Source organism: Ktedonobacterales bacterium (assembly GCA_036557285.1).
In the GTDB taxonomy this organism is placed as follows: Bacteria; Chloroflexota; Ktedonobacteria; order Ktedonobacterales; family DATBGS01; genus DATBHW01.
In genome coordinates, this window is record DATBHW010000007.1 from 115,343 (window position 1) to 160,309 (window position 44,967).

At 60.6% G+C, this 44,967-nt stretch carries 38 protein-coding genes and 1 tRNA gene (1 of these 39 running past the window's edge); 13 read left to right on the forward strand and 26 right to left on the reverse strand.

From position 1 onward, the window contains the following. Positions 1-216: the 3' portion of a xanthine dehydrogenase family protein molybdopterin-binding subunit gene (locus tag VH599_03195; GenBank protein HEY7347301.1), read on the forward strand. It extends 1,884 nt beyond the left edge of the window; the window shows 216 of its 2,100 coding nt (coding positions 1,885-2,100); the start codon falls outside the window, past its left edge; it ends in the stop codon at positions 214-216. A 37-nt stretch (positions 217-253) separates the two neighbouring features. On the opposite strand, the gene VH599_03200 is transcribed toward VH599_03195, so the two are convergent. From VH599_03200 to VH599_03220, 5 genes are all read right to left on the reverse strand, one after another. Continuing rightward, complete coding sequence (locus VH599_03200) at positions 254-1,288, reverse strand: NAD(P)-dependent alcohol dehydrogenase (GenBank protein HEY7347302.1); 1,035 nt, start codon at positions 1,286-1,288, stop codon at positions 254-256. Positions 1,289-1,299: 11 nt separating this feature from the next. Next, on the reverse strand, positions 1,300-2,091 hold the full coding sequence (locus VH599_03205) for an iron-sulfur cluster assembly protein (protein ID HEY7347303.1): 792 nt from the start codon (positions 2,089-2,091) through the stop codon (positions 1,300-1,302). Between the two features lie 126 nt (positions 2,092-2,217). Next, positions 2,218-3,282 (reverse strand): amidohydrolase family protein, encoded by a 1,065-nt coding sequence (locus VH599_03210; GenBank protein ID HEY7347304.1) that lies wholly within the window; start codon positions 3,280-3,282, stop codon positions 2,218-2,220. A 453-nt stretch (positions 3,283-3,735) separates the two neighbouring features. Continuing rightward, the gene (locus tag VH599_03215) at positions 3,736-4,065 is read right to left on the reverse strand and encodes a hypothetical protein (protein ID HEY7347305.1); all 330 of its coding nucleotides are present in this window, start codon (positions 4,063-4,065) and stop codon (positions 3,736-3,738) included. A 265-nt stretch (positions 4,066-4,330) separates the two neighbouring features. After that, positions 4,331-5,443, reverse strand: a complete 1,113-nt coding sequence (locus tag VH599_03220; GenBank protein ID HEY7347306.1) for a putative glycolipid-binding domain-containing protein — start codon at positions 5,441-5,443, stop codon at positions 4,331-4,333. A 95-nt stretch (positions 5,444-5,538) separates the two neighbouring features. On the opposite strand from VH599_03220, the gene VH599_03225 reads away from it, so the two are divergent. Together VH599_03225 and VH599_03230 are read left to right on the forward strand one after the other, a co-directional pair. Continuing rightward, entirely contained in the window at positions 5,539-6,186 is a 648-nt protein-coding gene (locus VH599_03225; protein ID HEY7347307.1) for a CGNR zinc finger domain-containing protein, read from the forward strand. Between the two features lie 318 nt (positions 6,187-6,504). Beyond that, positions 6,505-7,908, forward strand: coding sequence for a pyridoxal-dependent decarboxylase (locus VH599_03230; protein ID HEY7347308.1), 1,404 nt, complete (start codon positions 6,505-6,507; stop codon positions 7,906-7,908). Between the two features lie 58 nt (positions 7,909-7,966). Here VH599_03230 and VH599_03235 read toward each other — a convergent pair whose 3' ends face one another. The 3 genes from VH599_03235 to VH599_03245 form a co-directional block, all read right to left on the reverse strand. Further along, positions 7,967-8,866, reverse strand: coding sequence for an alpha/beta hydrolase (locus tag VH599_03235; protein ID HEY7347309.1), 900 nt, complete (start codon positions 8,864-8,866; stop codon positions 7,967-7,969). Between the two features lie 491 nt (positions 8,867-9,357). Continuing rightward, positions 9,358-11,064 carry an ATP-binding protein gene (locus VH599_03240; protein ID HEY7347310.1) on the reverse strand — a complete coding sequence of 569 codons (1,707 nt, stop codon included), beginning with the start codon at positions 11,062-11,064 and terminating at the stop codon, positions 9,358-9,360. Positions 11,065-11,782: 718 nt separating this feature from the next. After that, positions 11,783-11,855: transfer RNA gene (locus tag VH599_03245), tRNA-Arg, on the reverse strand. A gap of 287 nt (positions 11,856-12,142) precedes the next feature. Here VH599_03245 and VH599_03250 point away from each other — a divergent pair. Both VH599_03250 and VH599_03255 read left to right on the forward strand, forming a co-directional pair. Further along, positions 12,143-12,949 (forward strand): enoyl-CoA hydratase-related protein, encoded by an 807-nt coding sequence (locus VH599_03250; GenBank protein HEY7347311.1) that lies wholly within the window; start codon positions 12,143-12,145, stop codon positions 12,947-12,949. A gap of 225 nt (positions 12,950-13,174) precedes the next feature. Then, positions 13,175-14,467 carry a dihydrolipoamide acetyltransferase family protein gene (locus tag VH599_03255; GenBank protein HEY7347312.1) on the forward strand — a complete coding sequence of 431 codons (1,293 nt, stop codon included), beginning with the start codon at positions 13,175-13,177 and terminating at the stop codon, positions 14,465-14,467. Between the two features lie 128 nt (positions 14,468-14,595). Here VH599_03255 and VH599_03260 read toward each other — a convergent pair whose 3' ends face one another. From VH599_03260 to VH599_03310, 11 genes are all read right to left on the reverse strand, one after another. Beyond that, on the reverse strand, positions 14,596-14,817 hold the full coding sequence (locus VH599_03260; GenBank protein HEY7347313.1) for a hypothetical protein: 222 nt from the start codon (positions 14,815-14,817) through the stop codon (positions 14,596-14,598). Further along, on the reverse strand, positions 14,814-15,623 hold the full coding sequence (locus tag VH599_03265) for a hypothetical protein (GenBank protein ID HEY7347314.1): 810 nt from the start codon (positions 15,621-15,623) through the stop codon (positions 14,814-14,816). The genes VH599_03260 and VH599_03265 overlap by 4 nt, the downstream gene beginning before the upstream one ends. 44 nt (positions 15,624-15,667) lie before the next feature. Next, positions 15,668-16,642 (reverse strand): zinc ribbon domain-containing protein, encoded by a 975-nt coding sequence (locus tag VH599_03270; GenBank protein ID HEY7347315.1) that lies wholly within the window; start codon positions 16,640-16,642, stop codon positions 15,668-15,670. A 375-nt stretch (positions 16,643-17,017) separates the two neighbouring features. Then, complete coding sequence (locus tag VH599_03275) at positions 17,018-18,199, reverse strand: sigma-70 family RNA polymerase sigma factor (protein ID HEY7347316.1); 1,182 nt, start codon at positions 18,197-18,199, stop codon at positions 17,018-17,020. A 461-nt stretch (positions 18,200-18,660) separates the two neighbouring features. Further along, positions 18,661-20,460 carry a helicase-associated domain-containing protein gene (locus tag VH599_03280; protein ID HEY7347317.1) on the reverse strand — a complete coding sequence of 600 codons (1,800 nt, stop codon included), beginning with the start codon at positions 20,458-20,460 and terminating at the stop codon, positions 18,661-18,663. Next, positions 20,438-22,648, reverse strand: a complete 2,211-nt coding sequence (locus tag VH599_03285; GenBank protein ID HEY7347318.1) for a hypothetical protein — start codon at positions 22,646-22,648, stop codon at positions 20,438-20,440. The genes VH599_03280 and VH599_03285 overlap by 23 nt, the downstream gene beginning before the upstream one ends. 5 nt (positions 22,649-22,653) lie before the next feature. Next, positions 22,654-23,256 (reverse strand): SRPBCC family protein, encoded by a 603-nt coding sequence (locus VH599_03290; GenBank protein HEY7347319.1) that lies wholly within the window; start codon positions 23,254-23,256, stop codon positions 22,654-22,656. A gap of 27 nt (positions 23,257-23,283) precedes the next feature. Further along, on the reverse strand, positions 23,284-24,567 hold the full coding sequence (nuoH, locus tag VH599_03295; GenBank protein ID HEY7347320.1) for an NADH-quinone oxidoreductase subunit NuoH: 1,284 nt from the start codon (positions 24,565-24,567) through the stop codon (positions 23,284-23,286). Then, a complete protein-coding gene (locus VH599_03300) occupies positions 24,564-25,718 on the reverse strand; it encodes an NADH-quinone oxidoreductase subunit D (GenBank protein ID HEY7347321.1) in 1,155 nt (384 codons plus the stop codon). The genes nuoH and VH599_03300 overlap by 4 nt, the downstream gene beginning before the upstream one ends. Before the next feature lie 26 nt (positions 25,719-25,744). Then, complete coding sequence (locus VH599_03305) at positions 25,745-26,455, reverse strand: NADH-quinone oxidoreductase subunit C (protein ID HEY7347322.1); 711 nt, start codon at positions 26,453-26,455, stop codon at positions 25,745-25,747. Then, positions 26,446-26,817, reverse strand: coding sequence for an NADH-quinone oxidoreductase subunit A (locus tag VH599_03310; GenBank protein ID HEY7347323.1), 372 nt, complete (start codon positions 26,815-26,817; stop codon positions 26,446-26,448). The genes VH599_03305 and VH599_03310 overlap by 10 nt, the downstream gene beginning before the upstream one ends. A gap of 568 nt (positions 26,818-27,385) precedes the next feature. On the opposite strand from VH599_03310, the gene VH599_03315 reads away from it, so the two are divergent. The 3 genes from VH599_03315 (at position 27,386) to VH599_03325 (ending at position 31,869) form a co-directional block, all read left to right on the forward strand. Then, positions 27,386-29,182 (forward strand): protein kinase, encoded by a 1,797-nt coding sequence (locus tag VH599_03315; protein ID HEY7347324.1) that lies wholly within the window; start codon positions 27,386-27,388, stop codon positions 29,180-29,182. 66 nt (positions 29,183-29,248) lie between these two features. Beyond that, positions 29,249-31,027, forward strand: a complete 1,779-nt coding sequence (locus VH599_03320; GenBank protein ID HEY7347325.1) for a Stp1/IreP family PP2C-type Ser/Thr phosphatase — start codon at positions 29,249-29,251, stop codon at positions 31,025-31,027. Positions 31,028-31,029: 2 nt separating this feature from the next. Continuing rightward, a complete protein-coding gene (locus VH599_03325; GenBank protein ID HEY7347326.1) occupies positions 31,030-31,869 on the forward strand; it encodes a P-loop NTPase in 840 nt (279 codons plus the stop codon). 15 nt (positions 31,870-31,884) lie between these two features. On the opposite strand, the gene VH599_03330 is transcribed toward VH599_03325, so the two are convergent. Both VH599_03330 and VH599_03335 read right to left on the reverse strand, forming a co-directional pair. Beyond that, entirely contained in the window at positions 31,885-32,763 is an 879-nt protein-coding gene (locus VH599_03330; protein HEY7347327.1) for an amidohydrolase family protein, read from the reverse strand. Positions 32,764-32,788: 25 nt separating this feature from the next. Further along, on the reverse strand, positions 32,789-33,841 hold the full coding sequence (locus tag VH599_03335; GenBank protein HEY7347328.1) for a nitronate monooxygenase: 1,053 nt from the start codon (positions 33,839-33,841) through the stop codon (positions 32,789-32,791). A 335-nt stretch (positions 33,842-34,176) separates the two neighbouring features. Here VH599_03335 and VH599_03340 point away from each other — a divergent pair, with 335 nt between their 5' ends. The 5 genes from VH599_03340 (at position 34,177) to VH599_03360 (ending at position 38,367) form a co-directional block, all read left to right on the forward strand. After that, positions 34,177-35,073: an NAD(+)/NADH kinase gene (locus VH599_03340; protein HEY7347329.1), complete on the forward strand. Its 897-nt coding sequence runs from the start codon at positions 34,177-34,179 to the stop codon at positions 35,071-35,073. Positions 35,074-35,092: 19 nt separating this feature from the next. Next, a complete protein-coding gene (gene recN, locus VH599_03345) occupies positions 35,093-37,000 on the forward strand; it encodes a DNA repair protein RecN (GenBank protein HEY7347330.1) in 1,908 nt (635 codons plus the stop codon). Between the two features lie 172 nt (positions 37,001-37,172). Further along, the gene (locus VH599_03350; GenBank protein ID HEY7347331.1) at positions 37,173-37,679 is read left to right on the forward strand and encodes an FHA domain-containing protein; all 507 of its coding nucleotides are present in this window, start codon (positions 37,173-37,175) and stop codon (positions 37,677-37,679) included. A gap of 69 nt (positions 37,680-37,748) precedes the next feature. Further along, positions 37,749-38,087, forward strand: coding sequence for a nucleoside triphosphate pyrophosphohydrolase family protein (locus tag VH599_03355; GenBank protein ID HEY7347332.1), 339 nt, complete (start codon positions 37,749-37,751; stop codon positions 38,085-38,087). A 34-nt stretch (positions 38,088-38,121) separates the two neighbouring features. Next, positions 38,122-38,367: a hypothetical protein gene (locus VH599_03360; GenBank protein HEY7347333.1), complete on the forward strand. Its 246-nt coding sequence runs from the start codon at positions 38,122-38,124 to the stop codon at positions 38,365-38,367. 209 nt (positions 38,368-38,576) lie between these two features. Here the strand turns inward: VH599_03360 and VH599_03365 are convergent, their stop codons facing one another. From VH599_03365 to VH599_03385, 5 genes are all read right to left on the reverse strand, one after another. Further along, positions 38,577-40,556: an exonuclease domain-containing protein gene (locus VH599_03365; GenBank protein HEY7347334.1), complete on the reverse strand. Its 1,980-nt coding sequence runs from the start codon at positions 40,554-40,556 to the stop codon at positions 38,577-38,579. Positions 40,557-40,872: 316 nt separating this feature from the next. Then, a protein-coding gene (prfB, locus tag VH599_03370; GenBank protein ID HEY7347335.1) for a peptide chain release factor 2 occupies positions 40,873-41,974 on the reverse strand; the annotation gives its coding sequence in 2 pieces (ribosomal slippage) (positions 40,873-41,907 and positions 41,909-41,974; 1,101 coding nt in all). Between the two features lie 129 nt (positions 41,975-42,103). After that, complete coding sequence (locus VH599_03375; GenBank protein HEY7347336.1) at positions 42,104-42,955, reverse strand: hypothetical protein; 852 nt, start codon at positions 42,953-42,955, stop codon at positions 42,104-42,106. Between the two features lie 184 nt (positions 42,956-43,139). Further along, positions 43,140-44,414 (reverse strand): transposase, encoded by a 1,275-nt coding sequence (locus VH599_03380; GenBank protein HEY7347337.1) that lies wholly within the window; start codon positions 44,412-44,414, stop codon positions 43,140-43,142. Continuing rightward, positions 44,401-44,967: IS607 family transposase (locus tag VH599_03385; protein HEY7347338.1), on the reverse strand; the 567-nt coding region annotated here is incomplete at its 5' end. The genes VH599_03380 and VH599_03385, both read right to left, overlap by 14 nt.

Sequence of the window (44,967 nt, forward strand, 5' to 3'; positions counted from 1 at the left end):
TTTGCGGAATACCACATCGCCACCAACGCCGACGTGGGTACCATTGACGTGACCTGGATCGACGAGGAGGATCGACATTTCAACCCTATGGGCGCCAAAGGGCTGGGCGAGATCGGGATCGTGGGAACCGCCGCCGCGATTGCCAATGCCATCTATCATGCTACCGGCATTCGTGTTCGCACCCTGCCGATCACGCTCGACACACTCCTGCGGTAAGACGGCGAGAGTGTGTCGCCGCCAGGAGACTGGCTCATCAGGCTCCTGATGGCACGAGGATTCCGCGCCCACGGAGGTTTCCAGTATCGAGGGCGTGAATCGCATCGAGCGCGGCATCGAGTGGATACACGGCTGTATGCAAAGTAACCTTGCCTTGAGCCGTCAGCGTCATCAACTCATCAAGATCATTATAGGAGCCAACAAGGTTGCCAATAAAGTTGATCTCGGTGGAGATGATGTCAATGGTGGGAACCCGTAACGTCCCCCCATACCCAATGATGAAATGCGATCCAGCACGCCGGAGCATTTGGACGGCATCCTGTTCTGCGCCTTGTTCGCCTACGAAGTCGATCACCGCTTCGGCCCCCTGGCCGCCGGTGATCTCTTTGACCTTTGCGACGTGGCTGCCATCAGCGAGTACCTGATAATCGGCTCCCCAGCTTTTCGTCAGCGCCAGCGCAGCAGAGGAGCGATCAAGCACAATGATCTCTGCTGGTGTCAGTGCTTTGAGGCACTGGATACCAATATGGCCCAGGCCACCAGCGCCAATGACGACGACCTTCGTACCAGGATAAAGGAGCGCAGAAGCCTTCTTCACCGCGTGATAAGCAGTGAGACCAGCATCAGCCAGGGCGGCAATATCCTTCGGCTGGAGCGTTGGATTCAACTTGACGACGGCCCGTGCATTGGTTTTCAAGAAATGGGCCATACCACCGTCAACAGAAATGCCTGGAAAACTGGCATTGACGCAGTGCATATCATTGCCCGCGCGACAGGCGCGGCAGAGGCCACAGGACACGAGCGGGTGGACGATCACCGTATCACCAACGGCCACATTGCTCACGGCTGAGCCAACTGCATGGACCCAGCCAGCATTTTCATGACCCAGGATATAGGGTAAAGTCACACCGGATTTTTCAGCCCACTGCCCTTCGATGATATGCAAGTCTGTGCGGCACAAGCCTGCGCCGCCGATGCGCACGATCACATCAAAGGCGCCTGTTATCTTTGGCTCGGCCACTTCTTCGATGACCGGCATCTGTTCATACTGATGTAAACGAACCGCCTGCATACAAGCCCTCCTTATTCGTCATCATCTGGCGCGCTGCTTCCCCCATAACGGGTTTGGAACAAGCCCTTGCACAACGATGTATTCAGCACGATATTCATGCGAACAGAGCGCGAACGCCGCAGAAACTGGGGCAATTCCCCTGTTTGCAGTGGCTTCCCCTGGTCATCAATCATCAGGGGATCACCCGGCGCGTGAGGCAGGCCAAGCGCGACCCGGCGCTGCTGGTAGATGCTGCCGCTGCGCCCGGCGCGCTCTAAACAATACTCACGTCCACCGGCAGTGACAAACGCCGCATTCATCGGTTCATCAACGCGCATGTCTTCCACACGCAAGGCTGCAATCGTGGCCTCATCCAGCCCCAGCTTCATCATCTGGCGCAACAGGGTATCCTGGCGCATAAGAAAGCCCTTGCGTAAGAAGACGCGCCTCAACTCTTCCAGATGTTCGTCCTCAGATCCCTCGCCCGGAAATGCCTCGGAGAATGATTGGCCCTGATTGACACCACTGGTCACTTCGTCTTCTGCACAGTGGTCAAGCAGGACAACGCGGACATTGCGCACTCCCGTGACGCTGCTGGCCCGTTTGCGCAGGTCTGCCGCCATCAAATAGGCGAAGTTTGGCGCGCACCAGTAGGTTGGGAGTTTAAAGGTAATCGAGACATCCGACCCTGTTACCTCCACGCGGTCAATGAAACCGAGGTTGACCAGTGGCTCATCTAGTTCGGGGTCTAGAACGTCTGCAATGGCCTGGTAGATGCTGTCCTCAGTGATCTCTGAGGAGGAGGAAGCTTCGGTGGCGATCATGAAACTGCTCCCCTAGTATGATTGGTCTCCTGCCCATCATCCGCAGCAGTGCCGCCAGCATCCCACAGAGCCATCCCAGAGGCGCTGCGGTAAGGCTAGCTGCACTGCAACGGCGAGATCAAGGGTCTACCCGTGAGAGCCTGTCGAGCGACCGGGGGTGCTGTGCAGTGCGACAGCTTGTTTCGACAATGAATCATCCTTGATCCTGGCCCCGGCAGCATCCACATCAATATTGTAGAGACGCGCGGCATTGAGGCCGAGAATCTTGCGCCTGGTTTCCAGGTCCATCTTCACATTAAACTCAGCCTGGAGATCCTCTGGAATCTGGAAAGCCATAAACTTCTCGATGAGCCACTTTGGCTCCCAGATCGCGTAGTCACTCCCGAAGAGGATTTTATCTGGCCCGATCCAGAAGAGGAGGTTCGCCATCACTTCGGCGAAGTAGCGTGGACGAGGATGTATGAAAGGAAGGACCACCGCCAGGCCAGCATAGACATTGCTTTCCTGCGTGGCAATCCAGCAGAAATCCTCAAGGCGCGGCAGCCCGCAGTGCTCAACGATGAAGTTCAGGTCAGTGAACTCAGAAGCCGCATCATCCACATCGGCCACATCAAAGGCGTCGCGGTTCAGCGGGTAAATCGTTGGCCCTTTGTGTACGTGGATATTGGTAATACCAAGCTTGACACACTCAGCCAGGAAGCGATACGACTCAGGATCAGAGAGTTTGTAGCCCTTGGAACCACCTCGCCACTCTGCGGTGTACAGCTTGACCCCTTTGATATCCCATTCCCCCTTTTGGCGGCGCAAGTAGTCTAATCCAGCCTCACCCTCGCGTGGATCAAAGGCCCCGTTGAGGATATACCGGTCGGGGTAAGCTTTTTTCATCACGCTGTTCTGCTCAATCGTGTTGAAGCCATTTTTGTAGAAGTCGGTCAAATAGGTGGGCTGGAGAACGGCAAGATCAACGTAGCCTTTGACGAACTGGTCGTGTACCATGTCATCTGGAGAGTACTTCTCATAATGCTCCAGAGTCCAGACATATTCGGGAGGAGAAAGGTTTTTGTGATAGGCATAGAAGCAATCAATCCAGCCCCGGCCATATTTGTTGGCCTGGTTTTCGGGGCTGGCATCCCAAAGATGGGAGTGCGCGTCAATGACAAATACCCCGTCTCCATTGTCGGTTCGATACATATCCGGTGTACCTCCTGTTCCTGCCTAGCTTGCTGCTCAAAGGACTGCACCTGATCGCAGAACGAGTACGCAAACACCAAGAAGACCCATCATCGTTGGTGAGAAACGGGCCATCTTCCCTGTGGCGTGGGTACGTAACGGAGAAATGTACGTGACGAACTAAGAGGAATGGATTAAGAGGGACATAAAGCAGGATGCGATGAAACCAGATCAAGGAACTTCGTGAGCAAGTATACCATAAGGATAGCAGGTTTTGTAGTGGTCGGATGATACGGAAATCGCAGCCCTTCCCGTTTCGATTCCCTCCCGACCTCAAAGGGGCAGACACCATTTTCGCAGCATACAGACGTTAACAGATTGGCACATACGCCCTCGGACGGCGCTCCAAGAGGCACGAAGAGGCGTCGCCCTGTTATCAAGCGAGCGATTAAGCACACTAGCAACCGCCTTGAGTCACTCCCGAATGGCGCGGGCTTCGTATGTGCTGATGGCGGGCAGACAACTGAGAAAGGCCGTCAGATATTCAGGGTCACTCGGACGAAGCGTGATCAGCCCAAAATAGCACATACTCCCCTCAGGGAAGATCTCATACCCCTCGTCGTCATCCTCCGCCCCGAAGGCGAACTGTCGCTCTCGCACGACAAGTTCCCGCTGCAAAAGCTCCTTCAACTGCGCTACGGCGTGTGGATCGCCCTCCTCAGAGAGTGTGCCATCTGCGCCCATAAACGCTACCACCTGGCCTGTCTTCAGGTCATGGATGCTATAATTTTTTGCGACAGACATTGGTTGCCCTTTGGCCTTTCCTGGAAAGCACCGAAACATTCCTGCTCTGCCCAAACGCGACCGTTGGCACTTCTGGTGCGACAGCCGGGTGTGCTTTCAATACCAGCAGCAGGTCGTACCCAGTTGCTAGTCACATCCTCTTTTTTAATGATACGCTGATCGCCCGCCGCTTTCAATACCATCAGCGAGTCAGGAGCGATCTGGAAGCTCTCGAACGTGTTTGCGTTCTTGCTATGGGGATCCTTCCCTGATCCTGTTCTGCCTGCTATCCCACCCGCTGAGCTTCCAATTCCTCTTGCATGCGCCAGGTCTGCCCATCGTCCTCAGAAACAAAGTTGCTCCAATGAAAGGAGCGGCTTGTGATCTGCGAAAAGATCCAGCGCAGCGGCTGCCCTTTGAGATTTGGTCCCTCGATCCAGATCTCGTCTCCAACAGGCCGGGCGGTAAGAGTTCGTACCACCTGGTTGACTGGCCCATGCCAGGAGATTTTCCATGCATCTATGCTCGGATCATAGAAGCGCAGCGTGGAACCCCATTCCACTATGGGCTGGCCGCGACGCAGGTTTTCTCGTGTTGGGAAGATCCAGACATCCTGGATAGCCCGGCCATCCAGCACCCAGGCGAAATGCATCTCACCTTTTCCTGTTTGGCCGACCACGCCTTCGGGCTGATAACCTGTCCAATCGACATCCCAATCGCCGACAAACTGTCCAAAGAGCTGGAGTTTGTCGGCCAATTCGGGATGCGGCCCAGAGGCAAGCAGCCCTTCCAGGACTGTCCCTGGCTGAGAGGGAATGCCATCCCCAGGCAGCCTCATCTCCACCCGCTTCCAGATGCCTGGATAGTCCAAGACCAGTCCCTGGGCATCAACCGGCAGATCAGCGGTAAAATTGCTCTCCACACCTTCGTAGCGGTAGATCCCGCCAGAAGCTGTGCGGGAAAGGCAGGTATACCGCTGCCGAACCGGGCGGACGGAAAGATCTGGAACGGTAAAATAGACGACCAGAAGATCCCTGCCCTCGCCAGGTGCGAGCGCCAGGCGGCGAAGGGGAAGCGTGTTGGTAAAGGGGGTGCAGGAAATATCAATATCCAGGCAGCCATCCAGGGCTGAGCAGGCAACGCCTGCGGCATCTGTCCAGTGCCCCTGACCATCAGTAGACAGATGCACAGTCCGGCCTTGCTCTCCGTCAACCTTAAGGAGACATTCCCGAACGTTCCAGCCGCGATCCACCCATACCTGATACCAAAGGCGAAAGGGGGTAGTGTCCTCAATGCCAAGCACGAGACTGTCGGCGACAATACCCGTGTCGTTTTCCACCAGGTGTAACTGCTCCAGGCCGGGCAGTTCTAGAGGGGTCCACCAGACATGAGATTCCATCGAAATACCTCCATTGTTGTTAACCAGCAATCATGATATGATAGTAACATGAGCTAAACAAACATGTCAAGAGCAAAATCATTTAGGCGGTTAACATGAGAACCGAAGACAGTCAAGTGGCCCCAGGAACGTTGGAGGTGGTGCGCACCTTTCTCAATACCTGGCGGATTCCGAACGACACCCGCGAACCAACCGATGAACTCGCCTCGCTTGAGGCCATGCAGCGTTTTTACTCCACCTGGTTTGGGGATTCGGGTGGGGACTCAGGGGTCTTCATTGTGCCCCAACTGGTGCAGAAGCTGCGCGCGGATCTGCGGAGCATCCTGGGGACAAGCGATGTGCTGATTCTGAGCGAGTGGCTAGCCAGGCAGCCGGTCGAAGCGATGCTCTCATCCGGTGCAGAGGGAATGCCGATCCTCTCGTACAGACCTGCAAGGGTTCAGGGATGCAGATTGTGCGCCGAGGTGCTGGCGCTGGTCGTGGAAGCGATCTCGCGCTCCACCTGGATGCGGCTGAAGGCATGCCCGGACTGTCAATGGGTCTTTTACGATCACACCAAAAATAAGAATAAGGTCTGGTGCCTCATGACCGCTTCGGGGCCACAGGGGCGATCCTGTGGTTCGATCTCCAAGGTCCGAAGCTTTCGCGAACGACAAAAAGCGAGAGTATCCACAGCAAGGCATCAAACAGAGCCACATTATAGCGGCCCGCAAGGTGAGCGTAGCAGGTGCGGGCAGCAATGAGTTGGGGTGATTTCCAGAGCCTGGCCGGGACCATCCCAGCCACCACGGTGAGTGACTCAACCAACTGGCCCACCGACGCATCCCGTAAAGAGTGGATCGCTCTCAGGCATCACCTCTCCTGATCTATTGAAAGACATCAGCACGCCATGATATATTAGATACATCAGATATTTCTGATATGTTACGGCATTTTCACCCCCTTGTCCAGTCGCCAGGTGATCGGCAGCGGAGAGGGTTCCTACTCGCGCCGGGCCTATCGCGCTCGGCCTCACTACGAGGGCATCATGAAGCAGCAACCTTATGAATGGAGCAGAGACGATGACATCACCCTTCCGCGAGGTGCTGGAACAGACCTTGACCCACGCGCTGACGTATCTTGAGCAGCTTGAGCAGACACCGGTTGGCGCGACAACTTCGCTGGCTGAACTGCGTCAACGGTTGGGGCGGCGGCTCCCGAATGCCGGGAGAGAGGCTGCCCAGGTCATTGACGAACTGGTCGCTGATGTGGCTGGTGGCATCGTCGGCAGCGCGGGCGGGCGCTTTTTCGGGTGGGTCATTGGCGGCGCGCTTCCCGCCGCTCTTGCCGCCGATTGGCTCACGGCGACTTGGGATCAGAATGCGGCCCGCTCTACCGGCGGCCCAGCCATAGCCGTGATCGAAGAAGTCTGCGGCACCTGGCTGAAAGAGGTCTTGGGGCTGCCACCGGGAGCAAGTTTTGCGCTAGTCTCCGGGTCGCAGATGGCACATGTGACCTGTCTTGCGGCGGCGCGTCACGCGTTGCTGACGAAACGTGGCTGGGATGTGGAACGTCACGGACTTGCAGGCGCACCGCGTCTGCGCGTACTAACCAGTACCGAACATCACAAGTCGCTGGAGCGAGCGGTGCGCTTGTTAGGTCTGGGGACACAGTCCCTGCTTGAGTTGCCCGTCGATGAACGCGGACGCCTACTCCCCACCACGCTGAGCCAGGCGCTTACCGAGCAGCCGGACGCCTCCACTATTATCGTGCTCCAGGCAGGCGATCTCAATATCGGCGCGTATGATCCCTTTGCCGACCTCATTCCACTAGCCCACCACTTCAATGCCTGGGTCCACATTGATGGCGCCTTTGGACTCTGGGTGCAAGCCTCGCCCGCCTACCGTCATCTCCTCCAGGGGGTAGAACAGGCGGACTCCTGGGGAGCGGATGGACATAAATGGCTCAACACTCCCTATGACTGTGGCTATGCCTTTGTCGCCCACCCGGAAGCGCACCGCACTGCGCTGTCTCAGCGGGCAAGCTACATCGTGCATACGGAAGCGGCTCGTGATCCAAGCGAATGGAATCCTGAATGGTCGCGGCGCGGGCGCGGGGTAGCGACATATGCTGCCCTACGACAACTAGGAAGGGAGGGGATTGCTGCTCTGATTGAACGCTGTTGCCATCACACCCAGACGCTGGTCACAGAGATCGGGAGATTGCCTGGCGCCGAAGTCGTCTGGACACCGCAGATCAATCAGGGGTTGGTCCGTTTCCTGGAGAGCAGACCTGATGCCAAAGAGGCGCATCACGACCAGCGTACCGACGCCGTGATCGCCCGGATTGCCGAGACGGGCGAAGCCTTCTTCAGCGGGACAACCTGGCGTGGACAACGCTGTATGCGGGTCTCGGTCTGCAACTGGCAAACGAACGAACAAGACGTGGCACGCGCCATCGCGGCGGTCGAACGGGTTCTGAAGTAGGGAAAAAAACAAACGCCAGCTTGCCAAAGGTGATGATCACTCTTGATACACAGATGTTTCAACACACCGGAGGGAACAGAGCCGAAAAAACCTCCGACTGGTGGTTCAGCAGCGTAGAGAAATGGCCCTCCTCCGGGTAGGAGGTCGCTGTGCACCCGGCGAGCTTTCCCGCCATGGCGCGCGCCATCCCAATCGGCACGTTGGTATCGCGGACCCCATGCCAGAGGAAGAGCGGCCGGAAGGCCAGGTCCTCGAGCCTGAATCCCCAGTCGCGTCCGTACAGCCGGCCCTCGTAGACGGCTCCCCGCACTCCCTGGTGATAGGTCTCTCGGGCGGAGGCGGCCAGCCCCTCGACCATCCCAGGGGCCAGGAGAGCCTCGCGGTCCGGCTTCACCATGCGCCGCATCGCCTTCGTGACGGCCTTTCTGGCGCGCTCTTCGTCGCGGAACGAGCGCGCCGTCCCGCTGAGGAGGGGTGTGAGCAACCAGGGAGATCGATGGGCCAGGAACAGGACGAGGCGATTTTGCCGACTCATCCCGGCGGTGCCCAACGGCAGCGGCCCGATGCCCGAAACGATGCCGCAGGAGATCAGCCGCTCGGGAAGCTGAGCCGCACAGGCGAGCGCATAGGGCGCGCCGCCAGAGATGCCCAACACCGCGAAGCGGTCGATGCCCAGGCGCTCGGTCAGCGCGACGAGATCAGCGGGCCAATCGAACAATGAGCGGCGCTCCTGGAAGCTGGAACGCCCGTAGCCCGGTCGATCAAGACTAATGACGCGGACCTGCGCCTGGGCAGCGTGTGCGGAGAGGACTGCCGCCTCGAGGCGCGAGCCTGGATAGCCGTGGCAATAGACGAGAACCTGGCCCTCCACGCTGCCGTACTCGGCAAAGCCGAGCGTGCGGCCATCAGGGAGTGGCATCGTCTGCTCTGTTTTCAAGACGGCGTCGGGGTGCTGCATGGCTCCTCCCAGCTTCGATCACCCGGTCAACGATCTGCTGCGACGAGTATACAGGGGCTGTCAATCGGCGGAGAGGCGTGTGACGCGGGTGGTTGCACCAAGCCGACTCACAGGGGGAGGATCCCCAGCGCCAGGTGCAGCGAGCATGCGGCACGGTGGAGCAGGTACCTCTGAAGCAGCCTCGCCTCCGGTCGTATTCTCGCTGCGCAGAAAGGAAATGGCCCGTCACCCTGAAAATGCACCAGGAATCAGCCACGTACCAGATAGATATGCTTGCTGGGGTTGCAAGTGAGATGCGCCATATATCGGTGGCTTCGCACCCTGTCGGTATGGCTTTCTTTGAATCTCAAACAGGGTCTGGCGCCACTTTGCTTATACGCAGGTAAACAGCAAAACAGCGTGCTGGCAAACGCCTGGGCAAGCCATCATCGGCAGGAATGAGTCCACTTTTGAGCTTGCCTGACGCGTGGAAGAGCCTCAGGCTTCACCGTTCATCGTCTCATGCAGTCTGGTGGTTCTGGGCCTTCGAGGGGCAAGCTGAACCAGAACGTGGAACCCGTTCCTGGAGCGCTTTCGACCCCAACCTGCCCCTGATGCCACTCGATGATCGTCCGGCAAATATGCAGGCCCAAGCCCAGCCCAATGCCACTGCCACTCTGGGCCTCGACCCCCTTGGCCCGATGGAACCGTTCCCAAATGGCTTTCTGTTCTTCAGGTGGCAGCCCCGGCCCTGCATCGCGCACCCAGACCCGCGCCGTCTGCCTGTCCAGCGTGATGCCCACCGCGATGGGTCGATCTTCTGGCGAGTATTTGAGGGCATTGGTCAGGTAGTTGGTCACCACCTGCCCGATGCGGTCCGCATCGGCTGTGACGGGGACACACTGATCAGTTGCACCCTGCACCGCGAGCGTCCGTGCTGGAGCGGCCTGACGCTGCTCCTCGACCGCCGCGCAGATGATGGCAACCAGATTAGCAGGCTCCGGGTGCAGTTCTAGTTTGCCTGCCTGGATGCGCGACACATCGACCAGATCGTTCACCAGGCGGTTCAACCGCTCGGCTTGACGCTCAGCACCCACCACCTGGGCCAGCAATGGCGCCGTCGCTGCGAGGGTTTCCTCGCGCTGGACCGCCTGCTGGATGCGCCGCTCGGCCAATTGCAAGCCGAGTATCAGGCTGGTCAACGGGGTTTTGAGTTCGTGGGCCGCCATGCCCAGGAAGGTATCCATCTGTGCATTGGCCTGGCGCAGCGCGTCCTCCAACTGCTTGCGCTCCGTAATGTCCATCTCCGCGACGACGCCGCCGACAATCGCGCCCGCCTCATTATAGATCGGCGCGGCAGCGTTGAGAATCGTTTTGCGCTGCCCCGCAAAGGTTTCGATCTCCACTTCCTCGCCAGGACACACCTCCCCAGTCTGTAACGCGCGGGCCATAGCCCACTCCTCAGCCGCAATCCGTTTGCCGCTCTCAGGCCACCAGCCTTTATACACGCCATACTCGGAGGTATCGTGCAGGAGTGGCGCCTCCTGGCCCCAGAGCGCCTTTAAGGCTGCATTAGCTTCCAGCAGTTGGCCGTGGGCATCCGCAATGACCACCGCCGAGGGGAGAACCTCGAGGACGGTACGGAGACGCTGGGATTCCAGGGTACTGGTGGCGTGCGCCTCGGCGAGTTGCTGGGACTGGTACTGCGCCTGCCGACGTGCCCAGGCGCTCTGGCTGGCGATCAGGCTGATCGTGCTGGCCGTCACCAGACCCACGGCGACACAGAGCCCATCGACGGGGCCATTCAGCATCCCGGGCATATACGCGGGCACCACCACACACTTCAGCAGCGCCGTACCCACCAGGACGGCCAGCAGGCTTGGACCGGCTCCCCAGGTGAGGGCGACCACCACGATCCCCAAGATAGTCAGCGTACCTTGCACTGCAAAGGCAGGCAGCAGATGGTCCAACTGGAGTGTCAGGATGACGGCTAGCAGTTCGATCAGGACAGCCAGCAGATAGCCAACCAGGGGATGGCGCCAGCGTGCTGGCAGCCACAGGGGAGCAAAGGTGTGGGTCTGAAGCCAGGTCCAGGGAGCCAGGATGGCTCTCAGGTTGTGGGAGGGCAGTCGCCGCAGGGGAGCAGACGCTGGTGGAGGCGCCTGCGCGCGAACGTCAAGAGCGGGGTTCCTGGCTGGGTGCTCTGGGTGGGCGCTCAAAAAGACCTCCATTCACAGTGTTGCTTGGGAGTTTGCTCGTGAGGGCGTGGAATCAACCGGGAAGCGTTACAAGGGAGAAGCGAGCAGGGAAGGAAGGTGCAGAGCAGGAAGCCAATCCGTACCGAACGACTATTGAGTTGCACAAGATTCTACCACAATGGACCCAGCCATGACAAGACGACAGGGGGTGTAGAAGGGCATCGCATCGCCTGGTTCGCAGCGCGCTGCTCGTTGGATGAAACCTGCTGTCCTATGAGAACGCAGCGGTTCCCAGCGCTGGCCCAGCCTGTATTGGTGCATGAAGATACGTAGAAAGTGGGTCTTGTAAAGCTTTGCCAGGGTGTCGCGCTATCGACATGGTGCGCTAACCCGGCTCAGTCTTCCGACTCCTGAAGGACTGAGCCTGGAAGCCATTCTGGATGCTGGCGAACGCTTACCAGGAATAGCAGCCTTATGGGAGATTGCCACACCAGAAGAGCGGCGTGAGATGGTTATCCTACTCTTGGAAGCTGGCGGCCTATATTACGATTTGGAACACAAGATGATTGCGGCTATTAAGCCACGTTCAGCTTGGTTGCCAGTGTTACGAATGGCTCAGGGATTGGAAGAGAGCCAGGAAGTTCCCGGCATGCTCGTTATCAGAGAATGGCAGCAGCAACAGTAGCTTTCAGGGGCAAAAGAAACCACCGGAATCACTCAAGCATCCCGGTGGTTTTAGCGTGCCCGACTGGATTCGAACCAGCGGCCTTTGGCTCCGCAGGCCAACGCTCTATCCACTGAGCTACGGGCACCAATATTGAAAGCGACGTGCTTTCCCACGCGCACTAATAAGCATACCGCACTGGCGCTGGAATGTCAAGCATTTCCCAGCAGCCTTTTTGCCAGGCAATCATCGTTTGATCAGCGTACCCAACAAGCCAGGGGTTCTCACATCCTTACCAGCGGTCATCCGCTTGCGCCCGGCAGTTCTTTCAGTTATGCTGCTGCATAGACAGCCAAAGCAGTTGACATCCCAACGGCTGAGCGCAGATCACACGCCCAAGACTTTCCGCTGAGCAGAGAAGGAGCAGCAGCCACTATGAGCATCACGCAAAGCCAGGAACTTCTCGTCCACACCGCGCATGGCGTGCGGACCATTACCCTCAATCGGCCTGATCGCCTGAACGCTCTCAACACGGCGCTGGCCGAAGCCATTCAGGCGGCTATTGCTGACGCCTCCACCGACGACACGGTGCGCGTGATCGTCCTGACCGGAGCCGGGCGCGGCTTCTGCGCCGGGCTTGACCTGAGCGATGGCGGCGCATCAGCGCCTCTGGATGGGCAGGACCGCCACACCAGGCTTGACGTACTGGGCTGGGTAGGCCGCCAGGCGCTCACCCTGACGCAGTGCGATAAACCCATCATCGCGGCCATCAACGGCGCAGCGGCAGGGGCGGGCCTTTCGCTGGCGCTGGCCGCCGATATTCGCCTGATGGCAGCGGGAACACGCATCACCACCGGCTACCTGCGCCGGGGGCTGGTCCCCGATGGCGGCATGGCCTATTTCCTGCCGCGTCTGGTCGGCGCATCGCGCGCCGCCGAACTGATTCTCACCGCCCGCGACATCAGCGCGGAAGAAGCGGAGCGCATCGGCCTGGTCAGTCGTGTCTTGCCTGCGGAGGGCTTTCAGGAAGTAGTTGCCAGCTACGCCGCCGACCTTGCCAGCGGCCCGCCCGTTGCCCAGACGCTCGCCAAGCGCCTGCTCATACAAAGCCCCGATCTCGACCTGCGCACCATGCTGCAACTGGAACTCGCCAGCATCAAAACATGCTTCACTACCGAAGATGTGCGCGAAGGCATGATGGCCTTCCTGCAAAAACGCAAACCAATCTTCCAGGGAAAATAGCTCGGCTGCTTCTTGACAGGCTCCGCCCCAACATGCTAGCATGAATAGCGCGCGAGCAGATTGTATGTGCGCTCATCCTCATGCATGGGGATACCTATAGCGGAAACGAGCGGAAACAGCCACACCCAATGGCTGTGTGCTGGCTGTGGGTCTTATTTGTTCCGTCTCCTGCTGGTCGGCGCCAGGGAGCGTCTCGATCACATCTCGATCACAAAGGAGTGCCATATGCCAACGAAGGTCACGATGCCGAAGCTGGGCGAGTCAGTAGCCGAGGGAACCGTCGGACGCTGGCTCAAAAAAGAGGGCGACACGATTGAACTCGATGAGCCGCTGGTAGAGATCATCACCGATAAAATCACCCAGGAAATGCCCTCGCCATTCGCTGGCCGCCTGCTAAAAATCTCTGTCCAGCAGGATCAGACCGTCAAAGTCGGTACAGAAATCGCGCAGATCGAGGAGACGGCCACGACTCTGGCAGACGCGCCAGCCAACATAAGCGAGCCAGCCGCCGCTCCGGCTGCCAGCGCCTCGGCTTTCGGCCCTACCAGATCAGCAGCGCCGATCTCGGCTCCCGCCCCGCGCCCCGCAGCGGTCAACGGCCAGCGCCAGCGCATCTCGCCCCTGGCCCGACGAATGGCGCAGGAACATCAGCTTGATCTTGATGCCGTCGCGGGAACCGGCGAAGGGGGCCGGGTGCGCAAAGAAGATATTCTGGCGTTCCTGGCCCAGCGCGAGCAAGCCCCAGCAGCCAGAGCCGCTGCGCCCACCCCAGCGCCCATTGTGACTGCTGCCCCTGCCGCGCCTTACACACCCGCCGCAGACGAAGAGGTACTGCTGGTTTCGCCCATCCGGCGGGCCATTGCCGAGCATATGGTGCGCAGCAAACATACCTCGCCACACGCCACCACCATGATCGAAGTTGATATGACCAATATCGCCCGCTGGATCGAGCGCAACAAAGACGAGTTCAAGCAGCGCGAGGGCTACAGTATCACCTTTGTAGCCTTTGTCATGAAGGCTGCTGTCGAGGCGCTGAAAGACGTGCCAACGATGAACGCCTCCTGGGTCAACGACCAGATTATCCTGAAAAAGCGCGTTCACCTGGGCGTGGCTGTCTCCACCGATGCCGGGTTGATGGTCCCTGTCGTCCATGACGCCGACACCAAAAGCCTGGCCGGGCTGGCGCGCGCGGTCAGCGACCTTGCCACGCGGGCGCGAACCAATAAGCTGACCCTACAAGATATGCAGGGCGCGACCTTCACCGTCAACAACCCTGGCGTCTTTGGCACGATTATCTCGGTACCCATCATCAACCAGCCGCACGCGGGCATCCTGAGCATGGATGCCGTCGTCAAACGCCCCGTCGTCATCGAGGATGACGCCATCGCCATCCGCTCGATGATGTTCATCAGCCTCTCGTTCGACCATCGCATCAACGACGGCCTGGGCGCGGCGAGTTTCCTGGGCATCGTCAAGCGCCGCCTCGAAAGCTACGGCAGCGAAATCAACGTGTATTAAAAGCAACCAGGGTTCTACCAACAGCAGGGGGCCACTACTTGTAGCGCCAGCTTCTAGCTGGCCCATCGTTGGCCGCCTGGAAGGCGGCGCTACAGGTGGTATCAGCAAGGATACCACCGAGTGGGGTATCAGTCTCCGCGCTGCCTGCCCCGCAGTTCGCGGCCCAGCGTCAGCGCCAGCCCGCCAACGATCAACGCGATAAAGAGAATGGCAACCACCACGTTGGGCGCCTGCGCAGCCTTGCCTAACACCGCCGCCAGCCCAAACGCCAGCAGCACCGCCGCCAGGAGGATCGCATCGCCAGCAAAGAAGAAATAGGTCGCTTTGAGGGCGCTGCTAAGACGCTTCATCGCAGCGCCTCCTCAGAAGATAGCTCTACCGCACCGGCCAGAGAAGCTTTGCGCGGGGGCGCATACGGGCGCAGCCAGAGAATCAGCGCCCCAGCAGCGGCAAGATAGAAGGCTATCAGAACCAACAGAAACAAATCGTCATGCCACCACGAGATACCCAGGCCCTCCCCACCCCAGAACGTGCCGAAGCTGGTAAGCATGATGCCAACCACGAACTTGAGCGTGTTTTCCGGTACCCGCTGCAACGGCGCGCGCGCCAGCGCCCCCAGAGCGCCGATCACCAGCAGCGCCCCCGCCGCGCCCAGCGCCGCGATCTGGATACCATCTGTCGGTTTCAGGCTGTTGGCCTGCACCCCGAAGGTCACAACGATAAACGCCACCTCCAGCCCTTCCAGCAGGACACTCTTAAAGGCCGTCACCAACCCGAAGGGATCGACCCGTCTTGCAGGAGCCAGCCCCTTCGCGCGCAGTTCGGCTTGCTGCTCCTCATAGATCGCCTCTTCGTCGTGCAGCGCCTTCAGCCGCGCATAGCGCAGGATCGCTTTCTTCAGCCACTTGAGGCCAAAAAGCACCAGGAACAGTCCCACCACCAGCCGCAGCGCCTCAATCGGCACAAACTGCACCAGCGCGGCGCCAAAGACGCCGACGATCAGCGCCAGCGCCACCACCGCCAGCGCAGTTCCCGCGAGCGAGCTGCGCCAGTTGATGGTGACTCCCACCACCAGCACAATCGTAAAAGCCTCAACGAATTCGACTGCCGAAGCCAGAAAGGCCGCAGCAAAGACCGCCCAGAGCTGTGCCGTCATATCACCCTCTGTTCCTGTCTTTCCCCTGGATATTAGAGAATATATTAGAGAATGTCTTCTATGATCTCGCCCATCAGACCCCGGCGACGGCGGTGATACCCATAGTCCCCACCATCTTCAAGGCCGCGAATCAACTCCTCGCCAATCACCGCCGCCGCAATACCGCCAGCCACGCCCAGGCCAATCTTCCCGGCGTTGCTGCCCATCAGATTCTGGAAGAAGCCGCCTGGCTGTCCCTGCACCCCTGCCGGTGTTGGCACGCCAGCCAGGCTTGTGCCACACTGCGTACAGAAGGCCGTCCCGGCTGGTACCGCGCCCGTGCAGGTGGGGCAGCGCATCACTTGCTGGGGCATGCCCATCATCGGCTGCATCCCTGGTTGTATGCCTGGCTGCATCCCTGGCTGCATCGGCGGGCCATAGTGCGCGCCGCAGTGGGTGCAAAACGCCGCGCCAGCCTGCATGGGATAACCACACTGCGTACAATTCGAGGGGCGCTGCCCGCCCTGTGCCAGCGCCGACGCCGGAGCGCCCGCGCCCTGGATTCGCGCGCCGCAGTGCATACAGAAGGGCGTATTCCCATTCGTCGCCTGACCGCAGCTTGGGCAGGCAGCCACCGCCGGGGACGCTGCCGCCTGGCCGGTAATATGCGCGCCGCACATCGAGCAGAAGGGCGCATTTGCATTCAGCGCCGAACCGCAGCTTGGGCAGCTTGTGGGCGCGGTGGTCGGGGTCGCCTGCGCCGTCGCAGCCATCAGGGGCGTGCCACAGTGCATACAGAAAGGCGCGTTCCCATTCACATCGCCGCCGCAATGCGAACAGCGCGAAAGGCCGGGCGCGGCTGCATCCCCTGTCCCTGGCGACGCTGAATACTGTGTGTAGGTGGGAGGGCTGCTGCCTGGGGGAGCCGCCTGATACTGCTGGTAGAGTGTCGGAGTCTCAGCCGATGCCATGCGCGCCCCACAGTTGGGGCAAAACTTCTGCTCGGCCTGTAATGCAAAACCACAGGAACAGGTTGTCATGCTTCTCGCCTCCTGGTTCGACTTCACTGCGCACGAGCGCGCCGCTCATGGAACCTCCCCACCCTCATAGCCTTACGGGTGGGCCGCAGCCAAAGTACTAGCCCTTTTGTGTAGTGTAGCATAGGTCTGCCAGAGGTACAACCTTCCAGCAAAGCAGCGGTCCTACCAAAAAGCGGGGGCGCCACCTGTAGCGCCGCCTTCCAGGCGGCTCAACGCTGGCCGCCTGGAAGGCGGCGCTACAAGTAACACGCCTCGCTTACCAACACCTCATGTGTGGTGGAACCCAAAGCAGCCAGGGCAGCCGACACAAAAAAGCGTCCGAGGTGAACCTCGGACGCTCAAGCCCATCTTGAGAAGCACAACACGCATAGCCGCTCACACACACTCGCGCAGCTTGTAGGCGGTGCTGGCGTGGCGCAGCTTCATCAAGGCCACCATTTCTAACTGGCGCACACGCTCGCGCGAGATGTTCAGTTCGCGCCCCACCTCCAACAGCGTGCGGCTGCGTCCATCCCCGATGCCATAGCGCAGCGTCACCACCGCGCGCTCGCGCGTCGTCAGCGTAGACAGCGCGCGATGCAGTTCCTCACCGACCAGATGCCGCGAGGCAATATCCGCCGGAGCCTGCGAGGCTCGATCCTCCAGAGTATCGGCCAGGGAGTAGCGGTTCTCGGTATCCGCCGGGGCATCCAGCGAAACCGGCTGCTCGGTAACATGCAGCAGATCGTCCACCTCTTCCAGCGGCATGCCCGCCGCCTCAGCAATCTGCTCTGGCAGGGGATCAAGGCCGCTCTCCTGGGAAATCTGCGCTGCCACCCGGCGGACCTTGCGCAGCCGCGTCGCCACATGCTCCGGTAAGTGAATCAGCCGCGATTGCTCGCCCGCCGCGCGGCTCACTGCCTGGCGAATCCACCAGGTCGCATAGGTGCCAAAATGCGTGCCGCGCTGATAATCGAACTTCTCAGCGGCGCGCATCAGGCCCATGTTGCCTTCTTGAATCAGATCAATTAAGGGTACACCGCTGTTCACATAGCGGCGAGCGATAGCGATCACCAGCCGCAGATTCGCCTCTACCAGTCGCCGCCGGGCGCGCGTATCGCCTGCCGCCGCGCGCTTCGCCAGCAGCAGTTCTTCTTCATGCGAGATCAACGACAGCCCACGAATATCATGCAGATAACTCTGAAAGGCATCCTCAGACCCATCAGCCCCCTGGAACGTCCTCCGGGAGCGGCCTTCATAGAGCGCCTCCAGCGCCGAATCATCCAGGTCTAAATCCGGCAACTCTTCAGCGGTGTCGCTGGCCTCATCTGGTTCCGCGTCAGCGATCTCAGCCCTCACCAGGGCCTCTTGAAACGCTGCTAAATCCATCTCGGCAGGAAGAGCGACATTAAGCGCCTCAAAGGCAGAGAGATCGACCATCTCGGCAGCCATCCGATCAGTCGTCTCCATCTCTTCGGCCTCGTCAGCTTCCGGGGTGGCCTGCGCGCTAGGAAGCTCAGCGGCCACGCCTTCCTCCCAGATCAGTTCTTCGCGGGTCTTTTGCACAGGTGTGTGCATGGTGGCCCCTCCTATGTCCTAGACTTCGATCAATCAGCAGATCAAAGGCGCATTGAGTTGAAACGCTGCGTCTGACTCGTCTCACCCAATGCCTGGACAGACATTTACACGGCCTTTGTTAACTATCCGTATCGTCTGAATCCAGTATACTCAACCAGGCATTTGCAAAGCATCCGGTAATCACCTGAGACGATCTAAGGTATTTAATTGATCTTTTGTTCCCCTTTTATTCTCTGGAGCAAGTTGCATGAAGAGGGCCATCCCTTCCCTGAATCAGAACTACCGGGTCCACTCAATAACGCAGTCAACCATATCTCTTTTCACCAGATAATACGTAAGAAGAATCAGGAAAGTTACTTCAACAACTGAAGTATGTACCGACGAACCCACGCATAGACTATGCCAGGAACCGTTACCACTTCCAGCGGATTTTCCCTGGCATAAGTAATACGTCTGCGGGTTCACAGCGGATGGATCACTCGGGGAAGCTGGCCGCGTTCAAGCAGCGCCTGATAGAGCAAAGGCAGGCGTTGACGATCAATCAGCGCCGCAGTGGGCGTCAGGCGGCGGAGTATCAGCGGGGCCAGAGTAGCATCGGCAAGCAAAGCATCCAGCAGGGCGGCCTCCGGCGTCTCCAGGAGCGCCACCCCGCGATACAGGCGCACCCGCTGCGCCTGACGCTCCCATTCCAGCAGCGAATAGCGCATATTCTGCGGTAGGTCTGTCCCCGCCAGGTCTTCCAACCGCTCGATCAACCTCGCGGCGCTTTCGCCGCGCTGAAGCGCGCTCAGCCAACGCTCACGGGTCAGGCGATAGAGCGCCGCCTGATCGAGCGATTGACGTTCCGCCACCTGATCCAAAAAGTACAGTAATGATTCGCTCAGCGGAGGAAGCGCCAGCGCCTCGAAGTTGGGCTGAATCACCAGGCGCCCGCTCTCAGTCTCGGTCAGAGCTTGCGGCCAGGCGCCCTTGCCCAGCAGGGCCAGCCCAACCGGCGAAAGATGATAGGCCAGCGGCTCCCCGGCGGCAGCTTCGTCCAGGTCCACCGCGCCCAGCCAGAAAAGCGGCCCCTCAATCACCGCCGCCAGAAACGCGCCCTCAACGCGCAGCCAGCTATCAGAGCGCGAGAGCGCGCCGCCGCGAGGCCGAAAATCCAGGCCAAACGGATTCCCGGCGGCAGAGTAGCGATCAACCTGCCCCCTGCCGCGCGGCGGAAACAACAGGTGAGGCTGGCGCAGACGGGCCAGCGTAAGCAGCGCCATGCGGCTCACCCAGCCTTCCGGCGCCTCCTCGCCCAGCAAACTCAGCGCCACCAGCCGCGCCCGACGCGTCTCAGGGTGCGCCGTCTCCGGCGGCTGTGGACGCAGCGTCACGTCAGGCAGATACAAGAGTTCATTCCAGAACGCGCCATCAAGCCAGGCCGTAAAAGAACGCCTGGCGCGTTCGGCCACCGATTGCGCGAAAAACGTCGGCGCATCCACCGCGCGCAACGTCTCTTCGCGCGCCTCCAGCAATCCCAACGCCTGGGCGAGCAGGCGCAGAAAGAAGAGTCGTCCCGCTTCTTGCTCGCTCCTGATGCCCTCAAGCTCCGTCTTCACGCTCAGCGCCGCGTTCAAGGGGCGCAGCGCCGCTTTAGCAAGCTGCCCATTCGCCAGCAGCGGCAGACCAGCCGATTGCTCGCGCACCGCATGCCAATAGAGATAGAGATCGCGCTGCAACACATCCGCCGAGCCAGAGCGCGGCGCGCGCGGCTGCCAGAGCGCGGCGGACATCTCACCATCCGTAAGGTCCGATTCCTCCAGCAGAGCCAAGACCGACGGCGGAACAACCAGCAGCCCTTCGTGCGCGCCGCTGGCGTATTCGCGCGAGCTAAGCGCGTCCAGCCGCCCCCAGAACACCAGCCCCGACCCCAGCAGCCGACCAACGGCCAGTTCATAGAGGCTGGCGCGCGCCTCTGGGGCGCGCCCGCTGCCGGGTATCAGGCCCGCCGCGATCAGATAGGCGCGCAAATCATAGTTGGGAGCCTGCCCGCCACAGCGCGCCATTTCACGCAGGATAGCCCGCTGCGGCGGCCCCAGCCCACGCAGCGCCTCGCGCAGCGAAGGCGCGTGAAACAGCCTTCGGGCGATCTCTTCCAGGTCCGGGCCGCCCGCCCTCGCTGCGGCGCCTCCCGGCAGCGAGAGGCGTCTGGTTTCGGCGATGGCGCGCAGGTGGCCTGGCGGCGCAGCGCGCAGCAGTTCAAGGTCCGTGAAGAGTCTCATGATCGAGTATCCAGGGGGTATAGCCGCGCCGCTGCATCTCCTCTATCAGCGCCTCGGCGGCATCGGGCCGCAGCATCGCCAGGCCAGCGCCGAGCGAATGATCGATAAACTGCCTCGAAAGGTCCAGGGCCGCCTCCAGTTCGCGCAGCAGCGCCGGATCGCCCACCTCCAGCAGCGCAGCGGATTCATACAGCCGCGCCTGCCCATACAGCCCCACCCAGCGACGCAGTTGGGCCAGCAGCGCGTTGAGCCGAGCGCCAGGGGGATGCCGCTCCAGCCAGGCCAGCCAGCCTTCAAGGTCTTGCCCGGCATCCAGCGAAGCCGCGACACGCGCGCCGCTGGCTCGGAAGCGCAGGGCTTCCCCTGTCGCCCCCGCCGGATCGCACCATCGGAGCAGCATCTCAAGCATATCCGCTCGCAGCGCGGCCAGCGGAGCCAGCAGCGCGCCATCCTCCTCGAATTGAAGCGCGGCGGGCAGCGAAGAAACAGTGATCTCCGCCACCTCTTCAGGCGTCTCATCATCTTTTGCGGCAGTGCCCAGCAAGAACGCGCCAGCGGGCGTGAGGCGAAAGCCTTTGAGCCGCCCTTGCTCATCGAGCGCCAGGTCCACCGCTCCCAGCCAGTGCAGCGCGCGGCGCATCAGCAGGGCAATATAGCGCCCCTCAGCCTGCCGCCACTCGGCGCGAACATCCATCTCAAGCGGCTGACCCCCTGGCAGGCGTTCCAGACGCCACTGGGGCCGCAAGAACGTCTGCTGGCGGCCCCGCAAAAACGCGGGCTGGAAGCGCCAGACGAACTCTACCAGCGAGCTAAAACTCCACCAGCGCCCCGCTGGCGTCCAGCGCAGCAGATTGACGATGAACTCACGCGCCGCCTGACTCTCAGCAGCAATATCCGACGAGCGCCGGGCCTCGCGCTGGCTGAGCCAGCCAACGCGCACGCCAGCATCGCGCAGATCGACCAGTTCGCGCGCCGAATGCGCGTGCAGCCACCGCGTGAACAGATCGCGCCAGACCTCGGCCCCAGGTCTGGCAAGCAGCAAACGATAGGCGCGCAGCAGAGTTTCTCCTGCCCGCTCGTCGGCGCGACTCGTCGGCGTCTGCGGCAGAACCCCCAGCAGGCGCAGCAGCGCCAGGCCAAAGCGAACCCGTTCCGGCGTCGTATTCAGTGGCTGCGCCCACTGCCGGGCCAGCGCGGCATCAAGATCAAGGATGGAACGCGAGGCAGGTTTCTGGCTTACTGCCGACGCTGATCCTGGCGCGCTGCGATCAACCGCCTGAGCAGCGATCAGCAAGAGCAGCGCGGGCAAACCCGCTTCCGCCCGCTGCTCACGCAGCCCCGTTTCTGGCGGCAGCGCCTCCAGCGTCTGCGCATCCGACGCGCTCTGCGCATTCGCTGCTCCCTTCCCCTTCTCTGCCCGCGCTGCTGCCCCAGCGGAAGCTATCAGCGGGGCCAGGGGCAAAACGCGCGGCAGCAGCGCCAGCAGATCATCAGGGATTGACCAGCCAGCCGGGCTGCCTGACTCCGCTGCCTGCCTGGACGATGAACCCGCGCCAAAGACCGGCTGGACCCAGCCGCGCTGGCGCAATCGTTCCAGCGTGAACAAAGCGGCTTCCGGCTCGCCCAACTCCAGGCGCGCAAAAAGGCGCTGAGCCTCGCCTTTGGTCACGCTGCCGTCGGCCAGGGCCAGCAGATTCAAGAAGCGGCGCGCGCCCTGATCCAGATGCTCCAGGTCTGCTAATGTTGGGGCAGGAGCCGCAGCGGCGGCGGATGGGATCGGGGCTGGCGCGCTGGATGGGGCGCGGTCCAAAGTGGGTGCGGGAGGCGCCTCAGCCGCAAGAGCAGCAGCGCGAAACTGTTCTGGATCGCGCACCCACAGAGAGAGGAGCGCGGCCACATGCTCGCAAGGCGCGCGGTCTGTGGGGGTCGAAAGGGCCAGGTCTGGCGGCGGCTGGCTACAGGAACATTGCCAGGCGTCCAGCCCGCTGTCGGCAAAGCGCGCCAGCGCCTCCCTCGTCGTCTCGCCTTCCAGAACCGCTCCCCGCAGCGTCCCAGCCGCGCGCTCGGCCTGACGCACCCGGCCCGTCCGCGCGTATTCCTGCCCGCGCGCCGCCCGCGCCAGGCCGCACAGGCGCACGATCTCCGCCTCGCGCAGATGCAGCAGAGCGGCGGGCAGATACTCATTCACAGCCTTCAGCGCCTGGCGAAAGCGAACTCGGCCTCGGCAAACTCCAGCGCGCGCCGCAGGCCGGAGCGCACCTCCAAAAGCATCGCCTCCAGATTGGCTCGCCAGGAAGCCTCTGGTAAAGCCAGCGCGGCCAGATTCAGCAGCGGATTCCTCAACCGCAGCCTGGTGTTATTCTTGAGAATCACACCCTCGCCCTGCGGCACGATCACCCACTCGGCAATGCCGCTGACATCGCCCGTCAGGCGCACGCGAACGCGCTGGTTGCGCTCAATCTGTGGAAAGCGCAGGGTAAAATGGAGCGGCGGCAGAAACGGAACGAAAGACACCGGCAGGCGCGCCGCGCACTGCGCTATCGTGCTGGCAGTGATGAACCGCTCGCCCGTATTGGTGTATCCGGCCATCTCAGGCCACCATTCGGCGTAATTGCGCGTATCCAGCAGCATCTCAAAGACCTCTTCCGCTGGCGCGTCAATCTCCCACTCGCTGGAGACTTCGATCTCCTTGACCGCCCGCGCGCCCCCAATCACGATGCCAGTCGCCAGACCGGCAGCGCCAATCGCCAGCGGAAGCCAACCTCGTTTTCTCGCCCGACGTTCGTTTTCCATCATACCCCTCCCATTGTCGCCTTTTCGCCGTTATTTTTGGGCCTGGGCCAGCGCCGCCGGTTGAGTCGCTGACTGCGCTTTGGCCCTGGCAGCCGCCCGCCGTCTCATCCAGCGCGGCGTCCTGCCGGTCACGGACACACCCGTCGCCCGACCCAGCAGGAAGACATAGACAAAGAACATCAGCCAGTTGACCGCGCCAAGAATCCAGACATTGACCGGAACCTGGGCGAGCATCATCGTCCCGCCCATCAGTTCAGGCGCCCCCAGCAGCACCAATCCGCTGATCAAGATATTCGCCAGGGTAATCGGCATCAAGACCAGCCAGGCAAACCGCATCAACTGATCGGCGCGCAGGCGCGGCAGCGTGGCGCGAATCCAGACGAAGATAAAGATCATCGTCCAGAGCTTCACCATGAACCAGAAGACGGCAAAGAGGTTAAAGACCACCGCCCCCCCGAAATCGCCGAGCAGCCCAACCCACAAGCCTTGATCGGCGCCCGGACCAGACCAGCCGCCCAGGAACAGCGCAACCGTAATCACCGAGACGATAACCATATTGGCATATTCGCCCAGGAAGAACATCGCCCAGCGCAGGCCGCTGTACTCGGTGAGATAGCCCGCGACCAGTTCCGATTCGGCTTCGGGCAGATCAAATGGCGAGCGGTTGGTTTCGGCCAATCCGCAGGTATAATAGATCAGCAGGCCCAGCGGCTGAATCAGCACAAACCAGAGCCACCAGGGACGCATCTGAGCAGTGATGATCTCGCTGAGCGAGATGCTTCCCAGCCCATTCTTATCCACCACGCTGGTGAGCATAATCACCGGAACCAGCGACAGCACCAGCGGCAGTTCGTAGGAGATCATCTGCGCCGCCGAGCGCAGGCCACCCATGAGCGCGTACTTGTTATTAGACCCCCAGCCGGCCATGAAGACGCCAATCACATCGAGCGAACTGAGCGCCACATACAGAATGAGTCCGGTTTCCAGCGCGCTGACCGTCATATAGGGGGAAAACGGCAGGATCACAAAGGTAGTGATAATCGGCGCCAGGAAGATCACCGGCGCCAGCGTAAAGATGATCGTATCCGTCGCGCTGGCTTTAATGTCTTCTTTGGAGAGCAGCTTGACCATATCCACGAGGCTTTGCAGCGATCCAAAGGGGCCAACATAGGTTGGCCCCAGGCGATCCTGCATCAAGCCAAGAATCTTGCGGTCCAGATACGTACCCACCAGTGGGATTACCGGCACAAAGACCAATGTGAAGACCAACGTAATAAAGAAGTGAATTACTTCTTTCCAAAAATCCGTTATCATCGATCCACCTCGCCAAGAACCAGATCAATACTCCCCAGGATCGCCACCACATCGCCCATCTTGTGGCCGCGCAGCAGTTCCGGCAAGATTTGCAGGTTCACAAACGAAGGGCCGCGAATCTTGGCGCGGTAGGGATATTCCGAGCCATCGCTAATCAGATAAATGCCCTGCTCACCCTTGCTGCTCTCCACAGCGAAATAGGTTTCCCCGCGCGGCGGGCGCAGCGCAATCGGCGTGCGCGTCGAGATCGGCCCGCCCGGCAGTTGATCCATCGCCACGCGAACCAGGCGCAGGCTTTCATAGCACTCATTCAGGCGCACCCGGAAGCGCGCAAAAGCGTCGCCTTCCTGACGCACCGCCGGATTCACCGATACTTCACGATAGGCCATATAGGGCCGGTCCACGCGCAGATCGAAATTGACGCCCGACGCCCGCAAGTTCGGCCCGGTCAGGCCATAGGCAATCGCCTGCTGCGGATCAATATAGCCAACGTTCTGCGTGCGCGCCTCGAAAATCTCGTTGCCCGTCACCAGATTCTCTAATTCTATTAACGAATGATCAAACGCATTGCACCACTGTTCCAGCCTGCTCAGCCAGCCCTTGGGAAAATCGTGCAGCACCCCGCCCACGCGCAGATAGTTGACATTGAAGCGGCTGCCGCCCAGCGCCTCGAACAGGTCCAGAATACCTTCGCGGTCACGGAAACAATACAGGATAGGGGTCATTGCGCCCAGGTCCAGCAGATACGTGCCGATGGCGACCATATGGCTGGCGATGCGCTGCATCTCATTGGTCATCAGCCGGATATATTGGGCGCGGCGCGGCGGCTCCAGGCCCATCAACTGCTCGACCGCGCCAGCATAGGCCGTTTCATTGATCATCGGCGAGAGATAGTCCGAATTATCCATATAGCGGATGCCGCCCATATAAGGTCGGTTTTCCAATATCTTTTCAATGCCGCGATGGAGATAGCCAATCACGGGCGTGCAGTGGACAACCGTTTCGCCATCGAGCGTTAAGACCAGGCGCAGCACCCCATGCGTAGAAGGATGCTGCGGCCCCATGTTGAGGACCATCTCCTCAGAGCGAAGCCCTCCCGGACCCTCGATATATTCAGGGGCAAGCTGCTGGTTTTCTGCATCTATTGCCATAGGTATCTGCTCCTCTGAAATATGCCCTAGTCTTCGATCCCCTCTGATTCGGGGACGCCGGGCTGTTCAGGATAATGCGCGTCGCCAAAGGTTGGCGTGCCGGGGTGCAGGCGCTCCTGCGTCCCCTGCCCCAGCCGTTTCGACACCACCCGCTCAACGCCGCGCTGCGCCTCGCCAGAAAGCGCCTCCGCTGGCGTGACCTGGGTCGTCGCGCGATCATGCACCGTCATTGGCGTGGGGTGGAAGCTTTTCAGCAGCGGATAGCCCTCAAACTCGTCATCCAGCAGGATGCGGCGCAGGTCTGGATGACCCACAAAGACCATCCCGAAAAGGTCATACGTTTCGCGCTCCAGCCAGTTCGCCGAAGTCCAGACGCCGACCAGGCTGTCAACCTGGGGCTTCTCTGGCTCCAGCTTCACCTTCACTTGCAGCAGCCAGTTGCGCGAAAGCGAACGCAGATGATAGACCACCTCCAGGTGATCGCGCATATCAACCCCCGACACGGAGGTCAACATCTCAAAGCCCAGTTCATCACGCAGCACCCGGCTGACCTGTAGCAGACGGGCGCCATCTACCTCGATGCCAACCCCGCCCCCACCCATCAGCGCCGGATGCCCCACCAGCCCATCCAGGCCATGCAGCGTGCGGGTCAGTTCAGCGATATGATCGCCCTGGAAAGCCTGCGGCGTCCGTGCAGAGGATGCCCCAGGCTGTGACGCGCTTCTGGTTAAATCCATCGAACCACTCCTTTACGCCAGGCATAGACCAGCCCCAGCGCCAGCACAACGATAAAGAAGGTGATCTCGACAAACCCAAACCAGCCGAGCTGCTGGAACACCACCGCCCAGGAGATCAAGAACACAATATCCACATCAAAAGCCACAAAGAGCAGCGCAAAGACATAAAAGGCCAGCGGATATTGGACCCAGGCGCTGCCAAGAGGCGTCTCGCCAGATTCGTAGATGATGTGTTTGTCGCGGGCTGTATGCTTTTTGATAGTAAAGCGACCAACCACTTTCGCAGCGGTCAGGCCCACCACCACCAGCATGCACCCGACGAGAAAGAAGAGGGCCGCATACAGATAGCCGATATTTGCCACAGATACCTCCAGATGGGCCACTCAGGCGTGCCATTCATAAGATAGTGAGCAGAAGAGAGAGCGCCAGCCCGGCTGAGCAGCCTTCGCTTTGCTTGTCATGCCTCTGGCAATGGGTGCTTGCCTCGGCACTCTCGCCTGCGGCTCGCGCGCCCGTGCCGTCTCACATTATAGCATAGCCCACAGACTCCGACAAAGAGCAGGCTGGGCAGCCAACCACTTGCAGCGCCGCCTGAAAGGCGGCTAGCGGCTGCGCGAACTGGCCCTGGTTTGGGTGGAACCAGTGTGACGTAATCCCTTGACAGGTGCCACATATATGCTAGGCTATGGGAAATCCAGGTATGCTATAATGGCCCATTAGATGGGCTATATATTGAGAGTAATTGAGAGTAAGCAAAGACCCTGTAAAGAACTGGCGCACATTGACCGCACGCCCGAAGCATGCTATGATGGTAGCAACCGGCGCGGTCCTCGCAGTGACCACCGAGCGTTCGGCGGATTGGACGGAGCAGCGGCTGTGATCGAATGCACCAATTGCCATACAGCAAATACTGACAACGCACAAGAGTGCGTGAAATGTCATCAACCGCTTGGAAGCGACAAAAGCGACAAAGAGGAGCGCGACGCTATTTCCAGCCCACCACCACCGCCAGATGAAGAGGCGGACAGCCATCCCAAACGCAGCGGGAGCGACAAAGGCCCCAAGCGCCTCACTTCTGGCGCCGAACTGCAACATAAACGCTATAAGATCGAGAAAGCAGTTGCCAAGGGCGGCATGGGCGCGGTCTATAAAGCCTTTGACCAGCACTTCAAGCGGCCCTGCGCCGTCAAGGAAATGCTGGATAACTTCAGCAATGAAGAAGAACGCGATCAGTCGCTGCAATGGTTCGAGCGCGAAGCCCATATGCTGCTGGACCTGCATCACCAGGCCATCCCCAAAGTCTTCGACTTCTTTGCCGAAAATGGGCATAACTACCTGATCATGGAGTTTGTGGATGGCAAGACGCTCGCCGAAGTGCTGGAGCAAGAAGGCCAGCCGCGCGGCCTGCCCGAAACCCGCGTGCGCAGCTGGGCAGCGCAGATGTGCAGCGTGCTGGCTTATCTCCACAGTCAGAACCCCCCGGTGATCTTTCGTGACCTGAAACCTTCTAACATCATGGTCACGGGCGACGACAAAGTGAAGCTGATCGACTTTGGCATCGCCCGCTCCTTCCAGGGTGGACGCCAGGCCACCGTCATCATGACGCTGGGCTACGCGCCCCCTGAACAACTGGAAGGCAAGCCCCTTCCCAAAAGCGACATCTATGCCCTCGGCGCGACGCTCCACCGCCTGCTGACGCGCCACGAGGCCACTAATAACAAGCCATCAATCTTTGATTTCCCCACCATTCGCAGCCTCAGACCAGAGATCAGCCCGCAGTTCGACGTGCTGATTGGCCGCGCCTTGCAGAAAGAGCCAAACGCCCGCTGGGTCAGCGCGGGCGAAATGGAACAGGCCCTCCTGCGGCTCCCGCCGGTCCTGCCGCCGCCCGGACCCGTCGGGCCAACGATAGTTGCCAACCGGCCCCCCATTGGAGCGCCCCCGCTGGGCGGCCCGCCAATAGGAGCGCCGCCCACCTTTCAACAGCCATCGGGCCAGCCGCTTTCCGGGCCTTCTGTCAACTACCATCTCAACCAGGCGCGCGCCCTGCTGGATCAGCGGCGTTTCATCGAGGCGCTTAACATGGCCCGGCAGGCGCTGCAATTTGACCGGAACAACCCACAGGTCTATAAAGTGCTGGGCATGATTCACGCCCGCAGCCAGCCACCCGATACCACCAACGCTCTGGCTGCCTATCAAAGCGCGCTTCAACTCACCCCAAATGATGCCGAAACCCACCGACTGATCGGTGATGTCTTTTTGTTCGTGCAGCGCCGACCACAAGAGGGCATCAAAGCCTATCAGAATGCGCTGCTCCATAACCCCAACGACGGTGAAGCCCATCGTCTGCTGGGGCAGTGTTTTGAGCAGACCAACCAGCTTGAGCCTGCGCTGACCGAATATCGAGAAGCCGCGCGACTGCTGCCTCGCAGCCTGGCGGTGCAGATGAATATCGGCCAGCTTTGCCTGCGCATGAATCGGCTCCAGGACGCCGAGCGCGCCTTTGTCGAGGCGCTGCGCGTAGACGCCGGCAGCGCGGCGGCCCGCCACCTGCTCAGCCAGGTCTATGACCGCGAGGGCCGCCTGACCGATGCCCTGCGCGAATGCGAGGCGGCTGTACGGCTGAACCCCGCCGATGCGCAGGCCCAGGCTACACTCCAGCGCCTGCGCGCGCGGGCAACTACAGGGAATCAGGGAGGCTCTGGTGGACCAGGCACGACGCATTAACCGCGTATATCCTTCTGACCAACTGGGTGATGGGACCGGGACGACGTTTTAAGGGAGGGACCAGTCATGAAGCAGCCCTTGCGAATTCACCGGCGACCTCTGATCGTTGGCCTTCTTGCGCTTTGTCTGGCGCTGGGCACGCTTTTCGTCCTGGCTACCGCCGCTGGCGCTGCTGATCTCTCTGACCACAGCGCGCAGGCCGCGCTCCCTCTGGCAACCAGAACGCCTACCCCGACCCATACGCCAACACCAACAGCAACCGCGACAGCAACCCCGACCCCTACACCAACACCATCAGTCATCCAGAAGGAGCCAACAGCAACCGCGATCACTGGTGGCGCCGGAAACTCCACAGGCACAGGAAGTTCTAACGGCTTCCTTCCCGATACTATCTTTGGCATCTCGACAACCGCTGTGGCCCTGACCTTCCTGGTAGTCCTGGTCTTCCTCGTCTTTGTCATGACATTCCTGCTCTCGGTGCGCTACCGACGCAGGCGCGACGTGCAGCGGCAGCCAACAGCCTCATCCGCCTTCCCGAAACGCGGGAGAACGAGCGGGCAGCTACAACCCGATTTTGCCGCCCCCCTCCCGGCGGGGGCAACAGCGCCCTTTGCCGCTGCTGCGCCAGCCGCTTCATCGCGGCGAACGGTCGTTTGCCCGCGCTGCGGCATGCAGAATAACCTTGGCTCCAGCACCTGCGCCAACTGTGGCCTTGATCTACCACAAGGGCTGGCCGGAACCAGCGGCGCGGGACGCCTGGGCAGGTCCATCTCCGGCGGCCCAGCTCCCTTAAATCTTCCGCCGCTCAATCCGGCGCCAGCGCCAGACATCGCCGAAATGCCCACCATGACCTATCAGCCGCCGGACATCGCCGAGATGCCCACCATGACCTATCAGCCGCCGGTGGGCGGCGCTGACAAAGAAGTGACGCTGCCCACCATGCCAGCTATGACCGGGGGAAAACAGGAGGAAGCAACTGTGGTGATGCGTGGACGCCAGCGTCAAGCCCTGGGCGTAAAGGTCAGCGCCAAAACAGACCCTGGCCGCAGGCGCAAAGATAACGAGGATAACTTTCTGGCCGTCACCGGCACCTGGCGGCATAACGGCCAGCTTCAGCCTTTCGGCTTCTTTGTCATTGCCGATGGCATGGGCGGCCACGCCAACGGCCAGGACGCCAGCCGCATAGCCGTTGAAACCATCTATCATCATCTGGCCGAGACGCTGCCCAGGCAAGATACCCCCGATGAAGCGTTAGGCGGCCTGCTGCAAGAGGCCATCCAGCGCGCCAACCAGATGATCTATCACCAGAACCAGAAAGATCACGCCGATATGGGCTGCACCATGACCGCCGCGCTGGTGGCGGGGAGCGAGGCGCATATCTGCAACGTCGGCGACAGCCGCACCTATCTGCTCAACCAGAACGACCATCTCCAGCGCGTCACCACCGACCATTCGATTGTCGAAAGCCTGGTGGCGGCTGGCGTCATCCAGAAAGATGATGTTTATACTCACCCCAAGCGCAACCAGATTTACCGCAGCCTGGGTGAAAAAGAAGCCGCCGAGATTGACCTGTTCCACCAGCGATTGACGCCGGGCGACAAGCTGCTGCTGTGCTGCGATGGCCTCTGGGAAATGATCCGCGACCCCGATATTGAACAGGTGCTGCGCCACGACGACCTGCCGCAAGTCACCAGCAAGTTGATCGAGATGGCGAACGAGAACGGCGGCGTGGATAATATCACCGCCATCGTCGTCAAGATCATGGAAGACACCAAACCGGCCAAACAGCCCATGATCCAGAGCGTGGCGTCTGGTCCGGCCCATCTCGACCAGCTAAAGCAGTAACGATGAGAATGCCATCGCCCGGTGGTCCCCACCAGCGCGCGCGCAGGCCCACGTCGCCCGCGCGATTCGTCATCGCCGTAGGCAGCGGCAAGGGCGGCGTAGGCAAATCAACGATCAGTCTGAACCTGGCCTTGGCGCTGGCCGAAAGCGGGAAGGCCGTTTGCCTCCTCGACGCTGACTTGTATGGCCCAAATATCCCACTCATGGTTGGCCTCACTCGCAAAGAGTGGACGGGCGACTGGACGCTGGCGCGCAAAGGTAAGCAGCAAACTATCCAGCCGGTTGAGCGTTATGGCCTCAAGATCATGTCGGCAGGCTTCCTCCTTGGCGAAGACCAGCCAATGATTCTTGAAGCCCTCATCGTGCGGGCGCTGCTCATGCAATTGACGCATCAGGTTGCCTGGGGCAATCCAGACTATCTCATCATTGACCTTCCGCCGGGTACCGCCGACCTCCAGCAAAACCTGCTGCATGACCTCCAACTATCCGGCGTCGTACTCATTGTCACCCCGCAAGATGTCGCCCACCTGGATGGCAAAAAAGCCCTGCAACACTTTCGCCGCGCCGGAGTACCCATCCTGGGCGCAATAGAAAATATGAGTGGCTTCCTCTGCCCACACTGCGGCCAGCCAGTGGACATCTTTGCTCGTGTCTCAGCCGCCCGCGCCATCTGGGGAATGGATATAGAGAAGCTGGGCGCTATCCCCCTGGACCCACTAGTGAGCCAGTCTGGAGACCGTGCCCATCCACTGTTGATCGCTCACCCGCGATCAGTGCAGGCAGCCGCCTTTCGCCATATCGCCCAACAATTAGCGGCGAAACTGGAGGGTGCGCCACAGTAAGCCAGCCAGGAAGAGCTAGCCTGAAAAGGTCATCTGCGCTACCGGCGTATGGGCCAGCAGACGCTGCCCATTGCCATAGAGCAGCCGGGCGCGTGCCTCATCCGTCCAGCCGTCCAGCTTCTCAAAATCGCGCAGCCAGCGATCCGGCGGGATAAACGGATAATCCGAGCCAAACAGAAACTTCTCGTTGAGCCGTCCGGCGGCCTCGCGCAGCAGCGACGGCGGAATGTACTTTGGCGACCAGCCGGAGAGATCGTTATACACATTGCTCTTGTGCTGCACAACCGCGATCATCTCTTCGTGCCAGGGCCAGGAAGGATGCGCCCCGATAATCGTCAGCGTCGGAAAATCTGCCGCCAGGCTGTCCAGATAGATTGGACGGGTATGATCGAGCTTGACGCCAGAGCCGCCCGGCGTATTCGCGCCCAGGCCGCTGGTACCTGTGTGGAAGAGCGCGGGTACGCCCAGTTCCGTAATCTTCTCGAAGAGCGGGTGAAACGCCCGGTCATTGGGATAAAACGCCTGAACCCCCGGATGGAACTTCATGCCTGCCAGGCCCAGGTCTTTGATCGCGCGCTCGGCCTCGACGATGGCGGCCTGGCCCTTGTGCGGGTCCACGCTGGCAAAGCCGATAAAACGCTGCGGATAGCGGTCCACAATCGCCGCAACCACCTCGTTGCGCAGCGGCGGCTGGCCCGTCGCCGTCTCGGCGTCCCACGCCAGCAAAACGCCTACCATATCCTGCTCCTCATAATAGGCGGCAATCTCCTCCACATCGCGCAGCTTCACCTCGCTGCGAAAAAACCGCTCTGCCGCCGCCCGGTATGGGCCAAGCGCCACATCCATAAACTCGGCAATTGGCAGATGAACATGAAAATCAATGGCTTTAGGCATCGGGCTGCTTCCTCTCTACAGAATCCTAATCGCCTGCCTCTTCTACCGGCAGAGCGGTTGACACAAACAGACGCGCCATGCGCTGTGTGACGACGGCAGCCTCCAAAATCATACGCCGCACCAGATCGCCTGCCGTGGGAATATCCTGAATCAGCCCCGCAACCTGGCCCGCCCAGACAAAGCCCTCTTCTAACACACCTTCACGCGCCGCGCGTTTATTCACCGTCCCCAGGATAAAGGGCAGCAGCGCGGCCAGGCTCTCTTCGCGCGAAGCGCCGCGCTGCTCCAGATCGCGCTCGATCTCCAGAATCTTGTCGGGCAGCGGCCCCCTCAGCACCCGCGCCGGACGCCCCAGCGTGCGCTCAATCACCACCGTATCGGTTTCCTGCGCCCGCACCAGCGCCTCTTTGTAATGGAGATGCGCCACATTCTCCTGCACCGCAATAAAGCGCGTCCCCAATTCCACCCCCTCCGCGCCCAGCGCCAGAGCCGCCGCCAGCCCGCGCCCATCGGCGACGCCCCCGCTCGCCAGCACCGGAATCTTCACCGCCTCCACCACGCGCGGCGTCAGCACCAGCGTGCCAACATCATCGCGGCCCAGATGGCCGCCGCCCTCGAATCCCACCGCGATCACCGCGTCTGCGCCCAGGTCTTCGACCTTGCGCGCCGCGCGCGTACCAGCCACCAGCACCATCGTATGCGGCGTAGGCTGGTGCGCCTGAATACGTCGCAGCAGCGCCTCCGGGTTGCCGCCGGTAATCGTCAGCACCGGCACGCCCTCCTCCAGCGCCACCTCCAGAAAATGATCAACCGGGCTATGCCCAATCGGGAAATTCACGCCAAACGGGCGACTGGTCAGCGCCCGCACCTTAGCGATCTCGGCGCGTAACTCATCCGCCGTCTCGAAGCACGCCACGCCCACCTGACCCAGCCCGCCCGCCTCTGAAACCGCCGCCGCCAGATCAGCATACGAAAGATGGGCCAATCCACCCTGTACGATAGGATAGCGAATACCCAGCAGCGCCGTCACCCGCGTAGGCAGCGTGTCGGGGAGCATCTCCACTCGCCTTGTCTGCATCAACAACCTCGTGTATTTCTTGCGTTTGTACTGAAATTTTCCTTATTATAGCGCAGATAGATACCTCAGCGCCGGAAACCCGGGACTCCGCGCTCGCCCCTGTTGATAAAGAGCTTACCGCGTGCCTGCTCCTTGGGTGATCGTTTGCCAGCAGCCGCCAAAACCGGACCACCCGTTGTTTGTTTTCACGAGCCAGACCTAGAATATTCGTTCAATATTGGCCGCCTGAGACATTGACAACTATGGATGCTTCGCATATCATGTGGGAGTGAAAAGCGACAGCTAGGGCGCCGTGTCATCGCAAGCAGGAAGAGGAACTTCTGGAGAACGGATGTATGCTCAACACGCCACACATGGGCAAATTGGCGCGTGGCAGCGCCACAGAAGGGGGGATACGGCTGGCGGTGAAGAATCTGGGCATTGTCTACCAGGAACGCTCGCCCAATGCGACTGAGATGGCTGTCCACCTGACAGCCAGGCTCGGCGAGCGATTGAACGTCTGGTCACTCGCCTCGCACGCAGCGGACGAACTACGCCAGCGCCTGGAGGGTACTGAGCTGGCGCTGGTGCTTGGCGGAGACGGCACCATCCTTTCAGTAGCCCGCAGCGCCGCGCTAGTCGGTGTGCCATTGATCGCCATCAATTTTGGCCGCGTGGGCTTTCTCACCGAACTGGAGCCGCATGAAGTCGAGCAGCAGCTCCCCCTCTACCTCGACGGTGACTGTTGGATAGACGAGCGGGCCATGTTGAGCGCCGTCCTGGAGGCCAACGGAGCAGCCGAAGAGTTCCTGGCCCTCAATGATATTGTCGTCGTGCGTGGCGCGCTGCCACGAGTCGTGCGCATCAAAGTCTGGGTGGATGGGCATTTTTATAACACCACCGTTGCCGATGGCATGATCGTCTCAACCGCCACCGGCTCGACGGCCTATAACCTGGCCGCAGGCGGGCCAGTCCTCTATCCCCAGGTGCGCGGCAGCGTGATTACCCCCATTGCCCCCCACCTGGCCGCTGATCGCTCCCTGATCCTCGACCCAGGCGCCACGATCAAGCTGCAAATCTTCACGGACGGCCAGGACGGGGTGCTTTCCGCCGATGGGCAGATCAACCGCAATCTGAGTGACGGGTCGCTGGTAAGCGTCACCAACAGCCCCTATACGACGCGCTTTCTGCGCCGTCGCCCACCTACGTATTTCTATCAGATATTGACCCGCAAATTGCAAAGCGAAGTGTGAGAATCGGTAAGAACGAGCTATGCTTACAGAACTGACCATTACCGACTTTGCCATCATTGACCACCTGGACCTGCGCCTGAACCCGCGCTTTAACGTCTTCACCGGCGAAACCGGCGCGGGCAAATCCATCATCATAGATGCCGTCAGCGCGGTCCTCGGTGGAAAGATGGGCATCGAAGTGGTGCGCAGCGGCGCAGACCGCGCCACCATCTACGGCTCTTTCGCCGTTGGGGCGCTCCCCACCATCAGCCAGCCGCAGAACGGATCAAACGGAGCCGCCGCTGATGTTGCACGCGCACCAGCAGCAAGCGATGAGGCAGCAGACGAAGCGAGCGGGCAGGACCAGCAGATCGATGCCCGGCTCGTGCTGGCCCTGCTTCTCAATGAGTATGGCCTGGAAGCGGATAACGGCGAACTGATCCTGGGCCGCGAAATCCACAAATCCGGGCGCACCACCGCGCGCATCAGCCAGCGCCCCGTCCCGCTTCAGGTCTTGCAGCAAGTGGGCAGCCTGCTGGTGGACATTCACGGCCAGAGCGAACACCTCACCATCCTGCGCCCGGAGCAGCACGTCAATTACCTGGACCGCTACGCCGAGGCGCTGCCCCTGCGCGCCCAGGTGACGGCGCTCGTCACAGACTGGCGCGCCGCGCGCCGCGAACTGGCCGCGCTCCAGCAGAACGAGCGCGAACTGGAGCGGCGCATCGAACTCTTGCGCTTCCAGGTTGACGAGATCGAGCAGGCCAAACTTCAGCCTAACGAAGTGGAGGAGATGGAACGCGAGCGGCGCGTCCTCAACAACGCCGAACGGCTTGCGCAGTTGTGCGCGGGCATCTACAGCGCCCTCAGCGGCGGTGAAGACGGCCAGGCGGCTGGCGACCTGCTCAAAGGCGCCCGACACGACATGGACGAATTAACGCGCCTGGACCCGTCCATGCAGGAATACAACGCCGCGCTGGAAGAGATTATCTACCGGCTGGAAGATGTCGCTATGTCGGTGCGCTCGTATCAAGAGAGCGTAGAAGCCGACCCCATGCGGCTGGCCGAGATCGAGGAGCGCCTGGACCTGATCGCCAAGTTCCGGCGTAAATATGGCAATACCATTGAGGAAATCTTGAAGTACGCCGAGGACTCTGCCGCCGAACTCGACCGCTACGCCCACCGCGAAGAGCGGCTGGCCGAACTGCAAGCCCGCGACGAAGAACTGCGCCGCCAGATCGGCCAGCTTGCGGGGCGTCTCTCGCAGATACGCAGCGCGGCAGCAGTGCGGCTGGCTGAGGCTATGGAGCGCCAGTTAGACGATCTCAATATGAAGCGCGCCCGCTTCAAGGTCGAGATACAGCAGCAGTACTCATCTGATGGCGCGCCTGCCCAGCTAGCGCCGGATGGCCCCACCGAATCCTACGCCTTTAGCGGCACAGGCATTGATCGAATCGAGTTCCTGATCGCCCCCAACCCCGGCGAGCCGTTTAAGCCGCTGGGCAAGATCGCCTCCGGCGGCGAGACTTCGCGCCTGATGCTGGCGCTGAAATCCATCCTCTCGGCTGCCGACTCCACCCCAACCTTAATCTTCGATGAGATTGACAGCGGCATCAGTGGACGCAGCGGTCAGGTGGTAGGCGAAAAGCTCTGGAATCTGACCACCAACCATCAGGTCATCTGCGTCACCCACCTGCCGCAGATCGCCGCCTTCGGTGACGAACACTTTAACGTCGCCAAAGAGGCGCACGGGGACCGCACCATTACCCAGGTGCGGGCGCTGGCCTACGAGCAGCGCACCATCGAGCTTGGGCAGATGCTTGGCGGCGCGCTCACTGATACCTCGCGCCGCAACGCCGAAGAATTGCTGCAACGCTCCGAAGAGTTCAAGCAAGAGGCCCAAAACGGCCATCAGCTTGCGCCTTCCGCCTCAAACAGCTTATGGTAATTGGCTGGCGGCTGCAACCGCCAGCCCAACCCCATCCACAAAAACGCCGCGCCCCACCCGTTCCTCCTTGACAAAAGCGCGTATCGTGGTAGCATACACAAGGCTGGCACGTCCTCTTTCCCAGTCTGAGTCGCTTTTGGCGACTTACCCTTGTTTCATCCAGAGATCACATATGCCAAATTGCCCGCATTGTTTTGATGAATATATCGCTGGCGCGCTCTATTGCGACAATTGTGGGCGGCGTCTGCCCCAACCTACCGGCTCACCCTCTATAGGCGGCAGAGCACCCACTCAAGCGCCGGATAGCGACCCGCGAGTCGGGCGCGAGGCAACCACCAGTGATTCTGGACCCCCTGATAAGCCACCCCATCTGCGCTTGCAGCTTATCCCTTCCGCGTTTATACTTGATCTCGACTCCCGCGAACGCATCATCATTGGGCGCAAAGATCCCGGCCAGACGCCCGACGTTGACCTGACACCCTATGGAGGGATAGAGCAGGGGGTGAGTCGGCAGCACGCGATGATTACGCTGAGACAGGGACGTTATTATATAGAGGATCTGAAGGCTATCAACGAAACCTTGCTCAACTCCTCGCGCCTCTTTCCCGGCCAGCTTTATCGGCTGAGGAATGGTGATTTGCTCCAATTTGGCACTCTGGTCGTCAAGGTGCTGCTGTAGGCAGCCAGTGGCAAAAGCATTTTACCCGCGCGCGGATGCGCGTTTTCAATCGCTGTTGAGGTATGTAGCTTGGATATTAAAGATTTTCAGGGCTATCAGCGAGAGTCGCGGAAAACGTGGGGGCCAGTCTCAACGGACAGCCCCCTCGTTTACCCAACGCTGGGTCTGGTAAATGAGGCCGGTGAAGTGGCAGGGAAGATCAAAAAAATCTTTCGAGACAAAGGCGGCCAGGTTTCTGAGGAGGACCGCGAAGCGTTGAAGCTCGAATTGGGCGATGTCTTGTGGTATCTGGCGCAGATATGCACCGAACTCGATCTTACGCTGCAAGAGGTAGCAGCCGCGAACCTGGAGAAGCTTTTTTCCCGACTGGAGCGCGGCCAGATTCACGGAGACGGTGATACCAGATAGCATCCAGTATTTTGCATCACAGGAGGCAGCGCAGATGGCGCGAACGGTTATTATTCATTTGCTGAACCAGGATCCCATTGTGGCAGACATGGAAATGCTGCCCAATGAAGACTCATCCTATGTGACCTTTTCGAATCCGCGCATGCGCGATGAAAAAAACGTAGGCTGGGCAACCCCCGGCGCGCGCTCCTTTATCTTCCCCTGGTCACGCATCAACTTTATCGAGGTCATGACCAGCAAGGAAGAGGAAAGCAGCGTCATCAAACCCTTCCGCGACTAACGCCCGTACCCGCCGTCCCTGGCGGCGGATCGCTCGCCCGCGCGAACGCTGGCAGTATACGCGGGCGCTGTTGCGTATAGCGCCGCCGTCTCGGCGGCCCGCCGCTGCCCCCCGCGCGAACGCTGCCCCTGGCGCGCTGCGTTCGCACTGAGGCGCCGATTGGCCGCCTTCCACACGGCGCCGCAAGTGGTGTTCATCAGGGTTCGGTATTATACATTCGCCTGGTCTGCTGGCTGACTCAGCGCCAGCGCAACCTGGCCCACAAAACGCTCGATCTGCTGCGGGTTCTGTAAATCCGTCGGGAGCGAGAAGAAGGCGCGCTCATGCTCGTCGCTGTGGCGATGAATCCAGCGGGCAATAATGTTGATCTGATCGACCTCTTCTTTGCCGACCCGTTTCGGCGGCGCGGGCAGCGACACCGCCCGTTCAACCAGCGCGCGCAAATCAGCCAGCAAGTCCTCGCTGACCAGCGGCACGCGGCGCTGCTCCACCAATCGGCCATGCCGCACCAGAAACACCTCGCCCTGCCCGGCTGCGGCGGACGGATAGATAATCAGCAGATTATTCGCTTCGACGGCCCCGGTGACAAGGCGCTGGCCCACCACCACCTGACTGATATTCTTGAGCGCGTCACGCAGCGACGCCGCGCGCTCGAAATCGTTGCGCGCCGAAGCCGCCCACATCTCCTGGCGCAGCCGATCCAGCAAATCCTCGCGCTCCCCTCCTAGAAAGGCGCTGATCTGCTCAATCATCCCCTCATAGACGGCAGGGTCAACGTCGCCGCGACAGGGGGCCAGGCAGCGGTGCATATGATAGCGCATACACGGCTCGGATGGCTGCGCCTGGGGCGGCAGGCCACGCGTGCAGGTGCGAATAGGGAAAAGCTTGTGAATGACCTCCAGCGCGGCTTCCACAACGCGCCGACTCTGAAAGGGGCCGAAATAGCGCGCCCCGTCGGCATGCACCTCGCGGGTGGCGTAGACACGCGGATAGGGTCGGCCATCAATCTTAATAAACGGATAGGCTTCGTAGTTGCGCAGTTGCACGTTAAAGCGCGGCTGAAGCTGCTTGATAAGCTGCGACTCCACCAGCAGCGCCTCTAGCTCGGACCCCAGCACCCGAACTTCAATCTCTTGCACCAGTTGCAGCAAGCCATCCAGCTTGCGCGTATAGCCCAGCGGCTGATGATAGTACGAGGCCAGCCGCTCCTTGAGCGATTTGGCCTTGCCGACATAGATTACCTCGCCCTGGTCATCCTTCATCAGATAGACGCCAGGCCGCGTCGGAAACTCGCGCCGCCAGGCAGGATTGAGATAGATGCTGCCGGTGGGCCGCTCCAGCGCCGATTCGCCCGGCCTGGGCCGACGGCCAGCGCCGGAACGCTGCATAATTTCCCGAAGCTGCGCCAGCGTCTCAATCCCCTGCTCAGAGGCCAGCGCCAGCAGATGTTGAAAGACCTCCTGCGTGATGCGCGCATCGCCCAGCGCGCGGTGTCTGTCGCGCACCACGACGCCCACCTGACGCGCCAGCGCGTCCAGCTTTAGCCCGCGAATCCCGGGGATGAGACGGCGGGCCAGCCTGATCGTATCCAGGCCATCGGTTGCCAGCGGATAGCCCAGGCGCACCGCTTCATAGCCTAGAAACCCCAGATCAAAGCCGACGTTATGCCCCACAATAGGCGCGTCATCGAGAAACGCAAAGAAAGCGGGCAGCACCTCATCAACGGACGGCGCATCGTTGACCATTGCCTGCGTAATGCCGGTGAAGGCGCTGATAAAGCGCGGCAGGTGATGCTCTGGATTGATAAGCTGCTGAAACGCATCAACCACCATTCCCGCGCGCACGCGCAGCCCGGCCACCTCAATCAGCCGGTGGCGGCCAGCTACCAGCCCCGTCGTCTCCACATCCACCACCACATATTCCAGATCGGCCAGACGTGTCTGTGTGGCCTCCCAGGCGCGCAGACGCCACAGGCCATCGGCGCGGCGCTCGAAGAGCGGGGAGCCGCGCAGCGCCTGCTCCATCAGCCCCAGCCAGAACTGCCCGGCCTGCCCTTCTGCCGAAGCGCCGAAAAGATGCCGCACCAGTGCCGTAGACGCCTGCGGTTCGCCCTGCTCCGTCAGCCAGATATGGGCGCGGCGCAAAAGCTGCCCCTGGGTCTGCTCAGGACCATTACTCTGGCTCACCATCGCCCCCTCACTGCTCGCGCTTTCTCAGCAGGTCGCCCAGCAATTGCCGGGCCAGATCAGCGTTTTCTGGCTGCCAACATAGCACGGGCGTTCTAAGGCGTCAAGACTCTCAGGGCTTGCTGAAACTCAGCAGCATAAAGAATGGAAAGCCGCGAACTCATCATAACTGCTGAGCTTGTCCTACATGCGTTCTTCCCTCTTAACGGGCAGTTCGGTAGTGTGGCGCTGGCCGTCCCCGGCTAACCGTCAAAATAGTGAATAGGGGTTAGAAGAAATGCCTCCTCAGCCCTCTATCCACTCTAAGCGGTTTTGGAGGTTAGACACCCACCGCCTGGCTCTGCAAATAGGCTTCGATGAAGGGATCGATCTCACCATCGAGATAGCCTGTCGTGTCGCTGCTCTCAAAGCCGGTGCGGTGGTCCTTCACCAGTTGGAAGGGATGCACCACCACTGAGCGAATCTGATTGCCAAAGTCGGCCTCCACATGCTCGCCCTTCAGCGCCGCCTGCTGGCGCTCGCGCTCCTTCAGTTCGCGCTCATACAGCCGCGCCTTCAGGATGCGCAGCGCCACCTCGCGGTTCTGGATTTGCGAACGCTCGTTCTGGCACGTCACCACAATGCCGGTGGGGATATGGCGCATGCGCACCGCCGAATCGGTCTTATTGACGTGCTGGCCGCCCGCTCCGGTGGAGCGATAGGTATCCACCTCCAGGTCTTCGGGCCGAACCACAATGTCAATCGTATCCTCGATGTCGGGCATCACCTCGACCTTGGCGAACGACGTATGCCGCCGATGCGCCGCGTCGAAGCGCGACAGGCGCACCAGCCGATGCACCCCTGATTCCGAGCGCAGATAGCCATAGGCATACGGCCCCGATATTTCAAGCGTGGCACTCTTGATGCCCGCCTCTTCGCCCTCAAGCTGATCGAGCAGTTCCGCCTTGAAGTTCCGCAGCTGCGCCCAGCGCAGGTACATGCGCAAAAGCATCTCCGCCCAGTCCTGGGCATCGGTGCCGCCGCTCCCCGCGTGAATCGAGAGAATGGCGTTGCGCTGGTCGTGTTCGCCGTTCAGCATCAGCGAGAAGCGCAGCTTTTCAAGCTGCTGTTCAATCTCATCTGCCGAACGATCTACCTCGGCGGATAGCCCTTCATCCGGCTCTGCTTCCAACAACAGCGCCATCTCGTGCAGATCGTTCAGGCGCGTATGCAATCCCTGCCAGGTCTCAACCTCAGCGCGCAGAGCTGTCAGGCGCTGCATCGTCGTCTGCGCGTGGCGGCGATCAGCGTAAAAATCAGGGGCCATGCTCTCTTTTTCAAGCGCCTCTATCTCGCGCTCTTTGCCAGCCTGGTCAAAGTCGCACCAGCATTTCATGCACGCGCCGCTGCAACGATTCAATCCGCGTCGTCAAATCACTCATTCCGATGGTTCTCCTTTGATCGCTCTTCTTCCGATGATCGTCCTTCTCAAGCACAGCAAAAGCCGAGGATGGCTCGCCGCAGCAGGCGGCATACGCCGGAATCCTCGACTCTTGACCTTCATTGTGTATTCAGCGTTGGCGGGTTGGCTCTTCACCCCTGGCAGGCGAGCCAGGAACGAACGCGACATTGGGCGTATCTTCATCCTCAGAGCCAGGGGCAGGCACGCGCTCCAGTTCCTCGCGCAGGGCTGTGACCCGCTGGGTCAGCGCCGACGCGCTCTCGCCCTCAGACTGCTGGATAATGACCGCCGAGACTCCCAGCTTGACGAGTATGCGCGCCTCTTCGTTCCCTATATTGCCCCCCACGTTCACCAGCACCGGGAAGCGAAGCAGTTCACGCACCATCCGGTAGTTCAACAATTCCTCAATCCGCAGATCGCGCAGGCGCTCAGCCGTCAGATTGGAAAGAAAGTGAGCGACCTGCACAGAGAGCAGGTTGACCGACCGCACCAGCCGCAGATAGCTTTCGTTCTCTTCATCTCTTGGGCCTCTAAGGGTGATAATCCTATCCAGCCCTTCAGGGCGCTCTTGAAGGAGACGGGCAGGAGCCTCAAGCGGGAAGGAGACAAAATCCGCGCCACCTTCACGAATGCCCTTGAGCGCATCCGCTGGCAGCGACGCGGCAACCTCGGACAGTTCAAGCCCCCAGGGCCGATTTGCCGCACGCAGCGGCTCGGCGGCCTTCTGATACGCCTCTACGGCAAGCCCCTTGCTTACCGATTTCCCATTCTGAACCACAAAGATAACGCCATCTGCGCCAGCCTTGGCAACCGCTTCCACGGCCCCGGCATCTGCCTGACTGAGCGCCACCAGCATGCCGAGAGCCTTTGGCTTCGTCTGCGTCTGGTTCCTCCCTAGAAAACCAATGCCGCCGCCTGATGACTTTCCTACCCGCTGTAGGGTTTCAATCAGCTTACCCATAGCTTACTCTGCTCCTGCCATATACCCATACAGCCCGCAACTTGTGCCGCAGGGCCGCTGAACTATCCAACCAGATTTCTCGTCACGAGTGGCCTGTAGGCGGCATGATGGCTACCAGCGTCTCCCAAGCCGAAACGACCACTCATACCGTTCATTATATGACAGTATCACAAAGCATAGCCACCTATGCTCTGGTTGGTAGGATTACCGCTCGCTCCCGTGCCCGTGACGGGATGACCGGCGAGATCGACAGCCCTACTGGCCGTACTGCAAGGGCGGCCTCTATCCCCTGCCCGAAGGAATGGGGGAATGCTTTGCGTCCGATGTTGTAGGAGCCATTCACATCCGCCTGAATGCGCCGCCCATCCTTGGCGCGATACAGGCCACGCTTTTCCCGCTTGCCACTGAAAACCGGCTGGCCTTCCCGCTTGGGGTCATAGACGGGCAGCGGGTCCAAATCTAGGAAGCTGGCCTTGGATGTGTAGCTCTCTTCCTGCACCTTCACGGCAATGCCCATCAATTGCGCCTTGTAGCTGAGCATGTCAATGAAGCGCGCATGTGGTATCTGCACGAAGTGCTGGTTATTGACGCGCCCTAACCCGGCTTCCTGCTTCCAGAGCAGGTTTTTACCGATGACCAGCGTGCCCATGCCTTCCTCAACCAGCAAGGCAATAATGGCTTTGCTCGAAGTGTGCAGATACTGATTGATACGGCGCGTCCGTTTGGTGGTCAAGCGGTCCATGCGGGCTGTCGTGCCTTCATGTCCCCAAGCTTCCTGCAACTCTGCCCGGCGCTTGTTGTAGAACTGGTTGTAGCTTTTCAGGACGCGCCCGTTAACAAGGCGTGGGGCAAAGCCCCCTTTGTTTGAGGTTAGCGCAGCCAGGGTGTCTACTCCCAAGTCTACTGCGGCGTACAGGGCTGGATTACCGGAAGGTGGGGCTTCCTTGCATTCATAGACGATTTCCACGACATAGTAGCCCGCACGCGGAACAATGCGGGCCTGCTTCACCTGGCGGTGAGCGGTCTGGACTTCTATCTTCAGCCCAGAGGGGGCGAGTATCCCCCGTGCCAGTGCCCGGCGGGAAATCGCTTGAATATCATAGATCAAGAGGAAGCGGCCCTTCGTCTTGTGCTTGTACTTGGGCAGTTTCGGGCGGCCTACAAACTTGTTTGGGTCTGCTCGATATGCCTCACAAGCGGCAAAGAACGCCCGCCAATTCTTATCAAGCTGGCGCAAAATATCATTCGAGACTTTGCAGGGCAGGGCGGTATAGACTTCGTGGCGCTTGAGCAGATGAAAGAGGGCGGCATACCCCAGATAGCGGCCCTCAAAAATGAAGGACTGCCGTACCAGGAAGTTTGCCGCGTTGTACAGGTTCTTCGCCGCAAACGCTGCCGCGTCAATCGGGGCAAAGCGCGGGTCCGAGCGGCAGATAACATGCTGCTCAACTAATTGCATGCTCGCCCTCCCTCTCTCCGGCTTCTAAGGCCCGCATCACCATCTCTGTCTTGCGTTTTGCCCGGCGTTGCCCATAGAGCCGCGCAGTGAAGCTAGACAGAATCGCCGTCAGATCGGCCATGAGGTCTTCCGTCTCGTTGCCCGCCTCATTCACCACTTCCAAGGCACGGCCCTGCCCGCGCAGCAAGGTATCCAGGTAGCGGAAGCCGAAGCGGGTCAAGCGGTCTTTGTGTTCCACGACAATGAGCATGATCGCCTGGTCTTCCAAGAGCGAGAGCAGCTTGGGGCGGCTGTCGTTGACGCCAGAGGCACTCTCCTTGACGACCTTGGCGACTTGGTAGCCCCTGGCGGCGCAATAGGAAAGCAGCCGCTCCGCTTGCCGATCTAAGTTCGCCTGATGCTCATGAGACGAGACGCGGGCATAGATGGCGACCCGCTGCGCTGGCGCGGCTGGCTCTTTCGGCTCTTGCACAATGATGGTGCCGGTCGGAGCCTGATAGCCGGGAATCTGGCCCGCTTTCCACCAGCGAAAGGCCGTCCGATAACTGATGCC

Bases quoted from the DNA above. Each gene is read 5' to 3' on its own strand.
- VH599_03220 (HEY7347306.1), bottom strand. From the start codon at position 5,443: ATGGAATCTCATGTCTGGTGGACCCCTCTAGAACTGCCCGGCCTGGAG.
- VH599_03275 (HEY7347316.1), bottom strand. From the start codon at position 18,199: ATGCACACACCTGTGCAAAAGACCCGCGAAGAACTGATCTGGGAGGAA.
- VH599_03320 (HEY7347325.1), top strand. From the start codon at position 29,249: ATGAAGCAGCCCTTGCGAATTCACCGGCGACCTCTGATCGTTGGCCTT.
- VH599_03250 (HEY7347311.1), top strand. From the start codon at position 12,143: ATGAGCATCACGCAAAGCCAGGAACTTCTCGTCCACACCGCGCATGGC.
- VH599_03290 (HEY7347319.1), bottom strand. From the start codon at position 23,256: ATGATGGAAAACGAACGTCGGGCGAGAAAACGAGGTTGGCTTCCGCTG.
- nuoH (HEY7347320.1), bottom strand. From the start codon at position 24,567: ATGATAACGGATTTTTGGAAAGAAGTAATTCACTTCTTTATTACGTTG.
- VH599_03265 (HEY7347314.1), bottom strand. From the start codon at position 15,623: ATGACGGCACAGCTCTGGGCGGTCTTTGCTGCGGCCTTTCTGGCTTCG.
- VH599_03340 (HEY7347329.1), top strand. From the start codon at position 34,177: ATGCTCAACACGCCACACATGGGCAAATTGGCGCGTGGCAGCGCCACA.
- VH599_03300 (HEY7347321.1), bottom strand. From the start codon at position 25,718: ATGGCAATAGATGCAGAAAACCAGCAGCTTGCCCCTGAATATATCGAG.
- VH599_03230 (HEY7347308.1), top strand. From the start codon at position 6,505: ATGACATCACCCTTCCGCGAGGTGCTGGAACAGACCTTGACCCACGCG.
- VH599_03365 (HEY7347334.1), bottom strand. From the start codon at position 40,556: ATGGTGAGCCAGAGTAATGGTCCTGAGCAGACCCAGGGGCAGCTTTTG.
- VH599_03280 (HEY7347317.1), bottom strand. From the start codon at position 20,460: ATGAGACTCTTCACGGACCTTGAACTGCTGCGCGCTGCGCCGCCAGGC.
- VH599_03360 (HEY7347333.1), top strand. From the start codon at position 38,122: ATGGCGCGAACGGTTATTATTCATTTGCTGAACCAGGATCCCATTGTG.
- VH599_03350 (HEY7347331.1), top strand. From the start codon at position 37,173: ATGCCAAATTGCCCGCATTGTTTTGATGAATATATCGCTGGCGCGCTC.
- VH599_03380 (HEY7347337.1), bottom strand. From the start codon at position 44,414: ATGCAATTAGTTGAGCAGCATGTTATCTGCCGCTCGGACCCGCGCTTT.
- VH599_03305 (HEY7347322.1), bottom strand. From the start codon at position 26,455: ATGGATTTAACCAGAAGCGCGTCACAGCCTGGGGCATCCTCTGCACGG.
- VH599_03200 (HEY7347302.1), bottom strand. From the start codon at position 1,288: ATGCAGGCGGTTCGTTTACATCAGTATGAACAGATGCCGGTCATCGAA.
- VH599_03210 (HEY7347304.1), bottom strand. From the start codon at position 3,282: ATGTATCGAACCGACAATGGAGACGGGGTATTTGTCATTGACGCGCAC.
- VH599_03215 (HEY7347305.1), bottom strand. From the start codon at position 4,065: ATGTCTGTCGCAAAAAATTATAGCATCCATGACCTGAAGACAGGCCAG.
- VH599_03335 (HEY7347328.1), bottom strand. From the start codon at position 33,841: ATGCAGACAAGGCGAGTGGAGATGCTCCCCGACACGCTGCCTACGCGG.
- VH599_03235 (HEY7347309.1), bottom strand. From the start codon at position 8,866: ATGCAGCACCCCGACGCCGTCTTGAAAACAGAGCAGACGATGCCACTC.
- VH599_03375 (HEY7347336.1), bottom strand. From the start codon at position 42,955: ATGGGTAAGCTGATTGAAACCCTACAGCGGGTAGGAAAGTCATCAGGC.
- VH599_03325 (HEY7347326.1), top strand. From the start codon at position 31,030: ATGAGAATGCCATCGCCCGGTGGTCCCCACCAGCGCGCGCGCAGGCCC.
- VH599_03255 (HEY7347312.1), top strand. From the start codon at position 13,175: ATGCCAACGAAGGTCACGATGCCGAAGCTGGGCGAGTCAGTAGCCGAG.
- VH599_03225 (HEY7347307.1), top strand. From the start codon at position 5,539: ATGAGAACCGAAGACAGTCAAGTGGCCCCAGGAACGTTGGAGGTGGTG.
- VH599_03260 (HEY7347313.1), bottom strand. From the start codon at position 14,817: ATGAAGCGTCTTAGCAGCGCCCTCAAAGCGACCTATTTCTTCTTTGCT.
- VH599_03270 (HEY7347315.1), bottom strand. From the start codon at position 16,642: ATGACAACCTGTTCCTGTGGTTTTGCATTACAGGCCGAGCAGAAGTTT.
- VH599_03330 (HEY7347327.1), bottom strand. From the start codon at position 32,763: ATGCCTAAAGCCATTGATTTTCATGTTCATCTGCCAATTGCCGAGTTT.
- VH599_03205 (HEY7347303.1), bottom strand. From the start codon at position 2,091: ATGATCGCCACCGAAGCTTCCTCCTCCTCAGAGATCACTGAGGACAGC.
- recN (HEY7347330.1), top strand. From the start codon at position 35,093: ATGCTTACAGAACTGACCATTACCGACTTTGCCATCATTGACCACCTG.